54 protein-coding genes and 1 tRNA gene (1 of these 55 cut by a window edge) are annotated in these 55,818 nt (G+C 69.4%); 10 read left to right on the top strand and 45 right to left on the bottom strand.

Annotated elements, in window-relative coordinates; translation table 11 throughout:
* From proB to EGM46_RS01620, 5 genes are all read right to left on the bottom strand, one after another.
* On the bottom strand, positions 1-682 hold the 5' portion of the coding sequence (gene proB, locus EGM46_RS01640; RefSeq protein WP_125098434.1) for a glutamate 5-kinase. It extends 101 nt beyond the left edge of the window; only the first 682 of its 783 coding nucleotides appear in the window; its start codon is at positions 680-682; the stop codon falls past the left edge of the window.
* The gene (obgE, locus tag EGM46_RS01635) at positions 679-2,184 is read right to left on the bottom strand and encodes a GTPase ObgE (RefSeq protein WP_125098433.1); all 1,506 of its coding nucleotides are present in this window, start codon (positions 2,182-2,184) and stop codon (positions 679-681) included. The genes proB and obgE overlap by 4 nt, the downstream gene beginning before the upstream one ends.
* Before the next feature lie 68 nt (positions 2,185-2,252).
* The gene (gene rpmA / locus EGM46_RS01630; RefSeq protein WP_025133606.1) at positions 2,253-2,507 is read right to left on the bottom strand and encodes a 50S ribosomal protein L27; all 255 of its coding nucleotides are present in this window, start codon (positions 2,505-2,507) and stop codon (positions 2,253-2,255) included.
* A gap of 34 nt (positions 2,508-2,541) precedes the next feature.
* Entirely contained in the window at positions 2,542-2,850 is a 309-nt protein-coding gene (gene rplU / locus EGM46_RS01625; protein WP_125098432.1) for a 50S ribosomal protein L21, read from the bottom strand.
* Positions 2,851-2,995: 145 nt separating this feature from the next.
* Positions 2,996-5,374: an Rne/Rng family ribonuclease gene (locus EGM46_RS01620; RefSeq protein ID WP_125098431.1), complete on the bottom strand. Its 2,379-nt coding sequence runs from the start codon at positions 5,372-5,374 to the stop codon at positions 2,996-2,998.
* Between the two features lie 312 nt (positions 5,375-5,686).
* Between EGM46_RS01620 and EGM46_RS01615 the strand changes: the two genes are divergently transcribed.
* Complete coding sequence (locus EGM46_RS01615) at positions 5,687-6,301, top strand: vitamin K epoxide reductase family protein (RefSeq protein ID WP_125098430.1); 615 nt, start codon at positions 5,687-5,689, stop codon at positions 6,299-6,301.
* Here EGM46_RS01615 and coaE read toward each other — a convergent pair whose 3' ends face one another.
* The gene (gene coaE, locus EGM46_RS01610) at positions 6,302-6,907 is read right to left on the bottom strand and encodes a dephospho-CoA kinase (protein ID WP_125098429.1); all 606 of its coding nucleotides are present in this window, start codon (positions 6,905-6,907) and stop codon (positions 6,302-6,304) included.
* Positions 6,908-6,968: 61 nt separating this feature from the next.
* Here coaE and EGM46_RS01605 point away from each other — a divergent pair, with 61 nt between their 5' ends.
* Positions 6,969-7,619, top strand: coding sequence for a DUF4126 domain-containing protein (locus tag EGM46_RS01605; protein ID WP_125098428.1), 651 nt, complete (start codon positions 6,969-6,971; stop codon positions 7,617-7,619).
* Here EGM46_RS01605 and rpsA read toward each other — a convergent pair.
* Together rpsA and EGM46_RS01595 are read right to left on the bottom strand one after the other, a co-directional pair.
* Positions 7,616-9,064, bottom strand: a complete 1,449-nt coding sequence (gene rpsA, locus EGM46_RS01600; protein WP_125098427.1) for a 30S ribosomal protein S1 — start codon at positions 9,062-9,064, stop codon at positions 7,616-7,618. The two genes, EGM46_RS01605 and rpsA, sit on opposite strands and share 4 nt — an antisense overlap.
* Before the next feature lie 126 nt (positions 9,065-9,190).
* On the bottom strand, positions 9,191-10,261 hold the full coding sequence (locus tag EGM46_RS01595) for a helix-turn-helix domain-containing protein (RefSeq protein ID WP_125098426.1): 1,071 nt from the start codon (positions 10,259-10,261) through the stop codon (positions 9,191-9,193).
* A gap of 765 nt (positions 10,262-11,026) precedes the next feature.
* Here EGM46_RS01595 and EGM46_RS01590 point away from each other — a divergent pair.
* Positions 11,027-11,791, top strand: a complete 765-nt coding sequence (locus EGM46_RS01590; protein ID WP_125098425.1) for a hypothetical protein — start codon at positions 11,027-11,029, stop codon at positions 11,789-11,791.
* A gap of 383 nt (positions 11,792-12,174) precedes the next feature.
* Here the strand turns inward: EGM46_RS01590 and polA are convergent, their stop codons facing one another.
* On the bottom strand, positions 12,175-14,799 hold the full coding sequence (polA, locus tag EGM46_RS01585; RefSeq protein ID WP_206427462.1) for a DNA polymerase I: 2,625 nt from the start codon (positions 14,797-14,799) through the stop codon (positions 12,175-12,177).
* A 128-nt stretch (positions 14,800-14,927) separates the two neighbouring features.
* On the opposite strand from polA, the gene EGM46_RS01580 reads away from it, so the two are divergent.
* On the top strand, positions 14,928-15,380 hold the full coding sequence (locus tag EGM46_RS01580; RefSeq protein WP_125098423.1) for a hotdog fold thioesterase: 453 nt from the start codon (positions 14,928-14,930) through the stop codon (positions 15,378-15,380).
* An 82-nt stretch (positions 15,381-15,462) separates the two neighbouring features.
* On the opposite strand, the gene EGM46_RS01575 is transcribed toward EGM46_RS01580, so the two are convergent.
* Positions 15,463-16,071 (bottom strand): ANTAR domain-containing response regulator, encoded by a 609-nt coding sequence (locus EGM46_RS01575; protein ID WP_125098422.1) that lies wholly within the window; start codon positions 16,069-16,071, stop codon positions 15,463-15,465.
* A gap of 162 nt (positions 16,072-16,233) precedes the next feature.
* Here EGM46_RS01575 and EGM46_RS01570 point away from each other — a divergent pair.
* Positions 16,234-16,315: transfer RNA gene (locus EGM46_RS01570), tRNA-Leu, on the top strand.
* Positions 16,316-16,363: 48 nt separating this feature from the next.
* Here the strand turns inward: EGM46_RS01570 and EGM46_RS01565 are convergent.
* Positions 16,364-16,582, bottom strand: a complete 219-nt coding sequence (locus EGM46_RS01565) for a hypothetical protein (protein ID WP_125098421.1) — start codon at positions 16,580-16,582, stop codon at positions 16,364-16,366.
* A 306-nt stretch (positions 16,583-16,888) separates the two neighbouring features.
* Entirely contained in the window at positions 16,889-17,095 is a 207-nt protein-coding gene (locus tag EGM46_RS01560; protein WP_125098420.1) for a hypothetical protein, read from the bottom strand.
* A gap of 182 nt (positions 17,096-17,277) precedes the next feature.
* Between EGM46_RS01560 and EGM46_RS01555 the strand changes: the two genes are divergently transcribed.
* Positions 17,278-18,399 (top strand): fatty acid desaturase family protein, encoded by a 1,122-nt coding sequence (locus EGM46_RS01555; RefSeq protein ID WP_125098495.1) that lies wholly within the window; start codon positions 17,278-17,280, stop codon positions 18,397-18,399.
* 14 nt (positions 18,400-18,413) lie between these two features.
* Here EGM46_RS01555 and EGM46_RS01550 read toward each other — a convergent pair whose 3' ends face one another.
* From EGM46_RS01550 to EGM46_RS01455, 21 genes are all read right to left on the bottom strand, one after another.
* A complete protein-coding gene (locus EGM46_RS01550) occupies positions 18,414-19,121 on the bottom strand; it encodes a hypothetical protein (protein ID WP_125098419.1) in 708 nt (235 codons plus the stop codon).
* Positions 19,122-19,182: 61 nt separating this feature from the next.
* Positions 19,183-20,652 (bottom strand): pyruvate kinase, encoded by a 1,470-nt coding sequence (pyk, locus tag EGM46_RS01545; RefSeq protein ID WP_125098418.1) that lies wholly within the window; start codon positions 20,650-20,652, stop codon positions 19,183-19,185.
* Between the two features lie 13 nt (positions 20,653-20,665).
* A complete protein-coding gene (gene lgt, locus EGM46_RS01540; protein ID WP_125098417.1) occupies positions 20,666-21,619 on the bottom strand; it encodes a prolipoprotein diacylglyceryl transferase in 954 nt (317 codons plus the stop codon).
* A 92-nt stretch (positions 21,620-21,711) separates the two neighbouring features.
* Positions 21,712-22,509 carry a tryptophan synthase subunit alpha gene (gene trpA, locus EGM46_RS01535; RefSeq protein ID WP_125098416.1) on the bottom strand — a complete coding sequence of 266 codons (798 nt, stop codon included), beginning with the start codon at positions 22,507-22,509 and terminating at the stop codon, positions 21,712-21,714.
* Positions 22,506-23,777: a tryptophan synthase subunit beta gene (trpB, locus tag EGM46_RS01530; protein WP_125098415.1), complete on the bottom strand. Its 1,272-nt coding sequence runs from the start codon at positions 23,775-23,777 to the stop codon at positions 22,506-22,508. The genes trpA and trpB (EGM46_RS01530) overlap by 4 nt, the downstream gene beginning before the upstream one ends.
* A gap of 14 nt (positions 23,778-23,791) precedes the next feature.
* Positions 23,792-24,562, bottom strand: a complete 771-nt coding sequence (trpC, locus tag EGM46_RS01525) for an indole-3-glycerol phosphate synthase TrpC (protein WP_125098414.1) — start codon at positions 24,560-24,562, stop codon at positions 23,792-23,794.
* A gap of 1 nt (position 24,563) precedes the next feature.
* On the bottom strand, positions 24,564-24,797 hold the full coding sequence (locus EGM46_RS01520; protein WP_125098413.1) for a DUF6704 family protein: 234 nt from the start codon (positions 24,795-24,797) through the stop codon (positions 24,564-24,566).
* Positions 24,798-24,831: 34 nt separating this feature from the next.
* Positions 24,832-25,410: a Trp biosynthesis-associated membrane protein gene (locus EGM46_RS01515; protein WP_125098412.1), complete on the bottom strand. Its 579-nt coding sequence runs from the start codon at positions 25,408-25,410 to the stop codon at positions 24,832-24,834.
* Complete coding sequence (locus EGM46_RS01510; RefSeq protein ID WP_125098411.1) at positions 25,407-26,990, bottom strand: anthranilate synthase component I; 1,584 nt, start codon at positions 26,988-26,990, stop codon at positions 25,407-25,409. Before EGM46_RS01510 ends, EGM46_RS01515 begins: the two co-directional genes overlap by 4 nt.
* Positions 26,991-27,450: 460 nt before the next feature.
* Positions 27,451-27,816 carry a phosphoribosyl-AMP cyclohydrolase gene (hisI, locus tag EGM46_RS01505; RefSeq protein ID WP_125098410.1) on the bottom strand — a complete coding sequence of 122 codons (366 nt, stop codon included), beginning with the start codon at positions 27,814-27,816 and terminating at the stop codon, positions 27,451-27,453.
* The gene (hisF, locus tag EGM46_RS01500; protein ID WP_125098409.1) at positions 27,813-28,610 is read right to left on the bottom strand and encodes an imidazole glycerol phosphate synthase subunit HisF; all 798 of its coding nucleotides are present in this window, start codon (positions 28,608-28,610) and stop codon (positions 27,813-27,815) included. Before hisF ends, hisI begins: the two co-directional genes overlap by 4 nt.
* 14 nt (positions 28,611-28,624) lie before the next feature.
* Complete coding sequence (hisG, locus tag EGM46_RS01495; protein WP_125098408.1) at positions 28,625-29,467, bottom strand: ATP phosphoribosyltransferase; 843 nt, start codon at positions 29,465-29,467, stop codon at positions 28,625-28,627.
* Between the two features lie 97 nt (positions 29,468-29,564).
* Complete coding sequence (locus EGM46_RS01490) at positions 29,565-29,828, bottom strand: phosphoribosyl-ATP diphosphatase (RefSeq protein WP_125098407.1); 264 nt, start codon at positions 29,826-29,828, stop codon at positions 29,565-29,567.
* Between the two features lie 83 nt (positions 29,829-29,911).
* A complete protein-coding gene (locus EGM46_RS01485; protein WP_125098406.1) occupies positions 29,912-30,688 on the bottom strand; it encodes an ABC transporter permease in 777 nt (258 codons plus the stop codon).
* Complete coding sequence (locus tag EGM46_RS01480) at positions 30,685-31,611, bottom strand: ABC transporter ATP-binding protein (RefSeq protein WP_164512775.1); 927 nt, start codon at positions 31,609-31,611, stop codon at positions 30,685-30,687. The genes EGM46_RS01485 and EGM46_RS01480 overlap by 4 nt, the downstream gene beginning before the upstream one ends.
* A complete protein-coding gene (locus EGM46_RS14650) occupies positions 31,608-31,832 on the bottom strand; it encodes a helix-turn-helix transcriptional regulator (protein ID WP_164512774.1) in 225 nt (74 codons plus the stop codon). Before EGM46_RS14650 ends, EGM46_RS01480 begins: the two co-directional genes overlap by 4 nt.
* A complete protein-coding gene (locus EGM46_RS01475; protein ID WP_125098404.1) occupies positions 31,829-32,230 on the bottom strand; it encodes a hypothetical protein in 402 nt (133 codons plus the stop codon). The genes EGM46_RS14650 and EGM46_RS01475 overlap by 4 nt, the downstream gene beginning before the upstream one ends.
* The gene (locus tag EGM46_RS01470; protein ID WP_125098403.1) at positions 32,227-33,279 is read right to left on the bottom strand and encodes an ABC transporter permease; all 1,053 of its coding nucleotides are present in this window, start codon (positions 33,277-33,279) and stop codon (positions 32,227-32,229) included. The genes EGM46_RS01475 and EGM46_RS01470 overlap by 4 nt, the downstream gene beginning before the upstream one ends.
* Positions 33,280-33,377: 98 nt before the next feature.
* Complete coding sequence (gene rpe / locus EGM46_RS01465; protein WP_125098402.1) at positions 33,378-34,040, bottom strand: ribulose-phosphate 3-epimerase; 663 nt, start codon at positions 34,038-34,040, stop codon at positions 33,378-33,380.
* A 157-nt stretch (positions 34,041-34,197) separates the two neighbouring features.
* Positions 34,198-35,712: an RsmB/NOP family class I SAM-dependent RNA methyltransferase gene (locus EGM46_RS01460; protein ID WP_241156113.1), complete on the bottom strand. Its 1,515-nt coding sequence runs from the start codon at positions 35,710-35,712 to the stop codon at positions 34,198-34,200.
* Entirely contained in the window at positions 35,709-36,644 is a 936-nt protein-coding gene (locus EGM46_RS01455; RefSeq protein ID WP_125098401.1) for a methionyl-tRNA formyltransferase, read from the bottom strand. The genes EGM46_RS01460 and EGM46_RS01455 overlap by 4 nt, the downstream gene beginning before the upstream one ends.
* Before the next feature lie 219 nt (positions 36,645-36,863).
* Between EGM46_RS01455 and trpB (EGM46_RS01450) the strand changes: the two genes are divergently transcribed.
* On the top strand, positions 36,864-38,072 hold the full coding sequence (gene trpB, locus EGM46_RS01450) for a tryptophan synthase subunit beta (protein WP_125098400.1): 1,209 nt from the start codon (positions 36,864-36,866) through the stop codon (positions 38,070-38,072).
* 148 nt (positions 38,073-38,220) lie between these two features.
* Here the strand turns inward: trpB (EGM46_RS01450) and EGM46_RS01445 are convergent, their stop codons facing one another.
* The 5 genes from EGM46_RS01445 to EGM46_RS01425 form a co-directional block, all read right to left on the bottom strand.
* Positions 38,221-39,690 (bottom strand): alanine/glycine:cation symporter family protein, encoded by a 1,470-nt coding sequence (locus EGM46_RS01445; RefSeq protein ID WP_125098399.1) that lies wholly within the window; start codon positions 39,688-39,690, stop codon positions 38,221-38,223.
* A 113-nt stretch (positions 39,691-39,803) separates the two neighbouring features.
* Positions 39,804-41,843, bottom strand: coding sequence for a hypothetical protein (locus EGM46_RS01440; protein ID WP_125098398.1), 2,040 nt, complete (start codon positions 41,841-41,843; stop codon positions 39,804-39,806).
* 9 nt (positions 41,844-41,852) lie between these two features.
* A complete protein-coding gene (metK, locus tag EGM46_RS01435) occupies positions 41,853-43,043 on the bottom strand; it encodes a methionine adenosyltransferase (RefSeq protein WP_125098397.1) in 1,191 nt (396 codons plus the stop codon).
* 124 nt (positions 43,044-43,167) lie between these two features.
* Positions 43,168-43,434, bottom strand: a complete 267-nt coding sequence (gene rpoZ, locus EGM46_RS01430; protein WP_025133648.1) for a DNA-directed RNA polymerase subunit omega — start codon at positions 43,432-43,434, stop codon at positions 43,168-43,170.
* 355 nt (positions 43,435-43,789) lie between these two features.
* Complete coding sequence (locus tag EGM46_RS01425) at positions 43,790-44,437, bottom strand: hypothetical protein (RefSeq protein WP_125098396.1); 648 nt, start codon at positions 44,435-44,437, stop codon at positions 43,790-43,792.
* Positions 44,438-44,536: 99 nt separating this feature from the next.
* On the opposite strand from EGM46_RS01425, the gene EGM46_RS01420 reads away from it, so the two are divergent.
* Together EGM46_RS01420 and EGM46_RS01415 are read left to right on the top strand one after the other, a co-directional pair.
* On the top strand, positions 44,537-45,403 hold the full coding sequence (locus EGM46_RS01420) for an acyl-CoA thioesterase (RefSeq protein WP_125098395.1): 867 nt from the start codon (positions 44,537-44,539) through the stop codon (positions 45,401-45,403).
* Positions 45,404-45,578: 175 nt separating this feature from the next.
* Positions 45,579-47,000: an HNH endonuclease signature motif containing protein gene (locus tag EGM46_RS01415; RefSeq protein ID WP_125098394.1), complete on the top strand. Its 1,422-nt coding sequence runs from the start codon at positions 45,579-45,581 to the stop codon at positions 46,998-47,000.
* Between the two features lie 7 nt (positions 47,001-47,007).
* On the opposite strand, the gene EGM46_RS01410 is transcribed toward EGM46_RS01415, so the two are convergent.
* The 3 genes from EGM46_RS01410 to EGM46_RS01400 all read right to left on the bottom strand — a co-directional run bounded on the left by EGM46_RS01410 (position 47,008) and on the right by EGM46_RS01400 (position 49,876).
* Positions 47,008-47,475: an acyl-CoA thioesterase gene (locus EGM46_RS01410; RefSeq protein ID WP_125098393.1), complete on the bottom strand. Its 468-nt coding sequence runs from the start codon at positions 47,473-47,475 to the stop codon at positions 47,008-47,010.
* Positions 47,476-47,540: 65 nt separating this feature from the next.
* The gene (ettA, locus tag EGM46_RS01405) at positions 47,541-49,223 is read right to left on the bottom strand and encodes an energy-dependent translational throttle protein EttA (protein WP_125098392.1); all 1,683 of its coding nucleotides are present in this window, start codon (positions 49,221-49,223) and stop codon (positions 47,541-47,543) included.
* A gap of 164 nt (positions 49,224-49,387) precedes the next feature.
* Positions 49,388-49,876 (bottom strand): DUF6993 domain-containing protein, encoded by a 489-nt coding sequence (locus EGM46_RS01400; RefSeq protein ID WP_125098391.1) that lies wholly within the window; start codon positions 49,874-49,876, stop codon positions 49,388-49,390.
* 229 nt (positions 49,877-50,105) lie between these two features.
* Between EGM46_RS01400 and ssb the strand changes: the two genes are divergently transcribed.
* Positions 50,106-50,582, top strand: a complete 477-nt coding sequence (gene ssb, locus EGM46_RS14645; RefSeq protein WP_164512773.1) for a single-stranded DNA-binding protein — start codon at positions 50,106-50,108, stop codon at positions 50,580-50,582.
* Between the two features lie 15 nt (positions 50,583-50,597).
* Here ssb and msrA read toward each other — a convergent pair whose 3' ends face one another.
* The 4 genes from msrA to EGM46_RS14640 all read right to left on the bottom strand — a co-directional run bounded on the left by msrA (position 50,598) and on the right by EGM46_RS14640 (position 55,781).
* On the bottom strand, positions 50,598-51,125 hold the full coding sequence (msrA, locus tag EGM46_RS01390; RefSeq protein WP_125098389.1) for a peptide-methionine (S)-S-oxide reductase MsrA: 528 nt from the start codon (positions 51,123-51,125) through the stop codon (positions 50,598-50,600).
* 3 nt (positions 51,126-51,128) lie between these two features.
* Positions 51,129-51,998 carry an ammonia-dependent NAD(+) synthetase gene (nadE, locus tag EGM46_RS01385; RefSeq protein WP_277425204.1) on the bottom strand — a complete coding sequence of 290 codons (870 nt, stop codon included), beginning with the start codon at positions 51,996-51,998 and terminating at the stop codon, positions 51,129-51,131.
* A gap of 33 nt (positions 51,999-52,031) precedes the next feature.
* Positions 52,032-55,541 (bottom strand): DNA polymerase III subunit alpha, encoded by a 3,510-nt coding sequence (dnaE, locus tag EGM46_RS01380; RefSeq protein ID WP_241156119.1) that lies wholly within the window; start codon positions 55,539-55,541, stop codon positions 52,032-52,034.
* Positions 55,542-55,640: 99 nt separating this feature from the next.
* Positions 55,641-55,781 carry a hypothetical protein gene (locus EGM46_RS14640; protein ID WP_164512772.1) on the bottom strand — a complete coding sequence of 47 codons (141 nt, stop codon included), beginning with the start codon at positions 55,779-55,781 and terminating at the stop codon, positions 55,641-55,643.
* Positions 55,782-55,818: the final 37 nt, after the last annotated feature.

Raw genomic sequence — 55,818 nt, 5'->3', positions numbered from 1 at the left:
CGTCGGCGGCAAGACGTGCCGCCTGCACTTTCGTCGCCGCGCCGCCGGTGCCCCACCCGGACTGCGCGGCACCGATCTCGATGCCGGCGAGTTCGTCGCCGTAGGGGACGTGCGGGATCCGCGTCGCGCCGACGACGGTCGGCGGCGCGGTGTAGAGCGCGTCGACGTCGGAGAGCAGCACGAGGCGATCGGCGCCAACGAGGCGCGCAACGAGCGCGGCGAGCCGATCGTTGTCGCCGAAGCGGATCTCGTGCGTCGCCACGGTGTCGTTCTCGTTGATGATCGGCAGGATCCCGAGCTGCAGGAGGCGCTCGATGGCGCGCCGCGCGTTGCCGCGGTGCGTCGGATTCTCCATGTCGTGCGCGGTGAGCAGCACCTGGCCGGCGATCACGTCGTGGCTGCTGAGCGCACGCTGGTAGCGGTTCACCAGGATGTTCTGGCCCACCGCAGCCGCCGCCTGCTGCGTGGCGAGGTCGTCGGGGCGCTCGTCGAGCCGGAGGAAGGGCACGCCGGTCGCGATCGCGCCGCTCGAGACGAGGATCACCTCGGCGCCTGCGGCGTGGAGCCGCGCGAGGGACGAGACGAGCGTGGGGATCTGGCCGGCGTTGTCGCCGCTCACCGAGGAGGAGCCGACCTTCACGACGACGCGGCGGGCGGCGAGCAGTTCGTCGCCGACGCTCACGACTCCTCGCTCCAGAGCCCCGCCTCGCGCTCGCGCTCGAGCTCGGCGCGCGCCTCAGCCTTACCGTCCATCATTTCGTGGTACTCGGTGCGGCGCTCCTTGTTGGTGCGACGCTGATTCGGATCGATCCGCGCGTCGGTGCCGCGCACGCCGATCTGGACCTCGGCCGCGCTCGTGACCGTCGGCTCCCAGTCGAAGACGACGCCGGAGCCGGGGCCGATCACCACGGTGGAGCCGGCGACCGCGCCGGCCTTCACGAGCGCGTCGTCGATGCGGATCTTCTGCAGTCGATCGGCGAGGTAGCCAACGGCCTCGTCGTTCTGGAAGTCGGTCTGCGCGACCCAGCGCTCGGGCTTCGGGCCGAGGATCCGGTAGATCGTGCCGTAGGTGCCGCCCTCGGTGACGACGCGGAAGCCGTTGTCGTCTTTCGCCTTCGGCGTGAGGACGATACGCGGCTGCTCCGGCGCCTCGGCGAGCGCCTTCGCGCGCGCGTCCTCAACGAGCGCGCCGAGCGCGAAGCCGAGTTCGCGCAGTCCCTCGTGCGAGACCGTCGAGATGAGGAACACGCGGTAGCCGCGCGCCTCGAGGTCGGCGCGCACGAACTCGGCGAGCTCGCGCGCCTCGGGCACGTCGATCTTGTTGAGCGCGACGAGCTGCGGGCGCTCGAGGAGCGGGATCTGCCCATCGGGCACGGGGTACGCCTCGAGCTCGCGCAGAATCACGTCGAGGTCGGAGATGGGATCGCGGCCGGGCTCGAGCGTCGCGCAGTCGAGGACGTGCAGCAGCGCGCTGCAGCGCTCGACGTGGCGCAGGAAGTCGAGGCCGAGGCCGCGCCCCTCGCTCGCGCCCTCGATGAGGCCGGGCACGTCGGCGACGGTGAAGCGCGACTCCCCGGCCTGCACGACCCCGAGGTTCGGGTGCAGCGTGGTGAACGGGTAGTCGGCGATCTTCGGCTTCGCGGCGCTCATCGCGGCGATGAGGCTCGACTTGCCCGCCGAGGGGTACCCGACGAGCGCAACGTCGGCGATCGTCTTCAGCTCGAGCGTGAGCGATCCCGCTTCGCCCTCGGTGCCGAGCAGCGCGAAGCCGGGCGCCACGCGCTTCGCGCTCGCGAGCGCGTTGTTGCCGAGCCCGCCGATGCCGCCGCGTGCCGCGACGAAGCGCAGCCCGGGCTCGTCGAGGTCGACGAGGGTCTCCCCCGCCGCATCCTTGACCACGGTGCCGACCGGCACGGGCAGCACGAGCTCCTCGCCCGTGGTGCCGGCGCGGTAGCCGCCGGCGCCGAATCCGCCGTTCTCGGCGACGCGATGCGGGCGGCGGTGGTACTCGAGCAGGGTGTTGACCTGCGGGTCGGCGACGATGACGATGTCGCCACCGTCACCGCCGGCGCCGCCGTCCGGGCCGGCGAGTGGCTTGAATTTCTCTCGCCTGACCGACACGCAGCCGTTGCCGCCGCGTCCCGCCTGGAGGTGCACCTGCACCTGGTCAACGAATGTCACCATGCTGAGAAATCCTTCGCTAGATACGGCAAAAGGCGAGCCGAAGCCCGCCTCGCCGTTGATCGCCTAAGTTAGGCTGCGGAAACGATGTTGACGACCTTGCGGCCGCCCTTCGCACCGAACTCAACCGAGCCCGCTGCGAGAGCGAACAGGGTGTCGTCCTTGCCACGACCGACGTTCGCGCCGGGGTGGAAACGGGTGCCGCGCTGGCGAACGATGATCTCGCCGGCGTTCACCTGCTGGCCGCCGAAGCGCTTCACGCCGAGGCGCTGCGCGTTCGAGTCGCGACCGTTCTTGCTGGAGCCCACGCCCTTTTTGGATGCCATGAGTCTCTACTCCTTCGGTAGTGCCTGGAAAGTGTTACTTGATGCCGGTGACCTTGAGGCGCGTCAGATCCTGACGGTGCCCCTGGCGGCTCTTGTAACCGGTCTTGTTCTTGTAGCGCTGGATCACGATCTTCGGGCCACGGAGGTCGTTGAGGACCTCAGCCGTGACCTTGACCTTCGCGAGCGCCGCGGCGTCGGTGGTCACCTTGTCGCCATCAACGAGCAGCACCGCGGGAAGCTCCAGCTTGCCCTTGGCGTCACCCGAAACACGGTTGACGGTGATGATCGAGCCGACCTCGACCTTCTCCTGACGGCCGCTTGTGCGCACAACTGCGTAAACCACTTCTCACCCTTTTTCTTAGAGGATTGTTTTTGTGTCGAAGCGCGGCCGTGCCGACTTCGAAGTCTTGAGGTATGCCGCCGGGGCGGCACCAACGCTCAATAATATCTCGGACACCCGCACCTGGTCAAATAGGCGCGACCGCGTGTCACTGCCGCTCGCCCTCCTTGCGGCGCACCGTTGCCTCGAGCGCTTCGGCAAGCGCGAGCTGCGCCGCCTGGGCGTCGTCCTTCGGCTGCGGCTCGCCGTTCGGACGCAGCGGCGCGGTCGTGACGCGGCGGCTCCGCGCACGCCCGGCCCCAGCGCTGGGGGCGTCGGGCAGCGCGTCGAGCACGGAGTCGAGGAGATTGCCGGGGGCCGAGGCCTCCACGCGCGGGGCCTGCGGCTCCTGGCGCTCGAACGCGGCGCCGTCACCGGCCTGGCGCGAGCCACGCGAGGTGACCCGGCCCGTCTGGCGCGGCTGCGCCGCGCCGGTGCGCTCATCCTCGCCGCGGCCTTCCGCGCTCTGTTCCGTCGCCTTCGCGACGGGAATCGTCGAGGCTGCGACCTGCGCGAGCATGTTCTTCGCGCCGTCCGTGATGGAGTGCGCCTTCGCGTCCGTGTGGTGCGGTGCCTGCTGCCCGCCGGCGGAGTTGCCGCCGCCGTTGCCGCCATTGCCGCCGCGACCCCCGCGCTTCGAGCCGCGCGACGGCGCCTCGCTGCGGTGCTTCGACACGGGCTCGTGGTGCACGATCACGCCGCGCCCAGCGCACACCTCGCACGGCTCGCTGAACGACTCGAGCAGCCCGAGCCCGAGCTTCTTGCGCGTCATCTGCACGAGGCCAAGCGACGTCACCTCGGCGACCTGGTGCTTCGTGCGGTCACGGCTCAGGCACTCGACCATGCGGCGGAGCACGAGGTCGCGGTTCGACTCGAGCACCATGTCGATGAAGTCGACCACGATGATGCCGCCGATGTCGCGGAGCCGCAGCTGGCGCACGATCTCCTCGGCGGCTTCGAGGTTGTTCTTCGTGACGGTCTCCTCGAGGTTGCCCCCGGAGCCGACGAACTTCCCGGTGTTCACGTCGACGACGGTCATCGCCTCGGTTCGGTCGATCACGAGCGAGCCGCCGGAGGGCAGCCAGACCTTGCGATCGAGCGCCTTCGCGATCTGCTCGGTCACGCGGTACTCGTCGAAGATGTCGCGCTCACCGGTGTAGCGCTCGACGCGCTCCAGCAGATCCGGCGCCACCTGCGAGAGGTAGTTCTCAATGACCGTGTAGGTGTCCTCGCCAGCGATCTTGAGCTTCTGGAAGTCCTCGTTGAAGACGTCGCGCACGATCTTGATGAGCATGTCCGGCTCGGAGTGCAAGAGCACCGGGCCGCCGCCCTTGGCGACGCGCTTCTGAATCGACTCCCACTGGCGGGTGAGGCGCTGCACGTCGTGCGTGAGCTGATCCTCGCTCGCGCCCTCCGCCGCGGTGCGCACGATCACGCCTGCGCCGGTGGGGAGCACCTCCTTCAGGATCTTCTTCAGGCGCGCGCGCTCGGTGTCGGGGAGCTTGCGCGAGATGCCGTTCATCGCACCGCCTGGCACGTACACGAGGAAGCGGCCGGGCAGCGAGATCTGGCTCGTGAGGCGCGCGCCCTTGTGGCCGACCGGATCCTTCGTCACTTGGACGAGCACCTGGTCGCCCGGCTTCAGCGCGTTCTCGATCTTCCGGGCCGTGTTGCCGCCCTCGAACTCCGACCAGTCCACCTCGCCGGAGTAGAGCACGGCGTTGCGGCCGCGCCCGATGTCGACGAACGCCGCCTCCATGCTGGGCAGCACGTTCTGCACGCGACCGAGGTACACGTTCCCGATGAGCGAGGACTCGCTGGAGCGGGCGACGTAGTGCTCAACCAGCACCTTGTCCTCCATGACGCCGATCTGCACGCGGTCTGCGGTCGTGCGGACGATCATTTCACGGTCGACCGACTCGCGGCGCGCGAGGAACTCGGACTCGGTGATGACGACGCGGCGGCGCCCCGCATCGCGGCCATCACGGCGGCGCTGCTTCTTCGCCTCGAGGCGCGTCGAGCCCTTCACCTTCTGCGGCTCGGTGATGACGGGCGCCTGCCGCTGCGGTCGGCGCGATCCCTCATCGTCCTGCGGCGATTCGAAGCTGCTCCCGCGCCGCCGGCGCGTGCGCGACGACGACGTGGTGCTCTCGCGCTCCTCGGCCTCGTCCTCGGGCTGGAAGCGCTGGTCGAGGATGTCATCCAGCTGGCGCAGCTCGCTCGGGCGCAGCTCGCTGCGGCGCGGGCGCGGCGCGATCGGGGGCACGTCGGGCGCGAGGAAGATGAGGCGCGTCGTCGCGCGGAAGCGCTCCTCAGGCGTCATCTCCGAAAGCGGGAGCACGAGCGGCGCTGCCGGCTCAGCCGGGGCGTCCGCCCCAGCGGGCTCCGCAGTCGCGCTCGTGTCCGCTGGCGCCTCCACCGCGGTGTCCACCGCCTCCGGCAGCTGCGGCTCCGTGTCGTGCTGTTCTTCTGTCGTCTGCTTCACCATTCCTGGTGTCTCCTTCGATCCGGAGAAAGCATTGCTCGCTCCGGCAATTCTTTGTTCGGCGGGACGTCCCGCTCATCCTGTTCCCCGCGGATGCCTGCACCCGCGCTCGGTCGTTCTTCGACCGGTGACGACCTGGCGGCCACCAAAAGACTGTGCGTGCTGTTCCCAATACCGGGGTGACATGCACTGCGATACTCATTATGTCACGCGGTCCCTGAATTCCGCAGGATCCGGGCAATGCGGCGTCACGTTCCGGGCGTGGGAGGCGTCTCAGTCGGGCGGCACGCAGGCTGGCGCATTATGATCGGCGACATGAGCTCTGCACTTGACACCGCCCGGCGCCCCGTGGGTTTCGCCGTGTTCACGATCATCGCCGGCGCGGTGGGCTGGTTCGCCTCGTGGGAGCTCCTCACCGAGTACATCAAGACGCTCGCGCAGCCCGGCTACGTGCCGAACTGTGCGGTCAGCCTGCTCGTCACCTGCGGACCGAACATGGGCTCCTGGCAGGGCTCGGTGCTCGGCTTCAGCAACACCATCATCGGGGTGTCCGCGTTCATGGCTCCCATCATCGTGGGCGTCGCACTCCTCGCGGGCGCGCGCTTCGCGCCGTGGTTCTGGCGGCTCTACCAGCTCGGCCTCCTCGCCGGCTTCGTGTTCGTGTGCTGGCTCTTCTCGCAGAGCGTCTACTCGATCGGCACCCTGTGCCCCTGGTGCATGGTGGTGTGGTCGGCCACGATCCCGCTCTGGTGGTTCAGCGCGTTCGCACCGGACGCGCAGGGCCTCATCCCGGGTTCTGACGCGCGGCGGCGCGGCTTCCAGCAAGCCCAGTCGTGGGCCTGGGTGCTGGTGCTCGTCACGGTGCTCATCATCGCGTTCCTCGCGCAGCTCGAGCTCGACTGGTTCGCCGAGATCGCGCGGAGCGTCTAGTCAGCTGACTGGGACGAGCCGCCGCCACAGCTCGTCGACCTGGCGGATCGTGTCCGCCTCGGTGCCCCCCGTGTCGATGACCACGTCGGCGATCGCGCGCCGCTCCGCGTTGCTCGCCTGATTCGCGATCCGGTTGCGGGCGTCCTCCTCGCTCATGCCGCGCAGCTCGACCATGCGCGCGATCCGCACCTCCGGTGGCGCTTCGGCGACCACGACGAGGTCGAACGGGAGTTCCCTGGCCGCCTCGACGAGCAGGGGGATCTCGTACACCACCACCCGATCCGGATCGGCGGAGCGCGCCGCACGCACCGCACCGTCGAAGAGCCGCTGCACCTCGGGATGCACGATCCCGTTCAGCGCGGCGAGCGCGGTGGAGTCGGCGAACACCAGCGCGCCGAGCGCCTGGCGGTCGAGCGAACCGTCCGGGAGGATCACGCGGTCCGCGCCGAAACGCTCGGCCACCCTGGCGAGCCCCGGGGTGCCGGGCGCCACAGCGTCGCGAGCAAGCTGATCCGCATCGATTCGGGTCGCGCCCAGCTCGGCGAGCCGACGGCCGATCGTCGATTTTCCCGCGGCGATCCCGCCCGTGAGTCCGATGAGCGTCATTCCCCCAGCGTAGCGCGCCGGCCGCGGCTGGCGGCTATGCTGGCGCCAGAGGGAGGCGCGCATGCTCGAGGTCATCACCGGAATCACACTCGCGGCCTCGGCGGGCCTCAACGCCTACATTCCGCTGCTCGGTCTCGGGCTGCTCTCGCGGTTCACGAGCTGGGTGGAGCTGCCGGCCGGCTGGGCGTGGCTGGAGAACGGCTGGGCGCTCGGCATCCTGGGCGTCCTGCTGCTGCTCGAGGTGATCGTCGACAAAGTGCCCGCGCTCGACAGCATCAACGACCTCCTGCAGACGATCGTGCGTCCAGCCTCGGGCGGCATGGTGTTTGCCGCTGGCTCCGCGAGCGACACGGTGGCGGTCACCGATCCCGCGGCGTTCGCGGAGTCGCCGCAGTTCTGGCCGTTCCTCATCGGCGTGGCGGTCGCCCTGATCCCGCACATCCTGAAGTCGGTCGTCCGCCCCATCCTGAACGTGCTCACCGCCGGCGCAGGGGCCGCGATCTCGAGCACGCTCGAGGACATCGGTGCCGCGCTGCTCACGATCCTGGCCGTGCTTGTGCCCGTCATCGCGCTCGGCGCGCTCGTGCTCGGTGTCGTGCTCATGGCGCGCCGGCTCACGCGTGTGCGGCGGCAACGCGCTGAGCAACTCGCCGGGAACGCCGAAGGCCCGGCCACCCACGCGGGTGACCGGGCCTTCGGAGCAGAGGGTTAGTTGCCCTCGAGCTGCGCCTTCAGCGCGGCGAGTGCCGCGTCGTCAGCGAGCGCGCCGGTCGAAGCCGAGTCGCTCGAGAAGCTCGAGCCGCTGGCCTCGGCCGCAGCCGGAGCCGCGATGACCTCGGTGAGCGCCGCGGCGACCTGCTTCTTGTGAGCCTCCCAGCGCTCCTGGGCAGCAGCGTACTCCTGCTCCCACTTCTCGCGCTGCGACTCGAAGCCTTCCTTCCACTCCTGCGTCTCGGGATCGAAGCCCTCGGGGTACTTGTACTCGCCGTTCTCGTCGTACTCCGTGGTCATGCCGTAGAGCGCGGGATCGAACTCGGTGCCCTCGGGGTCGACGCCGTCGTTCGCCTGCTTGAGGCTGAGCGAGATGCGGCGGCGATCGAGATCGATGTCGATGATCTTGACGAAGACCTCCTGGCCGGCCGAAACGACCTGCTCAGCGAGCTCAACGTGCTGACCCGACAGCTCAGAGATGTGGACGAGGCCCTCGATGCCGTCGGCAACGCGAACGAACGCGCCGAAGGGAACGAGCTTCGTGACGACACCCGGGGCGATCTGGCCGATCGCGTGGGTGCGTGCGAAGACCTGCCACGGATCCTCCTGCGTCGCCTTGAGCGACAGCGAGACGCGCTCGCGGTCGAGCTCGACGGAGAGCACCTCGACGGTGACCTCCTGGCCCACCTCGACGACGTCGGAGGCGTGCTCGATGTGCTTCCAGGACAGCTCGGAGACGTGCACGAGGCCGTCCACGCCGCCCAGGTCGACGAACGCACCGAAGTTGACGATCGACGAGATGACACCCTTGCGCACCTGGCCGGGCTTGAGCTCGGCGAGGAACGAGGAGCGGGTCGCCGACTGCGTCTCCTCGAGGAGCGCACGGCGCGAGAGCACCACGTTGTTGCGGTTCTTGTCGAGCTCGAGGATCTTCGCCTCGATCTCCTGGCCCAGGTACGGGGTCAGGTCGCGCACGCGGCGCAGCTCGATGAGCGAAGCCGGGAGGAAGCCACGGAGCCCGATGTCAACGATGAGGCCGCCCTTGACAACCTCGATGACGGTGCCGGTGACGACGCCCTCGTTCTCCTTGATCTTCTCCACGTCGCCCCACGCACGCTCGTACTGCGCGCGCTTCTTGGACAGGATCAGGCGACCTTCCTTGTCCTCCTTCTGGAGCACGAGTGCCTCAACAGAGTCGCCGACCTCGACGACCTCATCGGGGTCGACGTCGTGCTTGATGGACAGCTCGCGTGAGGGGATCACACCCTCGGTCTTGAACCCGACGTCGAGGAGCACCTCGTCGCGGTCAATCTTCACGACGGTGCCCTCGATGAGGTCTCCGTCGTTGAAGGACTTAATGGTCTCTTCGACCGCAGCAAGGAAGTCGTCGGCCGAGCCGATGTCGTTGATCGCGACCTGCTTGCTGGTGGTCGTTGCGTTCGTCATGTAAATGGTCTCCAGAATGGACAGGATATTCAGGCGATGCGTGCACAATGGTGTTCACGTCGAAGTCCGAAATGAACGCGCACCCATCGCATGTGGACATGGTTGAGTCGCCACAAATGTGACAACTCAGTCTACCTCGGGATTCTCGGGAGTTGCAAGCGCAGCGGCGGGCCGATTCGCCAGGTGCAGCACGATGCCGCCGACGGCGCCCACGACCACGACGGCGAAGGCCCCGATCACCACGAGAAGCTTGATGTTCACGTCGATCGTGTCGTCATTCCACACGAGCAGGTTCGGCGCCCACTGCCACGGCTGCCCGAGGATGCGCGCCACCGCCCAGTCGACGACGACGCCCCCTGCGCCGAGCAGCGCAGCGACCATCGAGATGCGCAGCGCCGCGGGACCCGGCACGTAACGGATCACGAGCGCAAGCGCCCACACCAGCGCGACGCCGACGGCCGCGAGCGGCAGCATCCGGGTGAGCCACAGTCCCGGCTGCCCGATCGCGAGCGCGATGACGCCGAGGAACAGCGCGAGTGCGACCGTGTCGATGGCCAGCGTGAGGACGGTGCGGTGGCGGCGCAGCGGTTCGGGGAGCGGGAGGAGCGCGAGCAGGATCGGGGTGAACACCACGAGCAGGCCGAGCAGCACGGCCGCGACCGCGATCCACAGCCACATGCCGGGCGCCGCCTGCGCCCAGACGAGGAGGAGCAGCGCGACGAGGCTCGCCGTGGCTCCCCCGAGCGCCCACCAGCCCGGGTGCGGGAGGCCGAGCATGGGCAGCGTGGTGAGGCTGAAGGCGATGCCGACCGCCGCGAGCACGATCCAGAACCAGGACAGCGTGTGCGACACGGAGAGGTTCACGATGAGGCAGGTGAGGATCGTCGCGGCGTAGGCGATGCCGGTGCTCCAGAGCAGCGCGGAGCGCCAGCCGCGGTACATCTTGGCGTCGCGGGTGTCGGCGCGTGCCTCGTGGTCCTCGCTCGCGCTGATGAGTTCTTGCCCGGTCACGCCGAGTTCCGCGGCGAGGGCCTGCACCATGGTGATGTCGGGGTAGGAGAGGCCGCGCTCCCACTTGGAGACCGCCGACTCGGTGACGTGCAGCCGCGCGGCGAGCTCCTTCTGGGTGAGTCCGAGCGCGCGGCGGCGCTCGGTGACGAAGCGCCCGAGGTCGCGCTTGGTGATGTCAGTGTGCATGACTCCATCCCATCACGGGCACCGGTAGCGGTGTGCCGCCTGGGGCCAAAACTGGCGAGATTCGGCGACTCGACCGATTGGCCAGTGAGGTCCTTTCTCTCATTTAGTGAGGGTTTGATCCGGAATCCTGGTGGGGTACTGGATCAAAGTGGGTTGGGATTGCGGGGGTGGTGGGTAGGGGTTGGGGGCAGGGTGGGCGCCTGGGCGGTCCGGCGTGGGTGGGCCGGGCGGAGTGGGAGGGCCCACTCTCGCATTTAGTTGCGGTTCGGGCCGGAATGGCTCGCAGGCACCGGACCATACCCGCTGCGAGTTGCTGGCAGGCTGGTGAGATCTGCGGCGCACCGATCTCAGCGGGGAGCGGGCAGGAGCAGTGCGGGATCCGGCAGACCCGTCCGCGCAGTTCCAGGCTGACGCCCCTGCCCGGGAGGGGACACGACTCGCTCACAGGCGCAGGGCGCACGCGAACCTCAGCCAGATCATCCACAATCTCAATGTTCTCGTCGCTCACCGCTCCGAGACGCTCAGACTCCTTGCATGAGCAGAACACCAACTCCCCTACCGGACGCACTTGGCGACACCTTCACGGCAGCCCAGGCTCGCGCGCTCGGAGTGCACTCAAGACGACTCGCACAGCGTGATGTTGCGCGACTTGCGCGCGGCAGCTATGCCAGGCGATCTACCCATTCGTGGGACAGCCAACCGGGCCTGGACGGCCTCGCGCCACACGTGCACGAACGCTGGCGCCGCGAGAGCAGGGGCCGCGCGATGGCCCTCTCGGCGCACATTCCGCCCGGCGCGTTCTTCACGCACCGCACCGCCGCAACGCTCTGGCGGCTGCCAGTCTCGCCGCCGGAAGTGCACCCCGATCGACTCGATCTCGCCGCGTTCGGGCAGCGGCCAGGGATACCGCGAGCCGGAATCGCTTCGCGTTCACTTTCGCCACGACTAGCCAACGTCGTCACACGGCACGGAACTCGGCTCACCGATCCCGCTAGCACCTGGGCGCTGCTCGCCCCTGGGCTCAGCAGGCTCGAGGCGATCGCGCTCGGCGACGCCATCCTGCATGAGAGCAGGCGACCGGGCACGAATGAACTGCGCTCTCCACCGCTCGCGACGCCGGATCAGCTGTGGGCGGCCCTTGCAGTGCCCTACCGACGCTATCGGCCGAGGCTGCGCGCGCTCTTCGCTGAGCTCTCGCGGCACGCCGCATCTCCCCCAGAGAGCCATCTGCGACTCCTCCTCCGCCAGTGGGATTTCCCCGCGCCGAGTCTCGATCATGACGTGTGGGATCCTCACGGGCACCTCCTCGGCAACAGCGAGATCGCATTTCCCGATCAACGCCTCGCGCTCGAGTATGAGGGCGCGCACCACTTCAGTCTGGCGAAGCAGTATGCGCGCGACATCGAGAAGGCTCAGCTGTATGCCGAACACGGGTGGACCATCCTCCGCGTCACCGCAGAGCTCCTGTACCGCCGCCCCGAGACGCTCCGGCAACGGATCGGCACGGCTCTCACGCAGGGCATGGGCTGATGCGCAGTTCCGCTCACCGCCTCGCTGGCCGAGGAGGCACCACCGCCCCGGCTCCGCGGCGCGGCACACACGTGGAACGACTCTGCTCCGCAATCTGGGCTGCAGACTGGGTCAAGCTCGCGGCAACTACGATTCAACGCGTCCGCACCCTCCGCCCACTCAACACTGCTGAGACTTTGCGCCGCTCTGCGCGAGACAAAGCGGGACAAAGTGCAACCGGGTGCGGACGAAGCCAGAGTGAGATCGCGGGAGAGCCCGGAACCAGCGGCTCCGGGCCGGCGGGCGGGACCCGAGCACGGCCGGGCCCCGCCCAGCAGCGGCACGGCCGAGACCAGGGCCCTAGCCAGCCGCTGGCCCGCCAGCCTGGCCCGGTGCCCTTCGGACTAGTGCGCCGCCGCGTTCCAGTTCGCGCCGCGACCCACCTGGACCTCAAGCGGCACCGACAGCTCGGCGGCGCCCGCCATCTCCTCGCGCACGATCGTCTCGAGCACGTCCCACTCGCCGGCGGCGACCTCAAACATCAGTTCGTCATGGATCTGGAGCAGCATCCGAGAAGAGAGCTCCGCCTCGCGCATCCGGCGCTCCACTCCGATCATCGCGACCTTGATGATGTCCGCGGCGGAGCCCTGGATGGGCGCGTTCAGCGCCGCGCGCTCGGCGTTCTCACGCAGGATGCGGTTCGGGCTCGCGAGATCGGGGAACGGCCGACGACGGCCGAAGATGGTCTCGGTGAAGGTGTCACGCTTCGCCTGATCCACCACCGAGCGGAGGTAGTCGCGGACGCCACCGAATCGCTCGAAGTAGTCAGTCATCAGCTGCTTTGCCTCGGCCGCGGATATCCCGAGCTGCTTGGACAAGCCAAAGGCGGAGAGCCCGTACGCGAGCCCGTAGGACATCGCCTTCACCTTCGATCGCATCTCGTTGCTCACTTCCTCGGGCGGCACCCCGAAGATACGCGCGCCAACGAAGCGGTGCAGATCTTCCCCGGCATTGAACGCTTCGATGAGCCCGGCATCCCCGGAGAGGTGGGCCATGATGCGCATCTCGATCTGAGAGTAGTCCGCGGTCATCAGCGTCTCGAAGTCACCCGAGTGGATGAAGCCCTCGCGGATGCGACGCCCCTCTTCCGAGCGCACCGGGATGTTCTGCAGGTTCGGGTCGGTGGAGGCCAAGCGTCCGGTACTCGCACCGGTCTGCACAAGCGTCGTGTGGATACGGCCGTCGGGCTGCACCGCCTTGATGAGCGTCTCCACCATCTGCCGCAGCTTGTTCGCGTCGCGGTGCGAGAGGAGCGCTCCCAGGAACGGGTGCGGGTTCTTCTGCTGCAGATCAGCAAGCGCCGCGGCATCTGTGGTGTAGCCGCTCTTCGTCTTGCGGGTCTTCGGCATATCGAGCTCTTCAAACAGCACGACCTGCAGCTGCTTCGGCGACGAAAGATTGACCTCGTGCCCGATGGCGGCGAAGGCCTCCTGCTCCAGCCCGGCAACCCGCTCCGTCAGCTCGGCGTGGTGCGCTTCAAAGAGCGGCAGGTCGATCTCAACGCCACGCTCTTCGAGGTCCGTGAGCACCGAAACGAGCGGCAGCTCAATTCCTGCGTAGATCTCGCCGGTGCGATCAGGGAATCGCTCGAGGACTGCAGCGTGCGCGCGAACCACGTACCATGCGAGCGCCGCCGGGTCCGCCACGCTTCCCTCGTCGGGGACGAGCTGATTGGGATCCCCCTCTGGCACCTGCTCGCCGAGAAAACGGAACACCGCCTCAGCGATGCTCTTCTCAGCGGTTGCGGGCCGGAGCAGCCACGCGGCAATGAGCAAATCACCAGCAATTCCGCCAATTCGCACGCCGGCCTCGTCGGCGAGCCGCAGTTGATGCTTCGCATCGAAGAACACCTTGGGCGCGTCGCTCCCCAGCCACTCCTCGAACTGCGCGTAGTCACGCCCACCAGGCTGCCAGTGGAACAGTACCGAAGACTCGGCAGTGGCGAGACCGACCGTGATGCTCGCCTCGCTCGATTGAATCACGACCGCGGGAGTATCGGCCTTCGCCAACCAGTCTCCAAGCTCCTCGTCGATGAGAAGCTTCGCGGTAGGCCGCTCGGGGGCGAGCGGTGTCGCCGACGCGGTCGACCCCCCGGTGGGCACCTCCGCGCCAGCCAACTTCCCGACGCGCTGCAGGAGCGTGCGGAACTCGAGCTTCGCGAACACGTCGCCAACGGCGGCCATGTCCACCTCACCGCGCTTCAGCTCGTCGAGGGTGACATCAAGCTCCACGTCGCGAACGAGCCGATTGAGGCGACGATTGCGCTCGGCGAGGTGCGCGTGCTCGCGCAGGCTCTCCCCCACTTTGCCGCCTACCTCGTCCTGGCGGCGCAGAATCTCCTCGAGCGAGCCAAACTGGTTGATCCACTTGACGGCCGTCTTCTCGCCCACCCGGGGGATACCGGGCAGGTTGTCACTCGTCTCACCGACGAGTGCCGCGATCTCCGGGTACTGCTCGGGGCGCACGCCGTAACGCTCCATGACCTTCTCGGCGTCGTAGCGGGTGAGCTCGCTCACGCCCTGCTTCGACGGATACAGCAGCGTAATCCGGTCGTCAACCAGCTGGATCGTGTCGCGGTCGCCGCTCACCACGAGGACGCGATAACCGGCGTCCGCGCCGCGTGTCGCGAGAGTAGCGAGGATGTCGTCGGCCTCGAAGTTCTCCTTCTCTAGCGTGGCGATCCCCATCGCGTGGAGGGCCTCTTGCAGCAGCGGGATCTGCCCCTTGAATTCCGGCGGCGTCTCACCGCGCGTTCCCTTGTACTCGGGGTACTCCTCCGTGCGGAACGAATGCCGCGAAATATCGAAGGCCACCGCGAGCGAATCGGGATTCTCATTGCTCAACAGGTTGATCAGCATGGCAATGAAGCCATGGATCGCGTTCGTGTGCTGACCGGTCTGCGTCTGGAAACTATCGACAGGCAGCGCGTAGAACGCGCGGAAGGCCAACGAGTGGCCGTCGATGATCATAAGGGTAGGCTGAGGCGTATTCGACACATGCCCAGCCTACAAGTCACCACCGACATCCACACCGTGGAATTGTGCGCGGGCGAGGCGCTCCAGCAGCGCCGCCCACACAGAAAGGCCCGTTCGACCCGATGACCGCGAAGGAAGCTGCGTCCACTCTGCCGAGCGATGTCCACCCGGACGACGCCCTCGCCTACATCCGCGAGCGCGGCGTTGGAGCGCTCGCAGATCGGATGGGGATCGAGTTCACCGAGTTCACCCGCGAACGCGCGGTGGCAACTATGCCCGTCGAGGGCAACACTCAGCCGATCATGCTGATGCACGGCGGCGCATACGTCGTGCTCGGCGAAACGCTGGGTTCCATGCACGCGAACCTGGTCGCGCCCGAGGGCACCGTCGCGGTCGGCGTCGACATCAACGCGACGCACACGGGCTCCGCCCGCACGGGACTCGTCACGGGCACCTGCGTACCGATCAAGCTCGGGCGGTCGATCACGGTGCACGAGATCACCATCGAAAACGAGGATGGGCAGCGCTGCTCCACCGTGCGCATCACGAATTTCTACAAGCAGGTCTCGAAGTAGCAGCGACCGCAGGCCCAGAAATACACCAGCGCCCCGGATCCCAATCGGATCCGGGGCGCTCGTCGTTCGGGCGGGAAGTGGACTAGTCCTTCTTCGGCCCGAGCTGGTCGATAATCGTCTTCGCGACGTCCTGCATGGTGAGGCGTCGATCCATCGATGCCTTCTGGATCCAGCGGAACGCCTCCGGCTCGCTGAGCCCCATCTTGTCGTTGAGGATCCCCTTCGCGCGGTCGACGAGCTTCCGCGTCTCGAAGCGCTCAGCGAGGTCGGCAACCTCGTTCTCGAGCGTGACGATCTGCTGGAAGCGGGAGAGGGCGATCTCGATCGCGGGCAGCAGGTCAGCGGGAGTAAAGGGCTTCACCACGTAGGCGAGCGCGCCAGCCTCGCTCGCGCGCTCCACCAGCTCACGCTGGCTGAACGCCGTCAGCAGCACGACCGGCGCGAGGTGCGTCTTGTTGATGCGCTCTGCCGCGGAGATGCCGTCGAGCTGGGGCATCTTCACGTCCATGACCACGAGGTCAGGGCGGAGCTCCTCAACCAGCTTCACAGCGGTCTCGCCATCGCCGGCCTCGCCGACCACATCAAATCCGTTGTCGCGCAGCGTCTCAACGATGTCGAGACGAATCAGGGACTCATCCTCAGCGACGACAACGCGACGCGGAGTGTTCGGGGCAGTGCTCTGGTCATTCACGGTTCCAGCTTACGACATTCGCCGCCCGGATTCCCTGAAACCGGAGGGAGTCGCACGGCGGGTCGCGGGTCCAGGGGCGTGCTGGCGCGCAGAGCGACACGTCACTGCGCTAGGGTAGTTCTGTTGTTCCACCGCTCCCTCGGGTGCGGCGAGTTCCATCCAGCCGGATTGGCGGAATTGGCAGACGCGGCGCACTCAAAATGCGTTGTCGAAAGACGTGCGGGTTCGAGTCCCGCATCCGGCACCCTGCACTTCACGCACCCTGCTCACTGGCGGGTGCGCGGCGCTCCCATCACTCTGCGGACGAGCCCGGCGCCGGCGCGGCCGGCACGCTGTCCGGGACGCGAGGGGCAGGTTTCGGCGTGGCCACGATGTACCAGGTGGCGATGGGACCGAGCAGCAGGCTCAAGAGAAACCAGTTCCATCGGGATCGGTCCTTCTGCTCCGCGAGCCCGGCATTGATGAGGGCTAGCGTGATCCAGAACAGCCCCATGGGGACGACGTCTTTCATAGGAGCACCCTAGCGCGCACCGCGTCCCGCTACTCGGAGTCGCGCCCCTCGCGCTTCCGCTTCGCGTTGCGCCACAGGGTCACGCCGACCACGACCCCGGCGCCAACGAACACGGCCCAGGAGATCACAGCTCCGAGAATCATCACGCCCCAACCGTAGCAGTGCCCGACCCAGCCAGGCCCGCTTCCCCACCAACCCCGCTATTGCAGCGAGTCTGATCCGGATTAGCGAGCGAACGCGCACCGAACCCACACTAAGTGGCTTGGGGGTCGGGATCGGAACCGGGATCCGGGGGCACCGGCCGCGCTAGCGCGCCTCGTCCGTGCTGTCGCCGCTCCCCGGGGCGCCCCCGATGAAGCCAACGATCGCGCCAAGCGCGAGACCGACCCCGATCCCCATTCCGACCCAGCCCATCGCGATGCCGGCGACGAGCCCGAGCCCACCGCCGACGACCAAGCCGCCCGTCATCCAGGCGATCGAGGCGGCACGGGAGGGTGATCGGTTCTCGCTCATACTTCGAGGGTACGCCGGTGTGACGCTGAGACCGAATCCCCGGCGGGCGAGCGGCCCGTACACCCCCAACATGCCCGGGCACACATGTGCGTGTGACTACGCTGAAGGCAGCGAACGGCACCCGCCCTGCGCTCTGCGCGGAACTCCGAGAGGTGTTCTCCGATCCGATTGGTGGCCGCCTCATGACGACCCCGTCCACACTCCTCGCTCAACCGCTCAGCGCGCTCGGTCCGCTTCGGCCAACACGCTCCTCGCAGGCTGACTTTCCGCCGATCGCTCGCGCGTACATCGAGATCTCCCGCACTGCGAAGGAGCAGGGCCTACTCAGGCGCACTCCGGTCTTTTACGCCTCGGTTGGCGCCGCGCTCCTGGTGGCCCTCGCCGGCGCAATCGCGGGCTCGATCCAGCTCGGGCCCAGCTGGTTCCAGCTCCTCATCGCCGCCGCGCTCGGTATCATCTTCACGCAGATCGCCTTCCTCGCGCACGAGGCAGCGCACCGCCAGATCCTGTCCACCGGCCCGGCGAACGACCGGCTCGCCCGCGTGCTCGCCGGCGTGATCGGCATGAGCTACTCCTGGTGGGACTCGAAGCACTCGCGCCACCACGCGAACCCGAACCGCGTCGGCAAGGATCCCGACATCGAGGTCGACACGATCTCGTTCCTCGAGGAGGACGCGGTCGAGGCACGCGGGCTGCGCCGCGCGATCACGCGCAGGCAGGGGTGGCTCTTCTTTCCGCTACTCACGCTTGAGGGGCTCAACCTCCACCTGCACAGCTTCCGGCACCTGTTCGCGCGCGGCCCGCTGCCCGGCCGGTGGATCGAGCTGAGCATCATCGCCGCGCGCTTCGTCGCGCTCCTCGTTCCGGTGTTCGCGCTGCTGCCGTTCGGCATGGCCTGCGCGTTCCTCGGCGTGCAGTTCGCGGTCTTCGGCGTGTACATGGGCGCCTCGTTCGCGCCGAATCACAAGGGCATGCCGGTGATCGCCAGCTCCGCAAGGCTCGACTTCTTCTCGAAGCAGGTGCGCACGTCGCGCAACATCCGCGGCGGCTGGTGGGCGACGTCGCTCATGGGCGGGCTCAACTATCAGGTCGAGCACCACCTGTTCCCCAGCATGGCCCGCCCGCACCTCGCACGGGCCAGCAAGATCGTGCGCGAGTTCTGCGCGGAGCATCGGGTTCCGTACACGGAGACCTCGCTGCTGCGCTCGTACGCGATCGTGATCGAGTACCTGAACCGTGTCGGCCTGAGCGCGCGCGACCCGTTCGAGTGCCCGGTCTCAGCCCAGTACGGCCGGGCACGTTAGCCGCACCCGCGCAGCTACCCGCCTGCCGGCGCCGCGGTGTTCGCCGCCTCGAGCGCGGTCAGCGCCGCGCCGGCGAAGCGGTGCTCGGGGCGGCCCACTTCGGCGACCCACACGTCGCCGGCGAACAGGTACCACTGCGTGGTGCGCTGGATCGGGCTGTCCACGCTCAGGCCGTAGCTCGTCGCCTCCCCCTCCCTGCCCTTGGTGAAGTCTGACGCGTCGAGCGCGGCGCGCAGCTCCTGCTGTACGCCGGGTTCGAGCACCGCGACAAACAGGTGCGTCAGCGAGTCGCTCCCCGGCACGCCCCACGAGCAGGCGCGCAGCTCGGTCGCCGCGTCGAGCGCCGCGTTCGCCGCGGGCCCCAGCGCCCCCTCTCGCACCACGCGGGCGAGCTGCGCGGTGGTGTCTGCGTCGAGCTCGACGTAGCGCGGTTCGCCGAGCTCGGTGGCCTGCTGCGCGGTGATGAGCGCGCCGCACGCCGGGATCGTCACCGGGGCGGCGAGCGGCGCCTTCGTCGGCTCGGGCGTCGGCTCGGGCGACTCGGTCTCCTCGACAGGCGAACTCGGAGTCGACGTCGCGGAGGCCGACGGCGCGGGCTCCTCCCCCGGCTCGGGCGCGCACGCTGCGAGCCCGAAGGCGCAGCCGAGCGCGAGCGCGAGCCCCGCGGAACGGATGCCCCAGCGGGCCGGACGAGGTCGGGCGGTCGCCTGCGGTGCGCTCATAGCTCCATCATAACCATGAGCGCAACGCCGCAGCCGCGGCCCCGGAGCCGCGGCCCCGGCGCTACGCCTCGCCCTGGCCGAGCGTGTGCTTGCGCGGCCCGGCCTCGGGCAGCTTGCCCGTCGTCTCGCCCATCCGGTGGATGCGCAGCGTGTTGGTGGTGCCGACGATCCCGGGAGGAGATCCCGCGATGATGACGACCTTGTCGCCCACCTCGGCACGCGAGCGCTCAAGCAGCAGCTCGTCGGCCTGCGTGAACATGGCGTCGGTGCTGTCGACGCGCGGCACCTCGTAGCTGCGGGCGCCCCACGTGAGCTCCATGCGGCGGCGCGTGCCGGCGTCGGGCGTGAACCCGATGATCGGGATCGGCTTGCGCAGGCGCGACATGCGCCGCACCGTGTCGCCGGACTCCGTGAACACGCAGATGTAGCGCGCGCCGATGAACTCGGCGACCTCTGACGCTGCGAGCGTGAGCGCGCCGCCCTGGCTGCGCGGCTCGACGCCGAGCGGCTCGATCCGGTCGAGCGCGTGATCCTCGGTGGCCTCGATGATGCGGGCCATTGTGGCGACCGCCTCGACGGGGTACGCGCCGACGCTCGTCTCGCCGGACAGCATCACCGCGTCGGCGCCGTCGAGCACCGCGTTCGCGCAGTCCGACGCTTCGGCGCGGGTGGGGCGGGGGTTCTCGATCATCGATTCGAGCACCTGCGTCGCCACGATGACGGGCTTCGCGTTGCGGCGTGCCAGCGCGATCGCCTCGGTCTGCACGAGGGGCACCTGCTCGAGCGGCAGCTCGACGCCCAGGTCGCCACGGGCGACCATGATGCCGTCGAACGCCTCGACGATCTCCTCGAGGTGCTCGACCGCCTGCGGCTTCTCGATCTTCGCGATCACGGGGAGGCGCACGCCCTCCTCGTCCATGATCTCGTGCACGCGGGTGATGTCCGCCGCGTCGCGCACGAACGAGAGCGCGATGTAGTCGGCGCCGAGCGCGATCGCCCAGCGGAGATCCTGCTCGTCCTTCTCCGACAGCGCTGGCACGTTCACCGCGACGCCTGGGAGGTTGATGCCCTTGTTGTTCGACACCGCGCCGGGGATCTCCACCGTGGTGTACACGGTGTCCTCGGTGACGCGGATCGCGCGGAGTCCCACCTTGCCGTCGTCGACGAGCAGCGGATCGCCCACCTTCACGTCGCCGGGGAGGCCCTTGTGCGTGGTCCCCGAGATCGTGCGGTCGCCGACGATCTCGCGCGTGGTGATCGCGAACTCGTCGCCCACCTCGAGTTCGTACGGCCCACCCTCGAACTTGCCGAGGCGGATCTTCGGGCCCTGCAGGTCGGCGAGCACCGCGATGGGACGTCCCACCTCGATCTCGGCGCGGCGGATGTTGCGGTAGATGCCCTCGTGCACGTTGTACGTGCCGTGCGACATGTTGAGCCGGGCAACGTTGACGCCGGCCCGGATCAGTTCCAACGTGTGGTCGTAGCTAGAGACCGCAGGCCCCCAGGTCGCAACGATCTTGGCGTGGCGCATCAACTCTCCTTGCTTAGCGGGACGACGGTGCGGATTCGACGGGCGTCGCTGCTGCGTCGCCGCGGTCGATCACGTGGAAATACGCTTCGGGATCTGCGGTGTCGCGCAGCACCGAGTCGAGCGGGTTGCTGCGGCCCGGGAGGTACACGGACGACTCGAGGCCGACGTGGCGGCGACGCTGCACGATGATCACGATCAGGCCGACCACGATCGCGAGCAGCGCGGCGAGCACGTTGGTGCGGATCCCGAGGAAGAGCAGACTGGGATCGACGCGCAGCGACTCCGTGAAGGCGCGGCCGATGCCGTACCACACGAGGTACATGCCGAAGAAGGTGCCCCAGCGCGGGCGCCACTTGCGCTCGATCGCGAGCAGCACGATGATGCCGAGGATGTTCCAGAGCGCCTCGTAGAGGAACGTCGGGTGGAAGAGCGTGCCCTCGGGCAGGCCGATCGGGAATGTGGGGTTGGAGGACTCGATCTCAAGGCCCCACGGCAGGGTGGTCGGACCACCGAAGAGCTCGTGGTTGAACCAGTTGCCGAGGCGGCCCACCGCCTGCGCGATGAGGAGACCGGGAACGAGCGCATCGGCGAACGAGGCGAAGCGGATCCCCGTGATGCGCGAGGCGATGAGCACACCGATGCCGCCGCCGAGCAGCGCGCCGAAGATCGCGATGCCGCCGTTCCAGAACGCGAAGATCTCGAGCGGGTTCTTCCCCGCACCGATGTAGTCGCCCCAGTGCGTGACGACGTGGTAGAGGCGCGCGCCGATGATACCGAGCACGAGCGACCACACCAGGAAGTCGAGCGTCGCACCCTTCTCTCCCCCGCGGGCGCTCAGACGGCGAGCCGTCCAGATCCCCGCGATGACGATCCCCGCGATGATGCAGAGCGCGTAGAAGTAGACCCGCAGGGGGCCGATCTGCAGAAACTGCAGGTCAGGGCTCGGGATGCTGAGTGGGAGAATCATTCACTCCTCTTTCGCCCGCGGGCTAGGCCGCCGGAAGCTGCTGATAGTGCTGGTGGTGCTGAGCCGGATCGGCACAGCGGTCGGAATTCATCCTAGCGCGGCGCGGTTCCCGCAGCGATTGCTCGCACGGTTTCGCCGAGCTGCGGCACGCCGCCGTCGCGCAGCGCACGCACGAACGCGGTGCCGACGATCGCGCCGTCCGCGTACTCGAGCGCGCCGGCCACCTGCGCGGCGGTCGAGATCCCGATCCCCACGCAGGCGAGCTCAGCGCCCTGCGCGCGAAGGCGCGCGGTGAGGCCGCGTGCGGCCGCGTCGAGTTCGGCGCGCTCGCCCGTGATCCCCATCGTGGAGACGGTGTAGACGAAGCCGGTGCTCGACTCGGCGACGAGCGTGAGGCGCGCGTCGCTCGAACTGGGCGCGGCGAGGAATACGCGATCGAGGCCGACACGCTCCGAGATCGCGATCCACTCGGCCGCCGCGTCCGGCGTGATGTCCGGGGTGATGAGGCCGGCGCCGCCGGCAGCCGCGAGGTCGGTGGCGAAGCGCTCGACCCCGTACTGCAGCACGGGGTTCCAGTACGTCATCACGAGCACGGGAACGTCGACCGCTTCGCGCACCCGGCGCACCGCCTCGAAGACGTGCGCGACGCGGAACCCGCCGGCGAGCGCGGTCTGGGTGGCCTCCTGGATGACGAGGCCGTCCATCACGGGGTCCGAGTACGGGAGGCCGAGCTCGAGCACGTCGGCGCCTGAGTTCGCCATCTCGATCGCTGCGGCGACGCTCGTGTCGAGGTCGGGGAAGCCGACCGGCAGGTAGCCGATCAGCGCGCCTGCTCGCTCCGCCTTCGCCGCGCGAATCGCGCGCTCGACCTGAGACTCGGTCCCGCTCATCCCTCTGCTCCCGCTGCGCCGTCGAGCAGGCCGAAGTACCGGCCAGCCGTTGCCATGTCCTTGTCGCCGCGACCGGAGAGGCTCACCATCACGATCTGCTCTGGGCCGAGATCCCGCGCGATGCGCAGCGCCCCAGCGAGCGCGTGCGCCGACTCGATCGCCGGGATGATGCCCTCGGTCTGGCTGAGCAGGCGGAGTGCCTGCATCGCCTCGTCGTCGGTCGCGGGAATGTAGCTCACGCGGCCGATGTCGGACAGCCAGGCGTGTTCCGGTCCGACCCCCGGGTAGTCGAGGCCGGCCGAGATGGAGTGCGACTCGATAGTCTGCCCGTCCGTGTCCTGCAGCACGTAGGTCTTCGCGCCGTGCAGGATCCCCGGGCGGCCGCGCTCGATCGACGCGGCGTGACGCTCGGTGTCCACGCCGTCGCCTGCGGCCTCGACGCCGTAGATCGCAACGTCGGCGTCATCGAGGTACGCGTCGAACATGCCGATCGCGTTCGAGCCGCCGCCCACGCAGGCGACGACCGCGTCGGGCAGGCGCCCCTCGCGCTCCAGGAGCTGGGCGCGCGCCTCCTCCGAGATGATCTTCTGGAAGTCGCGCACCATCGCGGGGAACGGGTGCGGGCCCGCGGCCGTTCCGAAGATGTAGTTCGTGCGATCCACCGTTGCCACCCAGTCGCGGTACGCCTCGTTGATCGCGTCCTTCAGCGTGCGGGATCCGGTCGTGACCGGGATCACCTCGGCGCCGAGCAGCCGCATGCGTGCCACGTTGAGCGCCTGCCGCTCCGTGTCGACCTCGCCCATGTAGACCGTGCACTCCAGGCCGAAGAGCGCGGCGGCGGTCGCGGTCGCGACGCCGTGCTGGCCAGCGCCGGTCTCCGCGATCACGCGCTGCTTGCCGAGGCGCTTCGTGAGCAGCGCCTGACCGAGCACGTTGTTGATCTTGTGCGAGCCCGTGTGGTTCAGGTCCTCGCGCTTCAGAAAGATCCGCGCGCCCCCGGCGTGCGCGGCGAACCGCGGCACCTCGGTGATCGGCGAGGGCCGACCGGCGTAGCTCTGGAGCAGCTCGACAAGCTCGGCGCGGAAGGCCGGATCAGCCTGCGCGTCGACGTACGCCTCCGTCAGCTCGTCGATCGCCGCGATGAGCGACTCGGGCATGAAGCGTCCGCCGAACTTGCCGAAGAACGGGCCGTGCTGCTCGCGCAGGCTCGTCACGGAGTCCGGCTCGGCCCCGGCTGGCGTCGTCGCGGCTGCGGGGTGATCTGTCATGGTTTTCCTCGGTGTCAGACGCTGAGGTAGGACTGCAGCGTCGCGACGGGATCGTTGGTCACAAGCGCCTCGCCGACGAGCACGACGTCGGCGCCGGCCTCGCGGTAGTGCGCAACGTCGGCGACGTTGAGCACGGCGGACTCGGCAACGCGAATCACGCCGGCGGGGATCTGATCGGCCACGCGGCCGAAGAGCTCGCGGTCGAGTTCGAAGGTCCGCAGGTCACGCGCGTTCACGCCGATCAGCTGGGCGCCGAGGTCAACCGCGCGCGCCACCTCGTCGGCCGAGTGCGCCTCAACGAGCGGGGTCATCCCCAGCTCGCGGATCATCGCGTGCAGCGAGACGAGGCGGTCCTGCGGCAGCGCAGCGACGATGAGCAGCACGAGGTCGGCGCCGGCGGCGCGCGCCTCAAGCACCTGGTACTCGTCGCCGATGAAGTCTTTGCGGAGCACCGGGATGCTCACGGCCTTGCGCACGGCCTCGAGGTCGGCGAGCGAGCCCTTGAACTTGCGCTCCTCGGTCAGCACGCTCACGGCGCTCGCGCCGCCCGACTCGTACTGGGCGGCGAGCGTCTGCGGCTCGGCGATCTCCGCGAGGTCCCCGCGCGATGGGCTCGCGCGCTTCACCTCCGCGATCACCTTGATGTGGTCGGCCGGCGCGAGCGCGGCGAGCGCGTCGAGCGCGGGGGCACGACTAAGAGCTTCGGCCTCCACCTGTGCGGAAGACCGAAGCTCTCTGCGCGCCCGCGCGTCCTCGAGGGACCCCGCGAGCAGTTGGTCGAGCACGCTAGTCGTGCGTCTTGGGGGCGAACTTCGGGCCGTTGACGCCGTAGCCAGCCTTCGACATGACCCAACCGAGGATCGCGCCGAGGAGGACAACGCCCGCGCACACCCACACCATGGTCGACATGTGCAGGAAGAAGAAGACGGTGCCGGCTGCGATGCCAAGCAGCATCACCACGACCGCCGTCCATGCGGCGGGCGAATCACCGTGACCGGGGTCTCCGTGCTGGGTACTCATGAATCTCCTCTGAACGGGTGTGAACAGTTTAAGCCTAGCGGATATCCGCGGTGGGGTCGTCGCCGTCGCTCAGCGCGTCCCAGTCCGAAATGCGATCAGGGGCGCCGCCCTGGCGCTTTGTCGCCGGTCCGGAGTCATATTTCCGCCCACCGGTGACCCAGCGCCCGCCCGTGATCGCGACGAGCAGCCCGAGCAGCACGGCGAGGATGCCGGCCGCGAGGCTCACCCACGCCCACACCGAGACCTGGCTCCACACCACCATGGTGGTGCTGGCGCCGCCGGCGATGCCGGTGATCTCGGTGATACGACCGGAGATCGCGGCGAGCGGCGCCTGCGTGACGCCGACCGTGAGCGCCGCGAGCCCTGCGCCGAGCAGCGCGACGAGCACCCCGAGCACGCGGCGGAACACGGGGCCGGCGATCGTGAGCGCGAGCGCCGCGGCCACGATCGCGATCGCGACCGGCGAGAGCGCGGGGTTCAGCGCGTGGCCCGTGACCTTCTCGATGTCGTGCGTGCCGTCGAGCATGAACGACACCCAGGTCTGGGCGCCGGCGAGGAGGCCGGCGCCACCCACGATCGCGATCCCGCTCAGTGACAGCAGCTTCGGGCTCATCGTGCGGACTCCTTCAGTTCGTGCAGCGTGTTGGCGATCGCGATCGCGCGCAGGGGCGCCGCGGCCTTGCTGCGGCACTCGGCGTCTTCGGACTCGGGCACCGAGTCCGCGACGATCCCGGCGCCGGCCTGCACCATCGCGATGCCGTCCTTGATCGTTGCGGTGCGGATCGCGATCGCGAGGTCCGCCGCGCCGCCGAGGCCGAAGTAGCCGACCACGCCGCCGTACACGCCGCGCTGCACGGGTTCCAGCGCGTCGATAATCTCGAGCGCGCGCGGCTTCGGCGCGCCGGAGAGCGTGCCTGCTGGGAACGTCGCCTGGAACACGTCGATGGGGCTCTGCCCCTCGCGCACCTTGCCCTCCACCGTCGAGACGATGTGCATGATGTGGCTGAAGCGCTCAATGCGCATGAACTCGGTCACCTCGACCGAGGCCGGCTCACAGGCGCGCAGCAGATCGTTCCGCGCGAGGTCGACGAGCATGAGGTGCTCGGCGCGCTCCTTCTCGTCGGCGAGGAGATCGCGCTCGTGCTGCTGATCCTCCTCGACGGAGGCGCCGCGCGGCCGCGATCCCGCGATCGGGTGGGTCATCACGTGACCGCTCTCCTGCACGGTGACGAGCGCCTCGGGGCTCGAGCCCACGACGGCGAACGGCGTACCCTCAGTGTCCTCGAGCTGCAGCAGGTAGAGGTACGGGCTCGGGTTCAGGTGGCGGAGCACGCGGTACACATCGAGCGGATCCGCGGTGCACTCCTGATCGAAGCGCTGCGACGGCACCACCTGGAAGATGTCGCCGTCCACGATGTGGCGCTGTGCGACCTCAACGGCGCGGAGGAACTCGGGCGTGCTCGTCAGACGGCGCGGGGCCGGCTGCGCGTCGCGATCGAAGGTGCCGAGCGGCGATCCGACGGGGCGCGCGAGCGCCGCCTGCAGCGCGTCGAGGCGCGCCTGCGCGTCGGCCCACTGGGCGTCGGCATCAGCTGCTGGGGATCCTGGCGCTGCGGATTCTGGCTCAAGCGCTCCGTCGTTCAGCACGTTGGCGAGGAGCACGACGCTCCCCTCGCGGTGATCGATCACCACGAGCTCGGAGACGAAGCTCAGCCCCTGCGTCGGTAGCCCGGGACCCTCGCTCGGGCCGTGCTCGAGCTTCTCAAACTGGCGGACGGTCTCCCAGCCGAGGTAGCCGACGAAGCCGCTCGCGAGCGGTGGGAGGCCGGGCACTTGAGGGGCGCGCCAGCGCTCGTACGTCGCGCGGAGCGCTTCGACCGGGGCGAGCCCGGCGACGCCGCCAGGGAGCAGCCGCTCCTGCGTGACGGATCCGCCCGGTGCTGGCGCCCAGTGCGCTTTGCCGTCGCGCTCGCCGAGCACGCCGAAGCTGCCGGCACCGACGAAGCTGAACCGGGTCCACACCCCGCCCTGCTCGGCGGATTCGAGGAGGAACGTGCCGGGCCGCGAGTCAGCCACCTTGCGGTAGATGCTCACCGGGGTGTCGGCGTCCGCGAACACCTCCCGGCAGACGGGGATCACGGCGTGGGTGGATCGCGCGGCGTCGAACGCTGCGCGCGTGGTCGTCAGGGTCACCCGCCCAGCCTATCGCGCGGCGCTGTACGCCCGCGCCCGGGCGCACCAGCACCCGCCCCCACCAGCCCCCGCGCCACCAAGCCCCCGCGCCCACCAGCCCCGGGCCACCAGCCCGGGCACTAAGTTGAACTCTGCACCACAATCCGGGGGCCGTTCTGCCCATACCCCTCACTTAGTGAGAGTGTGCACCGGTCAGCGACCCCACCGCTCCCCGCCAGCACCGGAACCACACAGAGGTCGCACCCCGGGGACACAGGAACCGCGCCCGCCGCAGCTTTGGTGCGAGTGTGATCCGGAATCTGGGAAGGTATCCGGTCCAAACCCCAACTAAATGAGAGTGTGCACCGCAAGCCGACCCGCACCGCAAGCCGACCCGCACCGCAAGCCGACCCGCACCGCAAGCCGACCCGCACCGCAAGCCGACCCGCACCGCAAGCCGCACCGCACCCCGCCCCGCCAGCTACTCCCCCGCAGCCGCCTCACCGACGAGCGCCGGGATCTCGCGGCCCGTGAAGCAGCTGCGGGTCCCCGTGTGGCAGGCCGCGCCGATCTGCTCGACGCGCACCAGCAGGGTGTCGCCGTCGCAGTCGAGCGCGACGCTCCGCACGTACTGGCGGTGCCCGGACGTGTCGCCCTTCCGCCAGTACTCCTGGCGCGACCGCGACCAGAACGTCACCCGGCCCGTCGTGAGCGTGCGGCGCAGCGCCTCGTGGTCCATCCACGCGAGCATGAGCACCTCGCCGGAGGCGTCGTCCTGGATGATGGCGGGCAGGAGCCCGTCGGCCCCGAACGTCACGCTGTCGGGCACTGCATCGGTGGGGGTCACTCGCCGCTCCTCGCACGTGCGCCGGCGCCGGGCAGACGCACCGTGTGGCCGGCCTCGGCCAGCGCGCCCTTCACCTCGCCGATCGTGAACTTGTTGTAGTGGAACACCGACGCGGCGAGCACCGCGTCCGCTCCAGCCTCCACCGCCGGCGCGAAGTGCGCAAGCTCCCCGGCCCCGCCGGACGCGATCACGGGCACATCCGCGATCTCGCGCACCAGTCGCGTGAGCTCCAGGTCGAAACCGTCCTGCGTGCCGTCGGCGTCCATGGAGTTGACGAGCAGCTCGCCTGCGCCTCGCTCCACCGCCTCGCGGCACCACGCCAGCGCGTCGAGATCGGTCTCGCGCTTGCCGCCGTGCGTGGTCACCACGAACCCGGACGGGGTGCGATCGCTGCGCCGCACGTCGAGCGAGAGCACGAGCACCTGCGCGCCGAAGCGGTCGGCGATCTCGCCGATCACCTCGGGCCGCGCGATCGCCCCGCTGTTGATGCCCACCTTGTCCGCGCCGACGCCAAGCAGCCGCGCGACATCCTCGGCGCTGCGCACGCCGCCGCCCACCGTCAGCGGGATGAACACCTGCTCGGCGGTGCGCTGCACCACGTCGTAGGTGGTGGAGCGGTCGTCGACGGTCGCCGTGACGTCGAGGAAGGTCAGCTCGTCGGCCCCCTGCTCGGCGTACTTCGCGGCGAGCTCGACGGGGTCCCCAGCGTCGCGGAGATTCAGAAAGTTCACGCCCTTCACGACGCGGCCGGCGGCGACGTCGAGGCACGGGATCACGCGCGTTGCAACAGTCATCAGCAGCCCTCTCGTTAGAGGCGCGCGGCGTGGATCGGCGTGACCAGGATCGCGCGCGCGCCGAGGTCGTAGAGCTCGTCCATGATCGTGTTCGCCTCGTCGGCGCGCACCATGACGCGCACGGCCACCCACGCCTCGTCCTTCAGCGGCGACACCGTCGGCGACTCCATGCCACCGGCCACCTGCGAGGCGGCCTCGAGCTGCGCGGCCGGCAGGTCGTAGTCCATGAGCACGTACTTGCGCGCGACGAGCACGCCGCGCAGGCGGCGCAGCAGCCGCTCGATGCCTGGGTGCTCGTTCGGCCCACCGATGAGCACGGCGGTCGACTCGAGAATCACGGGGCCGAAGATCTCGAGCCCGGCGGCGCGAAGCGTCGCACCGGTCGACACGACGTCGGCGACCGCGTCGGCAACGCCGAGCTGCACCGCCGATTCGACGGCGCCGTCGAGCTTCACGAGCACCGACTCGACGCCGCGCGCGCGCAGGAAGTCGTCGACGAGCTTCGGGTAGCTGGTGGCGATCCGCTTGCCAGCGAGGTGCGAGAGTTCTGCGAAACCGCCACCAGCCGGGGCCGCGAAGCGGAACGTCGAGTCGGCGAACTCGAGCGTCTCCACCTCGGTGGCCGTCGAGCCCGAGTCGAGCAGCAGGTCGCGCCCGGTGATGCCGACGTCGAGCGCCCCGGATCCCACATAGGTGGCGATGTCGCGCGGGCGGAGGTAGAAGAACTCGACGTCGTTGCGGGTGTCCGCGTGGACGAGCTTGCGGCTGTCACGACGCCCGGAGTAGCCGGCCTCGGCGAGCATTTCGGCGGCGATCTCGGAGAGCGATCCCTTGTTCGGGACGGCGATGCGAAGCATGGTGGAGGGGTTCCTTCCGTGGTGGCAGCCGAATCTGCAGCGTGCCGGGTGAGGGTGAGGTCAGCGGCAAGCGTCGGCGCCGGGAAGGGCACCGACGCTAGAGATGCGTGTACACGTCCTCAAGGCTCAGTCCCTTGGCGAGCATGAGCACCTGCAGGTGGTAGAGCAGCTGGCTGATCTCCTCAGCGCACGCCTCGTCGGACTCGTGCTCGGCGGCCATCCAGACCTCGGCGGCCTCCTCAACGATCTTCTTCCCGATCGAGTGGATGCCGGCATCGAGGCGCGCGACCGTGTCGCTCCCCTCAGGCCGGGCCGCGGCCTTCTCGGAGAGCTCAGCGAAGAGCGAGTCGAAGGATTTCACGGTTCTACACTACCGGGTTTCGCGGGCGACGACGGCCACGGGGCCAACAGCAGCTCGGGATCCTGGCGCGGTGGGCACCCGGATCACGGCGCGCACGCGCGAATGCTGCGCCGGGTGAGCAGCGCCGCGCAGGCCACCGCACCGCAGGCGATGAGCACGCCGGGGAGGAGCCAGGCGGTCTCCCCCGCGAGCGCCGACGCCGCCGCGCGACTCAGCACCGAGGTTGGCACCCACTCGAACACGCGCGCGAGCCACGGGGCGAGGATGTCGAGCGGGAGAACGCCGCCGGTGAGCAGCACCACCGCGGGGACCACGATGCCGAGCGCCATGGCCCGCGCGGTGCGCGTCACGCGGGCGGCGACGATGGCGGCGAGCAGCGCCCCGAGGGCGGCGCAGGCCACCGCGGCGGTGAGCAGCATCCCGAGGGCGACGGCGAGCGCCGTGAGGCGCGGATCGATCCCGAGCTGGTGGTGCGCGACGCTGCGCGGGATCGCGACCGCGCCTGGCACGGCGGCGGCTGCGGCGAGCGCGACGCCGATCACCACGGCGAGTGGCCGGATCGCGTCGTGCAGCTGCGCGCGCAGCAGGGCGCCGGGCCCCACCGGCGTGGTGGCGAGGAGGCGCAGCACCCCGCGCTCGCGCGCGTCGACCACGGGCACCGCGACGGCGCCGAACGGGAGCATGATGAGCACGACGGCAAGGGTGAGCGGGAGCCCGGCGCGCATGACGAGCCCCGCCGCCCCGAGCAGCACGTCCGAGAGCGCGAGCAGCACAATGCTGGCGATGGGGATCCCACCTGCGGCGAGCGCGCGCAGCGGGGCGCGCCGCCGTTCGGCGCGCACGGCCTCGCGGAGATTCACGGTTCCCCGTTCACCGCGCGCAGGTACACGTCCTCGAGCGTCGCCTCCCGCACAGCGATCCCCGAGGCGTGGAGCCCGCGGGTGAAGGTGATGCGCCGCAGCAGCTGATCGGGATCGGCGCTGCGCACGCTGACCCGTACGCTGCCCGCGAGTGGCGGCGCCTCCTGATAGCGATCCCCCACGGCCGTGGTGAGGAGCTCGCGGGGCGTGTCCGCGGGGATCGAGAACGACAGTTCGGCGCCCTCCGTGTTCGTGCGTGCCAGCTCGGCTGGCGCCCCCTGCGCGATGATGCTGCCGTCGACGAGGATCAGCACCTGGTCGCACAGCGACTGCGCGTCGTCGAGGTGGTGGGTGGTGAGCAGCACGGTGGTGCCTCCCGCGCGGATGTCGCGGATCAGCTCGGCGATCCTGAGCCGGCTCGCTGGGTCGAGGCCGGCGGCTGGCTCGTCGAGGATCACGACGCGCGGCCGGCCGATCAGCGCGATCGCGATGAGGAGCCGCCGCGTCTCGCCCCCGGAGAGCCGGCGCACCTGGGTGCCGCGGCACTCGTCGAGCTGCACGCGCGCGCGAAGCTCGGCGAGTTCCGCCGGCCGCTCGTGGAACGACGCGAAGAGCGCGAGCGTCTCATCGACGGTGAGGATCGGGAACAGCGCCGCCTGCTGCGGCTGCACACCGACCGCCGCGGTGATGGTGGCGCGCTCGCGCGCCGGGTCGACGCCGAGCACCCGCACGCTCCCGCTGCTCGGCGCGGTGAGCCCGGCGAGCAGGTCGACGGTGGTGCTCTTCCCCGCCCCGTTCGGGCCGAGGAGCCCAACGATCTCCCCGGGGTGCACGCTGAGGGAGATCCCGCGCAGGATCTCGGTGTCCGCGAAGCGCTGATGCACGTCGACGGCCTCGATGATCGGTGCCGCCTGCGCGCTCACTTTCGGCCCCCGGATGGCGGGGCGTCTGCGGCGTCGGGGGTGAATATCTCCTCGATCGTCCGGCCGAACACCCGCGAGATCCCAAACGCGAGCGGCAGCGAAGGATCGTATTTCCCGGTCTCGAGCGCGTTGATGGTCTGGCGGGAGACGCCGAGCGCCTCGGCGAGCTGCACCTGCGACCACCCGGCCGCGGTGCGGAGTGCGCGCACGTCGTTTCTCATGTGGCTGCCCGGTACGAGATCACCATGGCCGCGCCGCCCCAACTCGTCATACCGATCACGAAGACCCCCCAGAGCGCGAACGGGATCGGGCCGATCACGGTCTCGACCATGCCGAGCACCACCGCCGCGAGCATCGCCGCGACAAAGCCCACCGCGGCAGCGGACATCATTCGGGGCTTCATGAACTCGTCAAGGCCGCGCACGAAGCCGAGCGTGGCGAGCAGCATCCACAGCACGGGCAGGATCGGCAGGAGGCCCAGCACGACGCCGAGCGGGGTGCCGGGGTCGGCGATGCCGCCACCACCGAGGAAGAGCGCGAGGTACAGCACGGCCGCGATCCCGATCTGCCAGGCGAAGCGCCGCACGTTGTTCCGCTCGCGCGTGGTCATTTCGCTCATGTGTGTGCCTCCTCGGCTCGGGGGTGGGTGTGGCTCGCCGCCCAGCTGAAGCGGCGGGCGGCGGCGACGCCGCAGCCGAGGCCAGCGAGCAGCATGAGCGCCCAGTACACGGGGACGGGCAGGAGCGGCGGCATGCCGGCGAGGTCCGCGGCGAGCGACTCAACGAGCCAGCCGCCAGGGAGGATCCCGCTCGCGATGCGGACCGGCTCCGGCAGCAGCGCGACGGGGAGCACGGAGCCGGCGCTCATGACGAGCGCGAAGCACACCCCGGTCATGAGGGCCTGGCTCGCCTCCGGCTGGGCGGCGCGGGACGCGAAGAGTGCGGCGAGGCCGAACAGCAGCACGAGCGCGCACAGCACGGTGATGAGCAGTCGCGGCAGCGCCGCAGCCTCGATGGTCTGGCGCGCGAAGGCGATCGCGATCACGCCGCACACGCTGACGAGCACGAGTCCCAGCCGATTCGGCACACGGGACAGCAGGAAGAGGCCGCGCGGCAGCGGCGTCGTGCCGAGCAGCTGCAGTGTCCCCCGGCCGCGCGCGGCGACGAGCGGCACGGTGGTGCCGAGCAGCGCGATCGAGGCGAGCGCTGCGACCAGGATCGTGCCGAGGTTGAGGCGCAGGAAGTCGGGCATCGGGAGGTCATCGCGCCCGACCACGTCGATCTCGCCCGCGGGAACCCCGGCCGTGCGGAGGGCACGCCACACGGGGTCCCAGCCGACGCGCGGCTCGGTCACGGCAACGAGGATGTGCTCGCCGGCTGCGCCGCCAGAGACGCGCGTGTTGGGGGCGGCGTCCGCCTGATTGACCCGCAGCTCGGCAGCGTCGAGCGCGGCGTCGATGCGGGCGGCGGCTGGGCCGCCGAGCCCGGTCGTGTCGACCCGCGGCGCGGCTCCCGCGACGGAGAAGGCCAGCCACATGCAGCTGTGCAGGATGACGAGCACGAGCGCCATCGTGAGCATCGACAGGCTGACCAGGCGGTCCCGGCGCAGATCGCGCGCGTCGGCGCGGACGAGCGCACGGAACGCGCCGGCGCGGGTGCGTGGCTGCATCACTCCTCCAGACGTCAAGTTTCCTTGACATCGAGGGAATCACGGCGCGGGTCGAATGTCAAGGTGACTTGACATAGGTGGGGTGGCCCAGCTGGCGGCTAGTGCGTGTGGGCAGCCGCCGCGGCGCGGAGCGCTGCGATCCGGTCCTCCGGCACGCCGCCGTAGACCGCCGAGCCCGCGACGAAGGTGTCGGCGCCGGCCTCGGCAGCGATCCCGATCGTGTCCACCGTGATGCCACCGTCGACCTGCAGCCAGAGGTCGAGCCCCAGCTTCGCCTTCGCCTCGGCGAAGCGGCGCAGCTTCGGCATCATGTCGGGCATGAACGACTGGCCGCCGAAGCCGGGCTCCACCGTCATCACGAGCACCTGGTCAAACTCGGGCAGCAGCTCGAGGTACGGCTCGGGATCGGTGCCGGGCTTCAGCGCAATGCCGGCGCGCGCGCCGATCTCTCGGATGCGGCGCGCGAGCGCGACGGGGTCCGCCGCGGCCTCGGCGTGGAAGGTGACCGAGTATGCGCCGAGCTCGGCGTAGCCGGGGGCCCAGCGGTCGGCGTCGGCGATCATGAGGTGCACGTCGAGCGGCACGGGCGACACGGCTTGGATGCGTTCGACGATCGGCGGGCCCATCGTGAGGTTGGGCACGAAGTGGTTGTCCATCACGTCGACGTGCACGAGGTCAGCCGAGCCGATGGCCTCGAGCTCAGCCTGCAGATTGACGAAGTCGGCGGACAGAATGCTGGGGTTAATGCGCTGCGCGGTCACGACACCAGTCTACGCGTGTCGACGCGGGCGGCGGCCGGTCCGCCCGTCCGCCCGCGCTGAAATCGCGCGCATCTTTCGAAGCCGAAGCGATTACCGTTGAGATCCGCGCGTTCTCGAAAGATGCGCGCGATCTCAGCGCGCGATCTCAGCGCGCCGCCTACGCCTCGCGGCGGAACAGCGCGACGAACATCGCGTCGGTGCCGTGCCGGTGCGGCCACAGCTGCGCGCTCAGCTCGTCGCCCGCGATGTCGAGTTCGCCGCGCGCCACCTCACGCAGCACGGCGCGCGCGTCGAGCTGCGTGAGGCCTGGCGTGCGGCGCAGCAGCCGCGAGACAGCGATGCGCGTCTCGGCGAGGTGCGGCGAGCACGTCACGTACGCGAGCAGCCCGCCCGGTGCGAGGTGCGCGACCGCGGCGTCGAGCAGTTCGGACTGCAGCGCGGTGAGCACGGGCAGGTCGGAGGGCTGCTTCCGCCAGCGCGCCTCGGGCCGCCGACGCAGCGCGCCGAGCCCGGTGCACGGCGCATCGACCAGGATCCGGTCGAACGTCTCGCCCCCGTACGCGTCGTCGTCGCGCCCGTCGTGCGACACGACCTCCACCGTCTCCGACACCGCCGCAACGGAGCGCCGCACCAGCTCGGCGCGGTGCTCCGACACCTCGTTCGCGCGCACACTCGCGCCACCGACGCGGGCCTCGGCACCGAGCACCGCAGTCTTGCCGCCCGGGCCGGCGCACAGGTCGAGCCAGCGCTCCCCCGCACGCACCGGCGCGACGCGCGTCAGCGCGAGTGCGGCGAGCTGAGACCCCTGATCCTGCACCCGCAGCTCGCCCTCAGGCAAGCCGGCGTCAGCGATCGCGCGCCCGGGATCCCCGCCAGCGAGCTCGATGCCGAGCGGCGACGGCCCAGCGACCGCGAGCACGGGGTGCGGCTCGGACGCGTGCTCGTCAGCGACCAGCTGATCGGGATCAATGCCGGCGCCCGGCAGCAGTGCGAGGCTGACGCGCGGGGCGTCGTTGTCCGCCGCGAGCAGCGCGCCGAGTTCGTCCTCGCGACCCTCGGCGCGAAGCGCATCGCGGAGCGCGCGCAGCACCCAGGCCGGGTGCGAGTGGGTCACGGCGAGCGCGTCGTCGGCGGACGGGGCGCTCGCCTCGATCTCGGCGTCCCACTCCTCGTTCGACCCGCGGCCGACGGCGCGAAGCACGCCGTTCACGAATCCGGCCGCGTTCGCGTTCGCCACGCGGCGCTGCAGCTCCACGCTCTCGTTGACCGCGGCGTGCGCCGCCGTGCGCATCCCGAGCAGCTGGTGCACACCGAGGCGCAGCACGTTGCGCGTGCGCGAATCGACGTCGTCGATCGCACGCCCCGACGCGATCTCGATGATGCGGTCGTAGCGGCCGCGCCAGCGGAGCGCCCCGGCGACAAGCTCGGTCGCGAGGCCAGCGTCGCGGGAGTCGAGCCCGGCTTCGCGCACGCGCGCGGGCAGGGCGAGGTTCGCGTACGCCTCGCGTTCATCGACGTCGCGGAGCACGTCGTACGCCACGAGGCGCGCGGCAGAGATGTGCGCGCGCGGCTGGCGCTGATCCCGATCCCGCGGTCCGCGCTGGCCGCGGGAGTTCTGGCCGCGCTGACCGCCCTGGCCGCGCGAGTTCTGGCCGCCCCCCGCCCGGCTCACGCGAGCACCGCCGATCCCTCGCGGCCACGCAACCAGGCCGCGGCGTCCATCGCTGGCTTCCCAGCGGGCTGGACGCGACGCACCTCGAGCGCGCCGAGCGCGCCGTCCGCGCCGGCACCGGTGGTGAGCACGACGGTGCCCGCGACGAAATCGACGGCGCCCGGCGCCGCGCCGGGTGCGAGGCCGGCGGCGGCCGCGAGCTCGAGCAGTTTGATTGACTGACCATCGTGCAGCGCGAACGCGCCGGGCTCCGGCGTGACACCCGCCCAGTGCGCAAGCACCTCGGCGGCCGGCCGGGTGAGGTCGAGCCTCCCGTCCTCACGCGTGAGCTTGTGCGCGTACGTCGCCTCCCCGGTCTGCGGCTCGCCGGCTGCGGGCTGCGCGGCAAGGAGATCCACCGCGTCGCGGACCGCTGATGTGCCGAAGTCGGCCAGCTCGGTGAGCGCGGCGCCAGCAGAGGTGCCCGGCGGGAACTCGCGCGCGTCGCGTGCAAGCACGTCGCCGGCATCGAGCGCAGCGACCAGGCGGAACACCGTGACCCCGAGGGTCTGCTCCCCCGCCTCGAGGGCGCGCTGCACGGGCGCAGCTCCGCGCCAGCGTGGCAGCTCGGAGAAGTGCAGGTTGATCCAGCCGTGCGTCGGCAGGCTGAGCAGCGGCTCGCGCACCAGGCCGCCGTAGGCCACGATCACGCCCAGCTCGGGGTCGAGTTCCGCGACCCAGGCGGTCGCGACGTCGTCCAGCCGGTTTGCGCGGAGCACCGGGATCCCGAGCTCCTCTGCGGCGACCGCAACCGGCGAGGGCGTGAGCACGCGCTTGCGGCCGAGCGGCGCGTCCTCGCGGGTGATGACACCAGCGACCTCGTGGCCAGCTTCGACCAGCGCCAGGAGGCTGGGGACGGCGAACTCGGGGGTTCCGGCGAAGACAATGCGCATCCGCCTATTCTCGCACCTTCGCGGGGCGAGCATCAGCCGAACGCCCGCGCCGGCTCGCGGCGTTCAGATGGTGCTACACTCGCCCCATGCACATCGTGATTCAGTGGTGGGCCGCCTAGGGCGGTCACTCTTCACGCATCTGCATGCACACGACACCGCCTCTCGGAGGCGGTGTTTTTTTGTCTCACGAGCGGCGCAACGACGCAAAGGATCCCTCCCATGACACAGACCACGTCTTCCCCCTACCGCGCCGACGAGGCCGGCTTCTTCGGTGAGTTCGGCGGCGCCCCGCTGCCCCCGTTCCTGGTGGAGCCCATCGCCGAGGTGGCGCGCGCGTACGCCGAAGCGAGCGCGGATCCCGCGTTCCAGCAGGAGTACCAGGCGTTGCTCTCGAAGTATGTTGGCCGCCCGTCGCTGCTGTACTTCGCCGAGAACCTCACCCGCGAGCTCGGGGGCGCGAAGGTGTACCTGAAACGCGAGGACCTGAACCACACGGGCGCGCACAAGATCAACCACTGCCTCGGCGAAGCGCTGCTCGCGAAGCGCATGGGCAAGACGAAGCTGATCGCGGAGACGGGGGCCGGCCAGCACGGCGTGGCGCTCGCCACCGCCGCCGCGCTCGTTGGGCTCGAGTGCGAGATCCACATGGGCGCCATCGACGTTGCGAAGCAGCACCCCAATGTGGTGCGCATGGAGCTGCTCGGCGCGAAGGTCGTGTCGGTCGAGGCGGGCGGAAAGACCCTCAAGGAGGCCGTCGACTCGGCGTTCGCCGTCTACGCGGCGCAGCCAGAGGACTACTTCTTCGCCATCGGCTCGGTGGTCGGGCCGCACCCGTACCCGTCGATGGTGCGCGACTTCCAGTCGGTCGTTGGGCGCGAAGCTCGGGCCCAGGTGCTCGACGCGGAGGGCAAGCTCCCCGACGTGCTCGTCGCCGCGGTGGGTGGCGGATCCAACGCGATGGGACTGTTCGATGCTTTCCTGGAGGACGAGTCCGTGCGCATCATCGGGGTGGAGCCGGCCGGCGAGGGCCTCGATGGGGATCGCCACGCGGCGACCATGACGCTCGGCACGCCCGGCATGCTGCACGGCATGCACACGAAGGTGCTGCAGGACGCGAACGGTGAGCCCTCCCCCGTGCACTCGATCGCATCCGGGATCGACTACCCGGGCGTGGGCCCGCAGCACGCACACCTCGAGAAGCTCGGCCGCGCGGAGTACGTGACCGCGACGGACGCGGAGACGCTCGCCGCGTTCCAGCTACTCACCCGCACCGAGGGGATCATCCCTGCGCTCGAGTCGGCGCACGCCATCGCGCACGCGATCAAGCTGGCGCCGACGCTGCCCGCCGACGCGGTGATCATCGCGAACCTGTCGGGGCGCGGCGACAAGGACGTGGACTTCGTCGCGGAGCGCCTGCGCGGGGCGTGATCCCGCACCCGCATCCTCCTCCCCCTCCCACTCCTCCCCCCCCTCCCCCTCTCGCACGGAGAAATCCAGAATCTCGGGGGCTTTCGCGAGAAAGGCTCCGAGATTCTGGATTTCTCCGAGGGATTGGGGGGTGGGGGCGCGGGCGCGCTCAGCGCTCCGCGCGCGTCACCGGAATCGCGCCGGTGACGCTCAGCTCGTCCTCCCAGCAGCTGATACCGGAAACGTCCGGCAGGCGGTCGCGCGTGAACACGGGGTCCAGCCCGGCGCGCCGCTGCGCTGAGTAGTCCCGCATGAGGCGGAACACGAGCCCGGACAGCAGCGCGATCGCGATCAGGTTGACGAGCGCCATGAGCCCCATGATCGCGTCGGCGGTATTCCAAATGAGGTCGGCCGAGGCCACAGCTCCAACAAAGATCGCGAGGACCGCGAGCACGCGGTACCCGAAGAGCACCCGCGGCCGCATGGAGATGAACTCGATGTTTGATTCGCCGTAGTAGTAGTTGCCGAGGATCGAGCTGAACGCCAGCAGGAAGATGATGATGCTGAGCAGCACGCTCGCCCACGGCCCGAGCGTGCCCTCGATCGCGTTCTGCGTGAGCGCGATGCCCCGGGTCGCCGACGACAGGTCGGGTCCGGTCACGAGGATGATGAAGGCGGTGATCGAGCAGATCAGGAACGTGTCGAAGTACACGCCGAGCGTCTGCACGAGTCCCTGTTTCACCGGGTGGGTCACCGCGGCCGAGGCGCCGGCGTTGGGCGCCGAGCCGAGGCCGGCCTCATTCGAGAACATGCCGCGCTTGATCCCGGTCATGAGGATCATGCCGAACGCGGCGCCAACGACCTCGTTGAAGCCGAACGCCTGCGTGTAGATTGAGGCGAAGACGCCGGGGAGTTCCTCGATGTTCAGGAACACGATCACCAGCCCGAGCAGCAGGTACGCGAGCGCCATGGCCGGCACGACCGCCTGCGTCACGCTCGCGATCCGGCGGACGCCGCCGAACACGACGAGCCCGGTGAGCACGGCGAGCACGATCCCGATCAGGATCGTCGCCCAGCCGGCGCCCTCCTGGGGCAACCCAGCGGTGGTGGTGAGCGTCGCGCTGATCGTGTTTGCCTGCAGCGAGGAGAACGCGAACGGGAAGCAGACGATCAGGATCCCAGCGAACAGGGTACCCATCCAGCGGGATCGGAGCCCGTGCAGCATGTAGTAGGCGGGGCCGCCGCGGAAGCCGTCGGCGTCGCGCACCTTGAAGAGCTGTCCGAGCGTGGACTCGACGAAGCTCGACGCCCCGCCGATGAACGCCATGGTCCACATCCAGAACACGGCACCTGGCCCGCCGATCGCGATCGCGGTGCCGACGCCGGCGATGTTGCCGACACCGACGCGCGAGGCTGCCGAGATCGTGAAAGCTTGGAAGGCCGACACCGACTGCGGCGTACCGTCGCTCTTCACGGGGGTCTTGTCGGTGAGGGTGCGGAACATTTCGGGCAGCCAGCGGAACTGCACGACGCCCGAGCGGATCGTGAAGTACAGGCCGAGCGCCACGAGCACTGGCAGCACTGCCCAGGTCCACAGCCGATCGCCAGCGGCGAGAACGACGTCGTTGAGAAAGTCCATGTGTTCAGGGTATTTCACACTTCGCTCAGGATCGCGGACGCCGCGCAAAGTTTCGTAGTGGGCGTCGGCGCCTGCGTGGCGAGGCCGGCGGGGCTCCGCGTCGCACCGCAGCCCTACGCGTCGAACACGCCCCGATCGTCAAAGCGCAGCCGCAAGGCCTCGGGCCGCGCCCGGCCCGGCGCGCTCTTCGCCCGGGTGCGGGAGGCCGAACCAGCGGCGTCGGCGACGAGGGCACCGCGGAGTCGGCTCGCCACCTCGGCGCCCTGCCCGTAGTCGAAGCGGACGATCGCGCGCACGAGACCGGCCGGCCGGCGCGCGACGCCACCGGCCGGCAGCTGGGTCGGTCCGAGGAAGTCAACGCCGGGGAGGTCGCGCAGCGGCTGCAGCGCGCGCTCCACCTCGTCGACGCCGCCGCTCACGCTCGCCACGCGCACCACGGGCGGATAACGGAGCGCCTGGCGATCCCCCAGCTCCGCGCGCAGCCACTCCTCGGTGCGGCCGGTGACGAAAGCGCGCACCACCGGGCCGCCGCCGGACGCCATCAGGCAGAGCCCATCGGGAGCCGCGAGCGCGGCCGCGTTCTCCCACCAGCGCAGGCAGTCCTCGCCGGCGCGCAGCGTCTCGATGCTGAGCAGGCGCTCCGCGTCGAGCAGCACGACGGCGCGGTACCCGCCTGCCGCGAGCGGCTCGGCGCCGCGCGTCGCGACCACGAGCGCCGGCCGGGCGTCGACGCGCTCGCGCGGATGCTCGCCATCGCTCAGGATCACGCGCGTGCCCTGGAACTGGCGTTCGAACTGCTCGACGGTGCGCCCGGATCCCATGCCGCGCTCTTCGAGGCGTGTGCTCGCGCAGGATCCGCACCGCCAGTCGCTCGCGTATTCGCCGCACCACCGGCACGAGGCGCGACCCACCACGCGAAACCCGATGGGGCCGGCGCAGGCGCGGCACCGTGCGAGGTCGCCGCAGTCGCCGCACACGGCGACGGGAGCGTACCCGGGGGTGGCCACCTGCACGAGCACGGGGCCCGATTTCAAGCCCTCGCGGATCGTGCGCGCGGCGAACTCGGGCACCCGGCCGGCGAAGGCGTCGGGTGTGAGCGAGGCGTCGGCGTGCACCACGCGGGTGCGGCGCGGCGGGTGCTCCTGCGCGCGCACGTAGCCGATCTCGACGAGGCGCTGCACCTCGGCGCTGCGCGCGTGCCCCGCGAAGAAGAGCCCGGCGCCGCTCTGCTCGGCGCGCACGAGTGCCGCGTCCCGCGCGTGCACGTATGGCGCGAGCGGTTCGGCGAGCACCGGATCCCCATCATCCCAGAGCAGGATCGCGCCGAGCGCGTGCGCCGGCGCATACACCGCAGAGCGGTTGCCGAGGATGATCCGCGGCTCACCGTCGAGCGCGCGCAGGAAGCCGGCGTATCGTTCCCCGTTCGACTGCCGCGAGTCGACGCGCACCGCGCCGTCGTGTCCGAGCGCCGCGAGCGCATCGCGGAGCTGATCGAGGTCACGGTAGTCGGGGACGACGAGGATCACGCTGCGTTCCAGCGCGTGCACTTCGAGCGCGAGGCGCGCGAGTTGCGCGGCCCAGCCGCCCACCCACTCGCCGGTGTGCAGCCGCTCGGGGCCGTGCGATGGGGTGAGCGCGAGGCGCGCGCCGGCGATCAGCTCCGCCGCGATGGGCGCCTCGGGCGTTGGGGTCGCCGGTGGCGCTGCGTCGGTTGCCTGCGCCGTTGGCTCCGCCGCATCAGTGGCCGCCGCCTCGGCAGCCGCGAGGTGCTGCTTCTCGACGCGCACCTGGCGCGTGGGGATGGCGAGACGCAGAATGTCGCCGGCCGAGCCGCCCGCCCGATCCGCGACGGCGCGGGCGAGCCGCCAGATCTCCGGCGTGAGCTGCGGCACGCGCGTGACGATATCGGCGATGGGCGCGAGCTCACCCCCGAACTCGCTGCGCGCGACGAACTCGATGACGTAGCCGAAGCTCTTCCGCTCACGTGAACGGAACGGCACGCGCACGCGCTGACCGACACGGATCTCGTCGGCCAGCTCGGCCGGTATCGCGTAGTCGAAGAGGTGGTCGAGCTGCGGGAGCGCGGAATCGAGCAGCACCCGTGCGACGGCGCGGCCAGCCGCACCCTCAGCGCGCTCGAACGCGGATCCCACGGCGCTCCGCTACAGGCCCGCGGCGGCCTGCAGCTCCGCAACGCGGGGCGTAGCCTCCCAGGTGAAGTCGGGCAGCTCACGGCCGAAGTGGCCGAACGCGCTCGTCTGCGCGTAGATGGGACGCAGCAGCGAGAGGTCGCGAATGATCGCGAGCGGGCGCAGGTCGAAGACCTGACGCACGGCCTCCTCGATGCGCTCACGCGGCACCGTCTCCGTGCCGAACGTCTCGACGTAGAGGCCAACCGGGTGCGCGCGGCCGATCGCGTACGCGACCTGCAGTTCCGCGCGCTTCGCGAGTCCAGCGCGCACCACGTGCTTCGCGACCCAGCGCATTGCGTACGCTGCCGAGCGGTCGACCTTCGAGGGGTCCTTGCCGCTGAACGCGCCGCCGCCGTGCCGACTCGCACCGCCGTAGGTGTCGATGATGATCTTGCGGCCGGTGAGCCCCGCGTCGCCCATGGGCCCGCCCACCACGAACGGGCCAGCCGGGTTGATGAAGAACTCCGCTCCGTCGCTTGCGAGCTCAACGCGATCCAGCACGGGGCGGATCACCTCGCGCTCGATCGCCTCGCGCAGCGCCGGCTGCGTGATGCTCGCCTGGTGCTGCGTCGACACGACGACCGCCTCGATGCTGGCCGCGCGATCCCCGTCGTATCCGATGGTGACCTGGGTCTTCCCGTCTGGACGGAGCTCGGGGATCACCCCGGCGCGGCGCACGGCCGAGAGGCGCTCGGCGAGGCGGTGCGCGATCCAGCTCGGCAGCGGGTGCAGCTCGGGCGTCTCATCGGTTGCGTAGCCGAACATGATGCCTTGATCGCCGGCGCCCTGCCGACTGAGGTCGTCGTCGAGGGCGCCGCTGCGCAACTCAAGCGAGGTGTCGACCCCGCCGGCGATGTCTGGCGACTGCTGGCCGATCGACACGGACACGCCGCACGACGAGCCGTCGAAGCCCATGTCCGAGCTCGTGTACCCGATCTCGCGCACCGCGTCGCGCACGATCTGCGGGATCTCGACGTAGCCCGTGGTCGACACCTCGCCGGCAACGTGCACGAGCCCCGTGGTCACGAGCGTCTCGACGGCGACGCGCGCGCCGGGATCCTGCTCGAGCATCGCGTCGAGGATGGAGTCCGAGATCCGGTCGCAGACCTTGTCTGGGTGCCCCTCGGTCACAGATTCCGAGGTGAACTGACGCAGCGACACAATGGCTCCTTGAGCGTGAGAGATGAAACGGGGTGGGTGCGGACGGGGCCCGAAAACGCCGGTGGCGTCGGCACCCATTCAGGGTATCCGACGCCACAGACACTGCTGCGAGTGCAACAAAAGATTACTCGGCGGCCTCCGGCGCGCGCTTCGTCATCGTGAGCTTGCCCTCGACGACCTCGTGCAGCGCGATCGACAGCGGCTTGTCGTCGACGGACGAGTCGACGAGCGGCCCGACGTTGTCGAAGAGGTTGCCGTCGTGCAGATCCGTGTAGTAATCGTTGATCTGACGAGCACGCTGCGAGGCGAAGATCACCAGCGCATACTTCGAATCCACCTTTTCGAGCAGATCGTCGATGGGCGGGTCGATGATGCCGTTGACATTTGCCATGTAAACACTCCTCCGGTTGACCTCACCATCTTAGCCGAGGTTTCGTTTTCGTGCTGCACCCGACACTCGGCGGGCAGTGGCGGTCCGCGATCCGGGGCCTCGGCACCGGCAGCTCCGCCCTTCTTTTCTCTCATTTAGTGAGGGTCCGATCCGCTGAGGCGGTCGATACCGGTTCAATCTCGCACCAATCCGGCGAGGGGGCGGCTCCTGCGAGCCAGGAGGGCACGAACGCGGAGCCGATCCCGAGCGCGGAGCCGATCCCGAACTCGGAGTGAGTGTGATCCGCTAGGACCGAGCAGTACCGGACCCAACCTTCACTAAATGCGAGAAGGCTCCGGGCTCCGCTTCCCGTGCATCAGCCCAGCAAGGAGCGCACGAGCACGTGCCCGCGTGGGGTCGACAGCCTCGTCCACGTCAGCGAGCGCGACACACGCACGGGCTCCGGCACACCGAGGAAGCCCAGCGTCTCCCCCGCGAACGCCGCCGCAGCGGGGATCCCGGGCGCAATCTCCGTGCCCCAGACCGACGCGCGCACCTTGTGCACGAGCGCCTCGCCGGGGTCATCCGGCAGCGCGTCAGCGACCCGAGCGATCCCATCACGCGCCACCGCGCTCAGCGACGCGGTGTCGAGCGCGCCAGCAGGCTCCCAACCCGACACCGGTGGCAGCACGCCGGCCCAGGCGGCCATTGCAGTGACATCGGGCACCTCGAGCGCGAGGCCAATGATCCCGAGCCGCGCGATGCGGTCGAGTAGCGCGCGCGCCTGCACCGTCTCATCAATCTCGGCTTCTGGCGCGGCCGCCAGCTCGAACCCCCGCATCACCAGGACAACGGGCACCGTGTCGGTGATCCCGCGCGACGCCTGCGTGCAGCCGTAGACCGCGAGCACGCTGCCGCGAGTGACGAGGCGCACCTCGTCCTGCCCGACCTTCTGCACGCGCTCAAGGAAAATGCGGAGATCGTCTCGCGTCGCGTGGTCCGCGAGCTGCAGTGTTGCACCCATTCCATTCAGTGTAGTGAGCGCGAGCATCCCGCACTGAGCACCAGCGCGGGCCTAGACTTACTCCTGATCACCCGATCCGAGCGACCGCCAGGAGGACCCATGACCGCCGCTGATCTGCTCATGATGCTCGCCGTCCTCGATTCGGGCGCGCGCACCCGCGAGGACATCCTCACCGGCCCCGCACTGCCAACGCCGCACGGCCGCTCGTTCGGCGGCCAGGTGCTGGGGCAGGCGCTCGCGGCGGCCGGCACCACGGCGCCCGAGGGACGCAGCATCCATTCGATGCACGGCTACTTCCTCCGCCCGGGCAACAGCTCCGAGCGCATGACCTTCGAGGTGGATCGTCTCTACGACGGGCGCTCGTTCTCGACGCGCCGCGTGCAGGCGTACCAGGAGGGACAGGTGCTCATGTCGCTGATCTCCTCCTTCCAGGAGCCGGATACGGGACTCGAGCACCAGGACACGATCGACATGTCGGCGCTCCCCGATCCCGATTCGCTTCCGACCGTGTGGGAGAAGTACGGACACCTGGCCTCGAACGGCCAGGCGTCGTGGATGCTGAATCGCCCATTCGACTTCCGCCACGTCGAGTCGGACATCACGCTCGAGGTGACCGAGCGCACGAACCGGCAGCGAGTCTGGATGCGCAGCCGCGACACGTTTGACGCGCCCCAGATGCTGCACGCTGCCGCGCTGGCGTTCGCGAGCGACTATCTCCTGCTTGAGCCGATCGCGCGGATGCACGGCATCCCGTGGGCGACGCCGGGGATGCGCTTCGCGAGCCTGGATCACGCGATGTGGTTCCACCGCCCGTTCCGCGTGGACGAGTGGCTGCTCTACGAGCTGGAGTCACCCACCGCGCAGAGCGGCCGCGGGCTGACGCACGGGAAGTTCTACGATCGGGATGGCGTGCTCGTCGCGAGCGTGTCGCAGGAGGGCATGATCCGCACGCCGGGCGGCGAGTAGCGCGCAGGCGGCTTCGGCTGCTTCATCGCGGCGGGGCGGCGGGGCAGCTCGCGAGATTGCCCGAAACCTCTTTCCGCTTTGGCGAGCAGGGACTCTGCCGAAACCAGCAGGAGATCCGCATGATTCTGCGGTTTTCTAGGCCGTGAGTGTCGGTGGTGTGTGGGTCAATAGTCCCATGACCGCCACCGGAAATTTCACCCCCACGCAGCTCGCGCGCGTCACCGACGCGGTGCGCCAGATCGATCGCATCGAGCGGGCGCGGCGGGCGTTGGACGCGGAGCGCGTCACGGTGTTCGCTGACGCGCTCAGCGCGGTTCTGGGCGGGGCCACGGTGGGTGAGCGCGAACTCGCCTACCGGTCGCTGCGGCTTGAATTCGCGACCGCGTGCGCGAGTAGCGAGACGCGAGTGGAGCGATTGCTGAGCCACGCGGCAACACTGACTGAGCACTTCACCGACACGCTCGGTGCGCTCCGTGCGGGTGAGATCAGTTTCGCGCACGCGAGGGTGATCACCGCTGCGGGTGCCGTATTTGTGACCGGGGACGTGCGCGCGGACGCCGTGCGCCGCGGCGGGTACGAGAGCGAGGTCATCGCGCAGGCCAGGCAGGAGACCCCGGCGCGATTGCGGCCGATCGCGCGGGCGATCGCCGCGAAGTACGCCGAGCGCACCGTCGAGGAGCGGCACCGGGAAGCGGTTGCACGGCGTTCCGTGCGGGTGCGCGACTTCGAGGACGGGATGGCGGAGCTCGTGGCCTTCCTGCCCGCGGTGGAGGCGTACGCGATCATGGATCGGCTCGGGCGGATCGCACGCAACACGGTGCAGGAGGAGGCCGCAGCGCGTCATCCTGAGGCGGACGAGCCGCGGGGTTCCGAGGACACCGTCGAAGCGTCCGGTCTCCCACACCGCACGAGAGATGCGACGCGCGCAGACGTGCTCCGTGACCTGCTCCTGAGCGGTGACACAGACACGAGTTCCGCTCCAGGGCCGGCGATCCGCGCGAAGGTTCAGGTGGTGGTCCCGGTGGAGATGCTGATTCCGCCAGAGCCCTCCGATGCTGGCGCTGCTCCGGTGTTCGCGGCGCTCGGACGGCGTCCCTCGACCGGCGCGTCTGGCTGGGTGGCCGAGCTGATCGGCTACGGCCCGATTCCCGCGGCGGCCGCGAGCGCCCTCGCCGCGGCAGCGCCGGTCTGGGAGGGAGTGACCACCGCCCCGAGCGGTGATGTGCTCACCGTCGACCGCTACGTCCCGACCCCCGAAATGCACCGCCGGATCGCTGCGCGCGACCTGCACTGTCGTGCACCAGGGTGTCGGGCCCCGAGCACCCGCTGCGATGTCGATCACACGATCGCATCCGCGGACGGCGGGCCCACCTCAACGGCGAACCTCGCGCTCCTGTGCCGCGCCCACCACTCACTGAAGCACCATACGGACTGGCGCCTCACCCAGCTGCCGGGCGGGGTCCTCCGGTGGGTCAGCCCGACCGGTCGGGTGCGGCTCGACCGGCCGCCCAGCCGGGTCAGGTTTCGCGCCGCACCCCAGACGCCTCAGACGACAGCCGAACCGCGCGCGGATTCGGATCCGCCCCACCCGTTCTGAACGGGGCTCACGCCCGCCGCAGACGCACCGGCTCATCCATCCATGCCGACACGGATTCGCGGCCCTCGTCGGAGAGCCGAATCGGGCGCATGGTCACGCCGTCCACGATCACGATGTGGGAGATCGCTCGCGCAACGACCGTGCGCTCCGCCGCAGCACCGTCGACGATCTCGTAGTGCACCTCGAGGCTTGACCCGCCGAGCTTGCCGATCCAGAGCTCGATGGTGATGGGCCGATCGCTGTACTCGAGCACGCTGAGGAACTCGATCTGCTGGTTCGCGACGAGCATTTTCGGGCCAGCTGGGTCATCCCCACGGAAGTGTCGTTCCATGCCGGTACGCTCGCGCCCCGAGCCGAGCCAGAACGTGCGAACGCGGGCCTCCTCAAGGAAACGGGCGTAGGCAACGTTGTTCACGTGGCCGTACGCGTCCTGGTCGCCCCAGCGCAGTTCAAGGTCGATGTGTGTGCGCGCCATATGCGCTCCTCCCAGTCCGAAAAACAGCGGGGCCCGGCTCCACCTGGAACCGGGCCCCGATCACGCTAGTCGCGCGTGAGCTTGCGGTAGGTGACCCGCGACGGCTTCGCCGCGTCGGCACCGAGCCGCTCGATCTTGTTCGCCTCGTACGCCTCGAAGTTGCCCTCGAACCAGTACCAGTTCGCCGGGTTCTCCTCGGTGCCCTCGTAGGCGAGGATGTGCGTTGCGATGCGGTCGAGGAACCACCGATCGTGCGTGATCACCACGGCGCAGCCGGGGAACTCGAGCAGCGCGTTCTCGAGGCTTGTGAGGGTCTCGACGTCGAGGTCGTTGGTCGGCTCGTCGAGCAGCAGCAGGTTGCCGCCCTGCTTGAGCGTGAGCGCGAGGTTCAGTCGGTTGCGCTCACCACCGGAGAGCACCCCTGAGGGCTTCTGCTGATCCGGCCCCTTGAACCCGAAGGTCGACACGTAGGCGCGCGACGGGATCTCGGTGTTGCCCACCTGGATGTAGTCGAGCCCGTCGGAGACGACCTCCCAGACGGTCTTCTTCGGGTCGATGCCACCGCGGGTCTGGTCGACGTAGCTGAGCTTCACGGTCTCGCCGATCTTCAGCTCGCCACCGTCGAGCTCCTCGAGCCCAACGATCGTCTTGAAGAGGGTGGTCTTGCCCACGCCGTTCGGGCCGATGATGCCGACGATGCCGTTGCGGGGCAGCGAGAACGACAGACCGTCGATGAGTGTGCGACCGTCGAAGCCCTTGGTGAGATCCTTCGCCTCGAGCACGAGGTTTCCGAGGCGCGGGCCTGCGGGGATCTGGATCTCCTCGAAGTCGAGCTTCCGCGTGCGCTCGGCCTCGGCTGCCATCTCCTCGTAGCGCGCGAGGCGCGCCTTCGACTTCGCCTGGCGACCCTTGGTGTTCGAGCGCACCCATTCGAGCTCTTCCTTCAGACGCTTCTGGAGCTTCTGATCCTTCTTGCCCTGCACCTCGAGGCGCGCGGCCTTCTGCTCCAGGTAGGTGGAGTAGTTGCCCTCGTACGGGTAGAGGCGGCCGCGGTCGACCTCGCAGATCCAGGTCGCGACGTGGTCAAGGAAGTACCGGTCGTGGGTAACGGCCATGACGGCGCCGGGGTACTTCGCGAGGTGCTGCTCAAGCCACAGCACGCTCTCGGCGTCGAGGTGGTTGGTCGGCTCGTCGAGGAGCAGCAGGTCGGGCTTCTCGAGGAGCAGCTTGCAGAGCGCGACGCGGCGCTTCTCGCCGCCCGAGAGGTTCGAGATGATCGCATCGGACGGCGGGCAGCGCAGCGCGTCCATGGCCTGCTCGAGCTGGTTGTCAAGGTCCCAGCCGTCGACCGCGTCGATGGCTTCCTGGAGCTCGCCCATCTCTGGGAGCAGCTTGTCGTAGTCAGCGTCGGGATTCGCCATCTCCGCGGAGATTTCGTTGAAGCGGTCGAGCTTCCCCTTGATGCCGGCGACACCCTGCTGCACGTTCTCGAGAACCGTCTTGTCCTCGTCGAGCTCGGGCTCCTGCATGAGGATGCCGACCGTGTAGCCCGGGGTGAGTATCGCCTCACCGTTCGATGGCGTGTCGATCCCGGCCATGATCTTCAGGATCGTCGACTTGCCCGCACCGTTCGGGCCGACAACACCGATCTTCGCGCCCGGCAGGAACGCCATCGTCACGTCATCGAGGATGACCTTGTCGCCGTGCGCCTTGCGCGCGCGAACCATCTGGTAAATGTACTCAGCCATATGCTTTCCAGGCGCGAAGAGCGCCCCGAACTCCCTGCTCGTGGTCGATGTGATGAATGCAACTACTCTACCGGCAGGAACCGGGACGCTGGGCCGGTTCGCACAGCCGCGCGGGTGTCAGCGACACAAACTCGCGGCTGCGCCGCGCAGTCTCCGGGCGCTGGCTACTGGCCGGCGATCGGCGCGGTCTGCCCGATGAGGCAGATCGTCTGCTCGGGGCCGAGCGCCGGCTCGACGCGGGCGACGAAGCTCCGATCGTCGGTGACGAGCTGGCCGATCAAGCACTCCGCGCCCGCACGCACGGACACGAAGATGTTGTCGGCGACGAGGTTCGTCTTCGTCTGGTCGAAGCTCACCTGCATCAGCGCGGGATCAAAGCCGGCCTCGGTCACCGCCTGCACGATCGGCGCTCCCTGGATGGGGCTCTCGCCAGCCGCGTAGCTGCGGAGCACCTCGGTGAAGTACGGCAGGTTCTCCTCTGCGGTGCCGCCCGGCACGAACTCCGGGGGCACCTCGGGCGCCGCCACGGTCTCCCGCGGCGGGGTCTCGGGCGTGGGGCCCTCGAGCAGCGAGCAGCCCGCAAGGAGGGGCAGCACGACCGCGAGCGCGGCGATGGCAGTGACGCGACGACGGTGCTGGGCTCGGGGATTCACGTGGACAGTCTACGCACTTCACCCCGGCAGCACGCTGGTGGTTCGCTCACAGGCACGCGGCCGCGCGGTTCGGCCGGCCCATTCTCCACAGTTCGACCCCCACTCGACACCGGGACGCCGTCAGCGGCGATGCTGGATGTGGGTGGACGGTCCGGCACCCGCACGGCACGGGCCGTCCGCCGCACACCCCCATTCGCGCTCAGGCGCCACGACGAAAGCGAGCTCCCCCATGACCACACACGTCAGCATCGTCGGCACGATCGGCACCGACCCGCGGCTCATCCGCACCGCGGCGGACATCCCGCTCTGCACGTTTCGCCTCGCGCACACCGTCCGGCGCTACGACCGCGAAAAGAACGTCTGGACCGACGGCGAGACGAGTTGGTACACCGTGCACGCGTTTCGCAGCCTCGGCGAGCACGCCGCGGCGTCGCTCACGAAGGGGCACCGCGTGCTCGTTGCCGGCCGGCTCCGCATGCGGTCCTGGCAGAGCGAGGAGCGGAGCGGGATCACCGCGGAGATCGAAGCGGACGCCGTCGGCCCAGACCTCCGGTGGGGCACCACGCGCTTCACCCCGGCCGAGCAGCCAGAGCCACGCAGCGCGCCGCCGAGTGCGACAGCGCCCGTCTCGCCGCTCGGCGATGGTGCACCGGGAGCGTCGCGGCTCGGAGTCCCGGCTGCGGCCGACGCCGAGGCCGCGGCGTGACCGAGGCGCCGGCGCTCAGCGCAGGTAGGCCGAGAAGGCCGCGCGCACCTTGTTCACCTTCGGCACTGCGACCGCGAGGCAGTAGCCCTGTGTGGGGTTCTTCGCGAAGAAGTTCTGGTGGGAGTCTTCCGCAGCGAACACCTGGCCGAGCGGCTCGAGCGTCGTCACGATCTCCCCCGGCCACCACTCGACTGCGCGCTCGCGTGCGGCCGCGAACAGCTCGGCCTGGGCATCGTCCGCGGGGAACATCGCCGAGCGGTACTGGGTTCCGACATCGGCGCCCTGTCGGTTCAGCTGAGTGGGGTCGTGCATCGTGAAGAACGCATCGAGAATCACGTCGGCGGGGATCTCGTCGGGGTCGAACGTCACAGCGACGGCCTCAGCGTGCCCGGTTGCACCGGTGCAGACCTGCTCATAGCTCGGGTTCGAGGTGTGTCCGCCGGTGTAGCAGGACAGCACCTCGGAGACCCCGCGGAGCTGACGGTAGGCCGCGTCGAGGCACCAGAAGCAGCCGCCCGCGAGCACGAAGGTGGTGGTGGTCATGGGCTATGCTCCCGTCGACTCGGATGCTGACTCGGCCTGCGACTCGCCGCCGCGCCACCAGGTGTCGGCCGGGCCAACGGGCAGCTGCCGCTTGTGCTCGGTGCCGCGGTAGCGACGCTCCAGATTCTCCGCTGCCGCAGCCGAGACCGACTCTCCGCGGAGGTACGCGTCGATCTCCTGGTAGCTGACGCCAAGGCTCGACTCGTCGGACTGCCCGGGCTGATCATCGAGCAGATCGGCGGTGGGCGTCTTCTCCCAGAGGCGGGACGGAGCGCCGAGCTCGCGCAGCATGGCGGCGCCCTGGCCCTTCGTGAGCCCGGAGAGCGGCAGGACGTCGGCGGCGCCGTCACCGAACTTCGTGAAGAACCCGGTGATCGCCTCCGCGGCGTGGTCCGTGCCGATGACGAGCAGCCCGCGGTCGCCGGCGATGGCGTACTGCGCCACCATCCGCATGCGCGCCTTCACGTTGCCGCGGTTGAAGTCGCTGACCGGCTCCCCCATCGCGTCCGCCACCTGGGCGACCAGGCCATCAGTCCCCGCCGCGATGTCGACGGTCACCGCGCGGTCCGGCTGAATGAAGGAGAGCGCGAGCTGCGCATCGTCCTCGTCTCGCTGAACCGCATAGGGCAGGCGAACCGCCACAAACTCGGCCTCGGCGCCCTCGGCGCGCAGCCGCTCCACCGCGAGCTGCGCGAGGCGCCCGGCGAGGGACGAGTCCTGACCACCCGAGATCCCCAGCACAAAGCCGCGCACCCCGGGGATCGAGCGGACGTACTCCACGAGGAAGTCCACGCGGCGCGCGACCTCGGCCGCCGGGTCAATATCGGGCACCGAACCGAGCCGGCGAATGATCTCCTGCTGCATATCGCTCACCCTCCACACTCTACTCTCGGGGGCCGCGGACGGCTACGCGACCGCCTCATCGAGCGGCATCAGGCAGCGCGGGCCGAGAAGCCCCTTCAGCTCGCCGAAGAGGTCGGCGGAGACTCGAACCTGCAGCGGCAGCTCGAACACGCGGATCGCGGTCGACGTCATGAGGTTCAGCCGCACCTCGCTCTCACCGCGATGGCGCAGCAGTGTGCGCTTCAGCTCATCCATGAGGTCCTCGGTCGCTCGCGTGTCCGAGATCGTCAGCATCAGCGTTTCCGCGTCCTCCTGCACCGCCGCGTCAATCGGTCGCACCCCGTACGCGTGCATCGACATCCCATCGTCGCGCGCGTTCATCTTGCCGCGGATCGCGACAATCGAGTCCGGCTGCAGGAGCGCTCCGAACTCCTGATACGACTTCCCCATGAACAGCGCCTGGATCTCACCGGTGAAGTCCTCGATGGACACCATGCCGTAGAGGTTGCCCGACTTCGCCGTGCGGTGCTGCACGCTCGTGAGCAGCCCGGCAATCGTGACGATCTCGCCGTCAAAGCCTGGCGAGGCGTCGGGGTTCGTCACCTGCTGCACCGTCGCGCTCGCCTCCTTCGCCAGCGCCGAGTCCAGCCCGCGGAGCGGATGATCCGACACGTACAGGCCGAGCATCTCCCGCTCGAACGAGAGCTTGTCCTTCTTCGTCCACTCCGGTCGATCCGGCACCTGCGAGGCTGTCTCGGAGTGCTCGCCCGCCGCCTCAGCCGCCTCGGCGAACAGGCTGTCGAAGTCGAAGCCGACGTTGCCGTTCTCCGCGTCGCGCTTCTCCTTCACCGCGCTCTCGATGGTCTGCTCGTGGAGCTCCACGAGCGCGCGGCGCGTGCCGCCGAGCCCGTCGAACGCGCCGGCCTTGATGAGCGACTCGATGGTGCGCTTGTTCAGCACGACGAGCGGCACCTTCTTGAGGAAGTCGTGGTAGGTCTCGAAGGAGCCTTTCGCCTCGCGGGCCTCGCGGATCGCCTCGACCACGTTCGTACCGACGTTGCGGATCGCCCCGAGGCCGAAGCGGATGTCGTCACCCACCGCGGAGAAGTTCGCGAACGAGTCGTTGACGGCGGGCGGGAGTACCTTGATCCCCATCCGCCGGCACTCGTTCAGGTAGATCGCGAGCTTGTCCTTCGAGTCGCCGACGCTCGTGAGCAGCGCCGCCATGTACTCGCCGGGGTAGTGCGCCTTGAGATACGCGGTCCAGTACGAGACCACGCCATATGCCGCGGAGTGCGCCTTGTTGAACGCGTAGTCCGAGAATGGGAGCAGGATGTCCCACAGCGCCTTGATCGCGGCCTCCGAGAACCCTCGCTCCTTCATGCCGCCGGAGAAGCCCGCGTACTGCTTGTCGAGCTCTTCCTTCTTCTTCTTGCCCATCGCGCGGCGCAGAATATCTGCCTCACCGAGCGAGAAGCCCGCCACCTTCTGCGCGATCGACATCACCTGCTCCTGGTAGATGATGAGGCCGAAGGTCGTGTCGAGGATCTCCTTGAGCGGCTCCTCAAGCTCCGGGTGGATCGGCGTGATCGGCTGCAGGCCGTTCTTGCGCAGCGCGTAGTTCGTGTGCGAGTCCGCACCCATGGGCCCGGGCCGGTACAGCGCGAGCACCGCCGAGATGTCCTCGAAGTTGTCCGGCTTCATGAGCCGCAGCAGGCCACGCATGGGGCCGCCGTCGAGCTGGAACACGCCGAGCGTGTCGCCGCGCGCGAGCAGCTCGTACGACGCCGTGTCGTCGAGCTCGAGCCGCTCAAGGTCGAGCTCGACCCCGCGGTTCAGCCGGATGTTCTCGAGCGCGTCGGAGATGATGGTCAGGTTGCGGAGCCCGAGGAAGTCCATCTTGATCAGGCCGAGGCCCTCACACGTTGGATAGTCGAACTGCGTGACGATCTGGCCGTCCTGCTCGCGCTTCATGATCGGGATGATGTCGATCAGCGGATCGCTCGACATGATCACGCCGGCCGCGTGCACGCCCCACTGCCGCTTCAGACCCTCGAGGCCGAGCGCGGTCTCGTACACCCGCTTCGCGTCGGGATCCTCCTGGAGCACCGTGCGGAACTCGGCGGCCTCCTTGTAGCGAGGGTGATTGGGATCGGTGATGCCCGAGAGCGGGATGTCCTTCGCCATGACGGCGGGCGGCATCGCCTTCGTGAGCTTCTCCCCCATGCCGAACGGGAAGCCGAGCACGCGCGAGGAGTCCTTGAGCGCCTGCTTCGACTTGATCGTGCCGTAGGTGACGATCTGCGCCACGCGCTCGTCGCCGTACTTCTCGGTGACGTACTTGATGACCTCGCCGCGGCGACGATCATCGAAGTCGACATCGAAGTCGGGCATGGAGACGCGGTCGGGGTTGAGGAAACGCTCGAAGATGAGCCCGTGCTGCAGCGGGTCGAGGTCGGTGATACGCATCGCGTACGCGGCCATGGAACCGGCGCCCGAGCCACGGCCGGGGCCGACGCGGATCCCGTTGTCCTTCGACCAGTTGATGAAGTCGGCGACGACGAGGAAGTAGCCGGGGAAGCCCATCTGCGTGATGACGCCGGTCTCGTACTCCGCCTGCTTGCGCACGGCGTCCGGGATCCCGTTCGGGTAGCGGTAGTGGAGGCCCTTCTCGACCTCCTTGATGAACCAGCTCTCCTCGTTCTCGCCCTCGGGCACCGGGTAGCGCGGCATGTAGTTCGCCGAGGTGTTGAACTCCGACTTACACCGCTCGGCGATGAGCAGCGTGGTGTCGCAGGCCTCGGGCATCTCGCGGAAGATGTGCCGCATCTCCGCGGCTGACTTCAGGTAGTAGCCCGATCCGCTGAACTGGAATCGATTGGGATCATCGAGTCGCGATCCCGACTGCACGCAGAGCAGCGCCGAGTGCGACTCGGCGTCCGCCTCGTGAACGTAGTGCAGGTCGTTCGTCGCGACGAGCGGAATGCCGAGATCCTTCGAGATCGCGACGAGGTCCTTCTGCACCCGGCGCTCGATGTCGAGGCCGTGATCCATGATCTCGCAGAAGTAGTTCTCCTTGCCGAAGATGGCCTGGAACTCCGCGGCCGCCTCGCGCGCCTCCTTGTACTGGCCGAGGCGCAGCCTCGTCTGGATCTCCCCCGAGGGGCAGCCGGTCGTGGCGATGAGCCCCTTCGAGTACTGCTGCAGCAGCTCCCGGTCCATGCGCGGCTTGAAGTAGTACCCCTCGATGGAGGCGTAGCTCGACAGCCGGAAGAGGTTGTGCATGCCCTCGGTCGTCTCCGAGAGCAGCGTCATGTGCGTGTACGCGCCGGCACCGGACACGTCGTCGCCGCCGCCGTCGCCCCAGCGCACACGGGTGCGATCGCTCCGGTGCGTGCCGGGCGTCACGTACGCCTCGATGCCGATGATGGGGTTCACGCCGTTGTCGCGCGCGGTCTTCCAGAAGTCGAACGCGCCGAAGGTGTTGCCGTGGTCAGTGACCGCGATCGCGGGCATCCCCTGCTCAGCGGTTGCTTGAATGAGCGGTTTCACCCGGGCCGCGCCGTCGAGCATCGAGTACTCGCTGTGCACGTGGAGGTGAACGAAACCGTCTTTTTCTGACACCGAATGGGCCCCTTTCGCCGACCCATCCAGGGTACCGCGGCGCTCCCCCTACCGCACGTCAGCGGCGCACCACGGGCACGCGTACTCGGCGTCCGGGCTGCTCACGCGCTTGAACGAGGTGTGCCAGCGCTCGCACATGGCACGCAGGTTCCACCGGCCGACCGCTACCTTCGATGCCTGAGTTTTCACCGCGCATCCCTCCTCTGACCCCGGTGCGGGCGCACGA

The sequence above is a fragment of the Leucobacter chromiireducens genome (assembly GCF_003917135.1).
Lineage (GTDB): Bacteria > Actinomycetota > Actinomycetes > Actinomycetales > Microbacteriaceae > Leucobacter > Leucobacter chromiireducens_A.
The sequence above is the reverse complement of the archived record's forward strand: the minus strand, read 5'-3'. Positions and strand labels throughout refer to the sequence as shown.

Excerpts from the sequence above, each read along its gene's own strand:
- ssb (WP_164512773.1), top strand. The coding sequence starts at position 50,106 with ATGACCACACACGTCAGCATCGTCGGCACGATCGGCACCGACCCGCGG.
- EGM46_RS01605 (WP_125098428.1), top strand. The coding sequence starts at position 6,969 with ATGCTCGAGGTCATCACCGGAATCACACTCGCGGCCTCGGCGGGCCTC.
- rpmA (WP_025133606.1), bottom strand. The coding sequence starts at position 2,507 with ATGGCATCCAAAAAGGGCGTGGGCTCCAGCAAGAACGGTCGCGACTCG.
- rpsA (WP_125098427.1), bottom strand. The coding sequence starts at position 9,064 with ATGACGAACGCAACGACCACCAGCAAGCAGGTCGCGATCAACGACATC.
- hisG (WP_125098408.1), bottom strand. The coding sequence starts at position 29,467 with ATGCTTCGCATCGCCGTCCCGAACAAGGGATCGCTCTCCGAGATCGCC.
- EGM46_RS01560 (WP_125098420.1), bottom strand. The coding sequence starts at position 17,095 with ATGAGCGAGAACCGATCACCCTCCCGTGCCGCCTCGATCGCCTGGATG.
- EGM46_RS01445 (WP_125098399.1), bottom strand. The coding sequence starts at position 39,690 with ATGGACTTTCTCAACGACGTCGTTCTCGCCGCTGGCGATCGGCTGTGG.
- EGM46_RS01565 (WP_125098421.1), bottom strand. The coding sequence starts at position 16,582 with ATGAAAGACGTCGTCCCCATGGGGCTGTTCTGGATCACGCTAGCCCTC.
- rpoZ (WP_025133648.1), bottom strand. The coding sequence starts at position 43,434 with ATGGCAAATGTCAACGGCATCATCGACCCGCCCATCGACGATCTGCTC.
- EGM46_RS01590 (WP_125098425.1), top strand. The coding sequence starts at position 11,027 with ATGGCCCTCTCGGCGCACATTCCGCCCGGCGCGTTCTTCACGCACCGC.
- polA (WP_206427462.1), bottom strand. The coding sequence starts at position 14,799 with ATGATCATCGACGGCCACTCGTTGGCCTTCCGCGCGTTCTACGCGCTG.
- EGM46_RS01425 (WP_125098396.1), bottom strand. The coding sequence starts at position 44,437 with ATGGGTGCAACACTGCAGCTCGCGGACCACGCGACGCGAGACGATCTC.
- EGM46_RS01470 (WP_125098403.1), bottom strand. The coding sequence starts at position 33,279 with ATGCAGCCACGCACCCGCGCCGGCGCGTTCCGTGCGCTCGTCCGCGCC.
- obgE (WP_125098433.1), bottom strand. The coding sequence starts at position 2,184 with ATGGTGACATTCGTTGACCAGGTGCAGGTGCACCTCCAGGCGGGACGC.
- EGM46_RS01520 (WP_125098413.1), bottom strand. The coding sequence starts at position 24,797 with ATGAGTACCCAGCACGGAGACCCCGGTCACGGTGATTCGCCCGCCGCA.
- EGM46_RS01555 (WP_125098495.1), top strand. The coding sequence starts at position 17,278 with ATGACGACCCCGTCCACACTCCTCGCTCAACCGCTCAGCGCGCTCGGT.
- pyk (WP_125098418.1), bottom strand. The coding sequence starts at position 20,652 with ATGCGCCACGCCAAGATCGTTGCGACCTGGGGGCCTGCGGTCTCTAGC.
- EGM46_RS14650 (WP_164512774.1), bottom strand. The coding sequence starts at position 31,832 with ATGAGAAACGACGTGCGCGCACTCCGCACCGCGGCCGGGTGGTCGCAG.
- EGM46_RS01550 (WP_125098419.1), bottom strand. The coding sequence starts at position 19,121 with ATGAGCGCACCGCAGGCGACCGCCCGACCTCGTCCGGCCCGCTGGGGC.
- trpB (WP_125098415.1), bottom strand. The coding sequence starts at position 23,777 with ATGACAGATCACCCCGCAGCCGCGACGACGCCAGCCGGGGCCGAGCCG.
- EGM46_RS01410 (WP_125098393.1), bottom strand. The coding sequence starts at position 47,475 with ATGGCGCGCACACACATCGACCTTGAACTGCGCTGGGGCGACCAGGAC.
- trpA (WP_125098416.1), bottom strand. The coding sequence starts at position 22,509 with ATGAGCGGGACCGAGTCTCAGGTCGAGCGCGCGATTCGCGCGGCGAAG.
- EGM46_RS01620 (WP_125098431.1), bottom strand. The coding sequence starts at position 5,374 with ATGGTGAAGCAGACGACAGAAGAACAGCACGACACGGAGCCGCAGCTG.
- msrA (WP_125098389.1), bottom strand. The coding sequence starts at position 51,125 with ATGACCACCACCACCTTCGTGCTCGCGGGCGGCTGCTTCTGGTGCCTC.
- EGM46_RS01615 (WP_125098430.1), top strand. The coding sequence starts at position 5,687 with ATGAGCTCTGCACTTGACACCGCCCGGCGCCCCGTGGGTTTCGCCGTG.
- EGM46_RS01455 (WP_125098401.1), bottom strand. The coding sequence starts at position 36,644 with ATGCGCATTGTCTTCGCCGGAACCCCCGAGTTCGCCGTCCCCAGCCTC.
- EGM46_RS01515 (WP_125098412.1), bottom strand. The coding sequence starts at position 25,410 with ATGAGCCCGAAGCTGCTGTCACTGAGCGGGATCGCGATCGTGGGTGGC.
- EGM46_RS01580 (WP_125098423.1), top strand. The coding sequence starts at position 14,928 with ATGACCGCGAAGGAAGCTGCGTCCACTCTGCCGAGCGATGTCCACCCG.
- EGM46_RS01475 (WP_125098404.1), bottom strand. The coding sequence starts at position 32,230 with ATGAGCGAAATGACCACGCGCGAGCGGAACAACGTGCGGCGCTTCGCC.
- EGM46_RS01415 (WP_125098394.1), top strand. The coding sequence starts at position 45,579 with ATGACCGCCACCGGAAATTTCACCCCCACGCAGCTCGCGCGCGTCACC.
- dnaE (WP_241156119.1), bottom strand. The coding sequence starts at position 55,541 with ATGCTCGACGGCGCGGCCCGGGTGAAACCGCTCATTCAAGCAACCGCT.
- coaE (WP_125098429.1), bottom strand. The coding sequence starts at position 6,907 with ATGACGCTCATCGGACTCACGGGCGGGATCGCCGCGGGAAAATCGACG.
- trpB (WP_125098400.1), top strand. The coding sequence starts at position 36,864 with ATGACACAGACCACGTCTTCCCCCTACCGCGCCGACGAGGCCGGCTTC.
- ettA (WP_125098392.1), bottom strand. The coding sequence starts at position 49,223 with ATGGCTGAGTACATTTACCAGATGGTTCGCGCGCGCAAGGCGCACGGC.
- EGM46_RS01420 (WP_125098395.1), top strand. The coding sequence starts at position 44,537 with ATGACCGCCGCTGATCTGCTCATGATGCTCGCCGTCCTCGATTCGGGC.
- lgt (WP_125098417.1), bottom strand. The coding sequence starts at position 21,619 with ATGATTCTCCCACTCAGCATCCCGAGCCCTGACCTGCAGTTTCTGCAG.
- EGM46_RS01595 (WP_125098426.1), bottom strand. The coding sequence starts at position 10,261 with ATGCACACTGACATCACCAAGCGCGACCTCGGGCGCTTCGTCACCGAG.
- hisF (WP_125098409.1), bottom strand. The coding sequence starts at position 28,610 with ATGACTGTTGCAACGCGCGTGATCCCGTGCCTCGACGTCGCCGCCGGC.